54 protein-coding genes, 1 tRNA gene and 1 pseudogene are annotated in these 54,517 nt (G+C 62.2%); 28 read left to right on the top strand and 28 right to left on the bottom strand.

From position 1 onward, the window contains the following. On the top strand, window positions 1–207 hold a 207-nt coding region (locus tag NKH21_RS28655; protein WP_352869207.1), incomplete at its 5' end, for a hypothetical protein. Window positions 208–321: 114 nt separating this feature from the next. Here NKH21_RS28655 and NKH21_RS28650 read toward each other — a convergent pair. Further along, window positions 322–426 (bottom strand): annotated as a pseudogene (locus NKH21_RS28650) (polyphosphate kinase 2); the annotation flags it as partial. 321 nt (window positions 427–747) lie between these two features. Here NKH21_RS28650 and NKH21_RS28645 point away from each other — a divergent pair. Together NKH21_RS28645 and NKH21_RS28640 are read left to right on the top strand one after the other, a co-directional pair. Then, entirely contained in the window at window positions 748–1,791 is a 1,044-nt protein-coding gene (locus NKH21_RS28645; protein ID WP_352662838.1) for an aldo/keto reductase, read from the top strand. 112 nt (window positions 1,792–1,903) lie between these two features. Then, entirely contained in the window at window positions 1,904–2,062 is a 159-nt protein-coding gene (locus tag NKH21_RS28640; RefSeq protein ID WP_254817539.1) for a hypothetical protein, read from the top strand. Between the two features lie 51 nt (window positions 2,063–2,113). Here the strand turns inward: NKH21_RS28640 and NKH21_RS28635 are convergent, their stop codons facing one another. Together NKH21_RS28635 and NKH21_RS28630 are read right to left on the bottom strand one after the other, a co-directional pair. Then, the gene (locus NKH21_RS28635) at window positions 2,114–2,371 is read right to left on the bottom strand and encodes a DUF982 domain-containing protein (protein ID WP_023674477.1); all 258 of its coding nucleotides are present in this window, start codon (window positions 2,369–2,371) and stop codon (window positions 2,114–2,116) included. 96 nt (window positions 2,372–2,467) lie between these two features. After that, on the bottom strand, window positions 2,468–3,130 hold the full coding sequence (locus NKH21_RS28630) for a GntR family transcriptional regulator (protein ID WP_352663357.1): 663 nt from the start codon (window positions 3,128–3,130) through the stop codon (window positions 2,468–2,470). Between the two features lie 198 nt (window positions 3,131–3,328). Between NKH21_RS28630 and NKH21_RS28625 the strand changes: the two genes are divergently transcribed. Next, window positions 3,329–4,588, top strand: a complete 1,260-nt coding sequence (locus NKH21_RS28625; RefSeq protein WP_352662841.1) for a multidrug efflux MFS transporter — start codon at window positions 3,329–3,331, stop codon at window positions 4,586–4,588. Window positions 4,589–4,641: 53 nt separating this feature from the next. Further along, window positions 4,642–5,010: a DUF423 domain-containing protein gene (locus NKH21_RS28620; protein ID WP_352662844.1), complete on the top strand. Its 369-nt coding sequence runs from the start codon at window positions 4,642–4,644 to the stop codon at window positions 5,008–5,010. Between the two features lie 26 nt (window positions 5,011–5,036). On the opposite strand, the gene NKH21_RS28615 is transcribed toward NKH21_RS28620, so the two are convergent. Next, window positions 5,037–5,180 carry a hypothetical protein gene (locus NKH21_RS28615; protein WP_352662847.1) on the bottom strand — a complete coding sequence of 48 codons (144 nt, stop codon included), beginning with the start codon at window positions 5,178–5,180 and terminating at the stop codon, window positions 5,037–5,039. Between the two features lie 62 nt (window positions 5,181–5,242). Beyond that, entirely contained in the window at window positions 5,243–5,386 is a 144-nt protein-coding gene (locus NKH21_RS28610; protein ID WP_352662850.1) for a hypothetical protein, read from the bottom strand. A gap of 165 nt (window positions 5,387–5,551) precedes the next feature. On the opposite strand from NKH21_RS28610, the gene NKH21_RS28605 reads away from it, so the two are divergent. Then, window positions 5,552–6,634 carry a LacI family DNA-binding transcriptional regulator gene (locus NKH21_RS28605; RefSeq protein WP_352662853.1) on the top strand — a complete coding sequence of 361 codons (1,083 nt, stop codon included), beginning with the start codon at window positions 5,552–5,554 and terminating at the stop codon, window positions 6,632–6,634. Window positions 6,635–6,657: 23 nt separating this feature from the next. Here the strand turns inward: NKH21_RS28605 and NKH21_RS28600 are convergent, their stop codons facing one another. Further along, a complete protein-coding gene (locus tag NKH21_RS28600; protein WP_352662856.1) occupies window positions 6,658–7,833 on the bottom strand; it encodes an OpgC family protein in 1,176 nt (391 codons plus the stop codon). Between the two features lie 216 nt (window positions 7,834–8,049). On the opposite strand from NKH21_RS28600, the gene NKH21_RS28595 reads away from it, so the two are divergent. Then, window positions 8,050–8,724, top strand: a complete 675-nt coding sequence (locus tag NKH21_RS28595; RefSeq protein WP_352662858.1) for an alpha/beta hydrolase — start codon at window positions 8,050–8,052, stop codon at window positions 8,722–8,724. A gap of 9 nt (window positions 8,725–8,733) precedes the next feature. On the opposite strand, the gene sthA is transcribed toward NKH21_RS28595, so the two are convergent. Further along, window positions 8,734–10,122, bottom strand: coding sequence for a Si-specific NAD(P)(+) transhydrogenase (gene sthA / locus NKH21_RS28590; RefSeq protein WP_352662861.1), 1,389 nt, complete (start codon window positions 10,120–10,122; stop codon window positions 8,734–8,736). Window positions 10,123–10,333: 211 nt separating this feature from the next. Here sthA and NKH21_RS28585 point away from each other — a divergent pair, with 211 nt between their 5' ends. The 3 genes from NKH21_RS28585 to NKH21_RS28575 all read left to right on the top strand — a co-directional run bounded on the left by NKH21_RS28585 (window position 10,334) and on the right by NKH21_RS28575 (window position 12,727). Continuing rightward, window positions 10,334–10,804, top strand: coding sequence for an RDD family protein (locus NKH21_RS28585; RefSeq protein ID WP_352662864.1), 471 nt, complete (start codon window positions 10,334–10,336; stop codon window positions 10,802–10,804). Between the two features lie 138 nt (window positions 10,805–10,942). After that, complete coding sequence (locus NKH21_RS28580) at window positions 10,943–11,707, top strand: arginyltransferase (RefSeq protein ID WP_023717252.1); 765 nt, start codon at window positions 10,943–10,945, stop codon at window positions 11,705–11,707. Window positions 11,708–11,830: 123 nt separating this feature from the next. Beyond that, window positions 11,831–12,727, top strand: coding sequence for a DMT family transporter (locus tag NKH21_RS28575; RefSeq protein ID WP_352869198.1), 897 nt, complete (start codon window positions 11,831–11,833; stop codon window positions 12,725–12,727). Here the strand turns inward: NKH21_RS28575 and NKH21_RS28570 are convergent. Together NKH21_RS28570 and parC are read right to left on the bottom strand one after the other, a co-directional pair. Further along, window positions 12,715–13,935 (bottom strand): AI-2E family transporter, encoded by a 1,221-nt coding sequence (locus NKH21_RS28570; RefSeq protein ID WP_352662870.1) that lies wholly within the window; start codon window positions 13,933–13,935, stop codon window positions 12,715–12,717. The two genes, NKH21_RS28575 and NKH21_RS28570, sit on opposite strands and share 13 nt — an antisense overlap. A gap of 250 nt (window positions 13,936–14,185) precedes the next feature. Further along, complete coding sequence (gene parC / locus NKH21_RS28565; RefSeq protein WP_352662873.1) at window positions 14,186–16,438, bottom strand: DNA topoisomerase IV subunit A; 2,253 nt, start codon at window positions 16,436–16,438, stop codon at window positions 14,186–14,188. A 369-nt stretch (window positions 16,439–16,807) separates the two neighbouring features. Here parC and NKH21_RS28560 point away from each other — a divergent pair, with 369 nt between their 5' ends. Continuing rightward, window positions 16,808–18,001 (top strand): aq_1923 C-terminal domain, encoded by a 1,194-nt coding sequence (locus NKH21_RS28560; RefSeq protein WP_352662876.1) that lies wholly within the window; start codon window positions 16,808–16,810, stop codon window positions 17,999–18,001. Between the two features lie 76 nt (window positions 18,002–18,077). Here NKH21_RS28560 and aspS read toward each other — a convergent pair whose 3' ends face one another. The 4 genes from aspS to NKH21_RS28540 all read right to left on the bottom strand — a co-directional run bounded on the left by aspS (window position 18,078) and on the right by NKH21_RS28540 (window position 23,136). Further along, window positions 18,078–19,868: an aspartate--tRNA ligase gene (aspS, locus tag NKH21_RS28555; protein WP_352869214.1), complete on the bottom strand. Its 1,791-nt coding sequence runs from the start codon at window positions 19,866–19,868 to the stop codon at window positions 18,078–18,080. Between the two features lie 214 nt (window positions 19,869–20,082). Next, window positions 20,083–20,907, bottom strand: coding sequence for a carbohydrate ABC transporter permease (locus NKH21_RS28550; RefSeq protein ID WP_352662879.1), 825 nt, complete (start codon window positions 20,905–20,907; stop codon window positions 20,083–20,085). A 19-nt stretch (window positions 20,908–20,926) separates the two neighbouring features. Continuing rightward, window positions 20,927–21,799 carry a carbohydrate ABC transporter permease gene (locus NKH21_RS28545; RefSeq protein ID WP_352869211.1) on the bottom strand — a complete coding sequence of 291 codons (873 nt, stop codon included), beginning with the start codon at window positions 21,797–21,799 and terminating at the stop codon, window positions 20,927–20,929. 68 nt (window positions 21,800–21,867) lie between these two features. Further along, a complete protein-coding gene (locus NKH21_RS28540; protein WP_352662882.1) occupies window positions 21,868–23,136 on the bottom strand; it encodes an ABC transporter substrate-binding protein in 1,269 nt (422 codons plus the stop codon). Window positions 23,137–23,395: 259 nt separating this feature from the next. Between NKH21_RS28540 and NKH21_RS28535 the strand changes: the two genes are divergently transcribed. Both NKH21_RS28535 and rnd read left to right on the top strand, forming a co-directional pair. Beyond that, window positions 23,396–24,643: an MFS transporter gene (locus NKH21_RS28535; protein ID WP_023674455.1), complete on the top strand. Its 1,248-nt coding sequence runs from the start codon at window positions 23,396–23,398 to the stop codon at window positions 24,641–24,643. A 73-nt stretch (window positions 24,644–24,716) separates the two neighbouring features. Then, window positions 24,717–25,868 (top strand): ribonuclease D, encoded by a 1,152-nt coding sequence (gene rnd / locus NKH21_RS28530; protein ID WP_352662887.1) that lies wholly within the window; start codon window positions 24,717–24,719, stop codon window positions 25,866–25,868. Between the two features lie 12 nt (window positions 25,869–25,880). Here the strand turns inward: rnd and NKH21_RS28525 are convergent, their stop codons facing one another. From NKH21_RS28525 to guaB, 3 genes are read right to left on the bottom strand one after another with little or no spacing between them, the layout of a single operon-like run. Further along, window positions 25,881–26,300 (bottom strand): MAPEG family protein, encoded by a 420-nt coding sequence (locus tag NKH21_RS28525; protein ID WP_352869192.1) that lies wholly within the window; start codon window positions 26,298–26,300, stop codon window positions 25,881–25,883. 28 nt (window positions 26,301–26,328) lie between these two features. Then, complete coding sequence (locus NKH21_RS28520; RefSeq protein WP_352663363.1) at window positions 26,329–26,868, bottom strand: hypothetical protein; 540 nt, start codon at window positions 26,866–26,868, stop codon at window positions 26,329–26,331. 31 nt (window positions 26,869–26,899) lie between these two features. Continuing rightward, window positions 26,900–28,402 (bottom strand): IMP dehydrogenase, encoded by a 1,503-nt coding sequence (gene guaB / locus NKH21_RS28515; RefSeq protein WP_352662893.1) that lies wholly within the window; start codon window positions 28,400–28,402, stop codon window positions 26,900–26,902. Between the two features lie 294 nt (window positions 28,403–28,696). Here guaB and NKH21_RS28510 point away from each other — a divergent pair, with 294 nt between their 5' ends. Beyond that, window positions 28,697–30,118: an MFS transporter gene (locus NKH21_RS28510; RefSeq protein WP_352662896.1), complete on the top strand. Its 1,422-nt coding sequence runs from the start codon at window positions 28,697–28,699 to the stop codon at window positions 30,116–30,118. 212 nt (window positions 30,119–30,330) lie between these two features. On the opposite strand, the gene NKH21_RS28500 is transcribed toward NKH21_RS28510, so the two are convergent. Together NKH21_RS28500 and NKH21_RS28495 are read right to left on the bottom strand one after the other, a co-directional pair. After that, window positions 30,331–31,041 (bottom strand): RlmE family RNA methyltransferase, encoded by a 711-nt coding sequence (locus tag NKH21_RS28500; protein WP_352662899.1) that lies wholly within the window; start codon window positions 31,039–31,041, stop codon window positions 30,331–30,333. Further along, entirely contained in the window at window positions 31,038–32,438 is a 1,401-nt protein-coding gene (locus NKH21_RS28495) for a Ppx/GppA phosphatase family protein (RefSeq protein WP_352662902.1), read from the bottom strand. The genes NKH21_RS28500 and NKH21_RS28495 overlap by 4 nt, the downstream gene beginning before the upstream one ends. A gap of 298 nt (window positions 32,439–32,736) precedes the next feature. On the opposite strand from NKH21_RS28495, the gene NKH21_RS28490 reads away from it, so the two are divergent. Next, window positions 32,737–33,669, top strand: coding sequence for a lysylphosphatidylglycerol synthase domain-containing protein (locus NKH21_RS28490; RefSeq protein ID WP_352869188.1), 933 nt, complete (start codon window positions 32,737–32,739; stop codon window positions 33,667–33,669). A gap of 119 nt (window positions 33,670–33,788) precedes the next feature. Beyond that, a tRNA-Gln gene (locus NKH21_RS28485) sits at window positions 33,789–33,862 on the top strand. Between the two features lie 83 nt (window positions 33,863–33,945). Here NKH21_RS28485 and NKH21_RS28480 read toward each other — a convergent pair. From NKH21_RS28480 to NKH21_RS28450, 7 genes are all read right to left on the bottom strand, one after another. Then, complete coding sequence (locus NKH21_RS28480) at window positions 33,946–34,587, bottom strand: peroxiredoxin-like family protein (protein ID WP_127206661.1); 642 nt, start codon at window positions 34,585–34,587, stop codon at window positions 33,946–33,948. A 708-nt stretch (window positions 34,588–35,295) separates the two neighbouring features. Continuing rightward, window positions 35,296–36,231 (bottom strand): ferritin-like domain-containing protein, encoded by a 936-nt coding sequence (locus tag NKH21_RS28475; protein ID WP_352662908.1) that lies wholly within the window; start codon window positions 36,229–36,231, stop codon window positions 35,296–35,298. Between the two features lie 438 nt (window positions 36,232–36,669). Then, complete coding sequence (locus tag NKH21_RS28470) at window positions 36,670–38,274, bottom strand: vanadium-dependent haloperoxidase (RefSeq protein WP_352662911.1); 1,605 nt, start codon at window positions 38,272–38,274, stop codon at window positions 36,670–36,672. Between the two features lie 321 nt (window positions 38,275–38,595). Continuing rightward, window positions 38,596–38,871, bottom strand: a complete 276-nt coding sequence (locus NKH21_RS28465) for a hypothetical protein (protein ID WP_352662914.1) — start codon at window positions 38,869–38,871, stop codon at window positions 38,596–38,598. Between the two features lie 510 nt (window positions 38,872–39,381). Next, entirely contained in the window at window positions 39,382–39,687 is a 306-nt protein-coding gene (locus tag NKH21_RS28460; protein WP_352662917.1) for a hypothetical protein, read from the bottom strand. A gap of 157 nt (window positions 39,688–39,844) precedes the next feature. After that, window positions 39,845–40,501, bottom strand: coding sequence for an acyl-homoserine-lactone synthase (locus tag NKH21_RS28455; RefSeq protein ID WP_352662920.1), 657 nt, complete (start codon window positions 40,499–40,501; stop codon window positions 39,845–39,847). An 84-nt stretch (window positions 40,502–40,585) separates the two neighbouring features. Beyond that, a complete protein-coding gene (locus NKH21_RS28450) occupies window positions 40,586–41,308 on the bottom strand; it encodes a LuxR family transcriptional regulator (protein WP_352662923.1) in 723 nt (240 codons plus the stop codon). Between the two features lie 152 nt (window positions 41,309–41,460). Between NKH21_RS28450 and NKH21_RS28445 the strand changes: the two genes are divergently transcribed. Genes NKH21_RS28445 through NKH21_RS28435 form a run of 3 tightly spaced genes read left to right on the top strand, consistent with a single transcriptional unit; the run spans window position 41,461 to window position 44,197 of the window. Further along, window positions 41,461–42,108 carry a cysteine hydrolase family protein gene (locus NKH21_RS28445; RefSeq protein ID WP_352662926.1) on the top strand — a complete coding sequence of 216 codons (648 nt, stop codon included), beginning with the start codon at window positions 41,461–41,463 and terminating at the stop codon, window positions 42,106–42,108. Further along, a complete protein-coding gene (locus tag NKH21_RS28440; protein ID WP_352869182.1) occupies window positions 42,105–43,418 on the top strand; it encodes a type I glutamate--ammonia ligase in 1,314 nt (437 codons plus the stop codon). Before NKH21_RS28445 ends, NKH21_RS28440 begins: the two co-directional genes overlap by 4 nt. Beyond that, entirely contained in the window at window positions 43,418–44,197 is a 780-nt protein-coding gene (locus NKH21_RS28435) for an N-formylglutamate amidohydrolase (protein ID WP_352662932.1), read from the top strand. Before NKH21_RS28440 ends, NKH21_RS28435 begins: the two co-directional genes overlap by 1 nt. Before the next feature lie 47 nt (window positions 44,198–44,244). Here NKH21_RS28435 and NKH21_RS28430 read toward each other — a convergent pair whose 3' ends face one another. Then, entirely contained in the window at window positions 44,245–45,024 is a 780-nt protein-coding gene (locus NKH21_RS28430) for a hypothetical protein (RefSeq protein ID WP_352662935.1), read from the bottom strand. 143 nt (window positions 45,025–45,167) lie between these two features. On the opposite strand from NKH21_RS28430, the gene NKH21_RS28425 reads away from it, so the two are divergent. Genes NKH21_RS28425 through NKH21_RS28395 form a run of 7 tightly spaced genes read left to right on the top strand, consistent with a single transcriptional unit; the run spans window position 45,168 to window position 51,420 of the window. Further along, complete coding sequence (locus tag NKH21_RS28425; RefSeq protein WP_352869179.1) at window positions 45,168–45,800, top strand: DUF4129 domain-containing protein; 633 nt, start codon at window positions 45,168–45,170, stop codon at window positions 45,798–45,800. After that, window positions 45,797–46,996, top strand: a complete 1,200-nt coding sequence (locus NKH21_RS28420; RefSeq protein WP_352869176.1) for a DUF4350 domain-containing protein — start codon at window positions 45,797–45,799, stop codon at window positions 46,994–46,996. Before NKH21_RS28425 ends, NKH21_RS28420 begins: the two co-directional genes overlap by 4 nt. After that, complete coding sequence (locus tag NKH21_RS28415) at window positions 46,983–47,939, top strand: AAA family ATPase (protein WP_352869173.1); 957 nt, start codon at window positions 46,983–46,985, stop codon at window positions 47,937–47,939. Before NKH21_RS28420 ends, NKH21_RS28415 begins: the two co-directional genes overlap by 14 nt. After that, entirely contained in the window at window positions 47,936–49,243 is a 1,308-nt protein-coding gene (locus NKH21_RS28410) for a DUF58 domain-containing protein (protein ID WP_352662945.1), read from the top strand. The genes NKH21_RS28415 and NKH21_RS28410 overlap by 4 nt, the downstream gene beginning before the upstream one ends. Beyond that, window positions 49,240–50,271, top strand: coding sequence for a stage II sporulation protein M (locus tag NKH21_RS28405; protein ID WP_352869171.1), 1,032 nt, complete (start codon window positions 49,240–49,242; stop codon window positions 50,269–50,271). Before NKH21_RS28410 ends, NKH21_RS28405 begins: the two co-directional genes overlap by 4 nt. Then, window positions 50,258–51,124 (top strand): RDD family protein, encoded by an 867-nt coding sequence (locus tag NKH21_RS28400; protein WP_352662951.1) that lies wholly within the window; start codon window positions 50,258–50,260, stop codon window positions 51,122–51,124. Before NKH21_RS28405 ends, NKH21_RS28400 begins: the two co-directional genes overlap by 14 nt. A 20-nt stretch (window positions 51,125–51,144) precedes the next feature. After that, complete coding sequence (locus NKH21_RS28395) at window positions 51,145–51,420, top strand: hypothetical protein (RefSeq protein WP_352662954.1); 276 nt, start codon at window positions 51,145–51,147, stop codon at window positions 51,418–51,420. Window positions 51,421–51,462: 42 nt separating this feature from the next. On the opposite strand, the gene NKH21_RS28390 is transcribed toward NKH21_RS28395, so the two are convergent. Continuing rightward, entirely contained in the window at window positions 51,463–52,149 is a 687-nt protein-coding gene (locus NKH21_RS28390; RefSeq protein WP_352662957.1) for a D-lyxose/D-mannose family sugar isomerase, read from the bottom strand. 146 nt (window positions 52,150–52,295) lie between these two features. Here NKH21_RS28390 and NKH21_RS28385 point away from each other — a divergent pair, with 146 nt between their 5' ends. After that, the gene (locus tag NKH21_RS28385) at window positions 52,296–53,354 is read left to right on the top strand and encodes a D-TA family PLP-dependent enzyme (protein ID WP_352662960.1); all 1,059 of its coding nucleotides are present in this window, start codon (window positions 52,296–52,298) and stop codon (window positions 53,352–53,354) included. Then, a complete protein-coding gene (locus tag NKH21_RS28380) occupies window positions 53,351–53,644 on the top strand; it encodes a hypothetical protein (protein ID WP_352869166.1) in 294 nt (97 codons plus the stop codon). Before NKH21_RS28385 ends, NKH21_RS28380 begins: the two co-directional genes overlap by 4 nt. A gap of 38 nt (window positions 53,645–53,682) precedes the next feature. On the opposite strand, the gene NKH21_RS28375 is transcribed toward NKH21_RS28380, so the two are convergent. Continuing rightward, on the bottom strand, window positions 53,683–54,438 hold the full coding sequence (locus tag NKH21_RS28375) for a heme ABC transporter permease (RefSeq protein ID WP_352525380.1): 756 nt from the start codon (window positions 54,436–54,438) through the stop codon (window positions 53,683–53,685). Between the last annotated feature and the right edge of the window lie 79 nt (window positions 54,439–54,517).

Genomic DNA, 54,517 nt, shown 5'->3' with positions numbered 1-54,517 from the left:
AAGGCAGGAAATGGCAGTCGCTCCTTCGCTCAACTGCCTCTCCAAAGAATCCTTTCTCAGCCTAAACTCAACCCCAAAATCGCCATATGCGATTCCCCTGGTCACTATACGGGGAGAAATGCCCGGCAGGACAATGCGGGGCGGCGCAAGCGACCAAAGATTACGCTGCCGGACAATACCACCGATGGCAATATGGTATCAGAATAAGTTCTGTCCATGAACGTTACTAGGACGGGTTCAATTGTCGAGGTTGGCGCTGCCCCTCATCCGCCTGCCGGCACCTTCTCCCCGTATAGTGACGGGGAGAAGGGTACCCCTGCCTCAGTACTTCTCGGGCACATACAGTTCGCGCGGCAGTACCTGGCGCTCGTATTCGGGATTGAAGACGCGCTCCGGCAGTGTGATCTCCTCGTGCGGCACCTCCTCCAGCCAGTCCCTGGCCGGGGAATTCTGTTTTATCTCGGTCATTTGCGCTGCTCCGCTTACAGGCCTTGCCGGCCGCTGTCAGGCGCTCTGCCGCCCGGCCCGGCGGCCGGAAATCGAAGCGCTGGACCGACGTTAGTATAGGCCGGCAATGACGGTTTTATTGCAGCCACTACTGCGCTGGCTGTGCGTTCAATCCGGAAGATGTGATCGAGCTTGCCCTGCGGAACGGGCGACAAGCAGAACGAATTATCCTACAAATACCCGGTTCATTGAGGGCTGTCGTTTGCAACGCCCTTTCCCGATAAATCGTGAGGATAAGACATGGAATACCGCACTCTCGGCCGTTCCGGGCTGAAGGTTTCGACGCTGACCATGGGCACCATGACGTTCGGTGGCGGCGGCGCGTTCTCGGCGGTCGGCAAGACCGACCTCGACGAGGCGCGCCGGATGATCGACCTTTGCATCGATGCCGGCATCAACGTCATCGACACCGCCAACGTTTATTCGAACGGGGTGTCGGAGGAGATCATCGGCGAGGCGCTCGGCGGCAAGCGCAAGGGCGACGTGCTGATCGCCTCCAAGGCGCGCATGCGGATCGGCAAAGGCCCCAACGATGAAGGGTTGTCGCGCTACCATCTGATCCGCGAATGCGAGAGGAGCCTGAAGCGCCTCAGGACCGATGTCATCGACATCTATTTCCTGCACGAGTGGGATGGCCTGACACCGCTAGAGGAAACCACCGCCGCGCTCGACACGTTGGTCGCGCAGGGCAAGGTCCGTTATGTCGGCTGCTCCAATTATTCCGGCTGGCAAGTCATGAAGGGGCTTGGGATCAGCGACCGTCATCACCAGCCTCGCTTCGTCACCCAGCAGATCCATTACACGCTGGAAGCGCGCGAGGCCGAGTATGAATTGTTGCCGATCTCGGTCGACCAGGGGCTCGGCGTGCTGGTCTGGAGCCCGCTTGCCGGCGGGTTGCTGTCCGGCAAATACCACCGTGACCAGCCGACCGCCCGCCAGCTCAGCGGCTGGTCGGAACCGCCGATCCGCGACGAGGACCGGCTGTGGCGGATCGTCGACGTGCTGATCGATATCGGCAACAACCACGGCGTGTCGGCGGCGCAGGTGGCGCTTGCCTGGCTGCTCGGCCGGCCCGCTGTCAGTTCGCTGGTGATCGGCGGACGAACCGAAGCGCATTTCAAAGACAATATCGCCGCTGCAAGCCTGGTGCTTGCTGATGAGGAGCGCACACGGCTCGACGTGGTCAGCAGGCCGCCCGTGCTCTATCCCTACTGGCACCAGCAATTCACGGCAAAGGACCGGTTCGGGCCGGCGGATCTCGTCCTCGACCGGGACGGCGCCTGAAAAGCCGGGCTCTCCGGACAGCGCCGGGATATGGAGCCGATCGTGCCTTGCGGTGTTGTGTTTGCGGTCCAATGCTCCTAGGCAAAGGCCAAGCACAACGAAAGGAAACGATATGGCACGAGCACCGAACTACGGTCAGGAACGCAAGGAACGCGACCGGCAGAAGGCTGCCAAGAAGGCGGAAAAGCAGGCTGCCAAGGTCGCAGCCAAGGAGCGATCGAAGCCCGAGGGCGAGAGCGAGTCCCAAACCAAAACCGAAACGGCAGAGTGACGATATCCGGCCTGTCAGGCGGGCCGGGCCTAGGTCAAGTCCCGCTATGCCTCAGGCGGGCGCCTTGTCGCTGACGAAGACGTTCACTTCACGAGCGGCGGCAATGAAGGCCCGTCTTGCGTTCATGGCCGGCTTGTCGCCGGCCAGCGCATCATGACAGGCTTGCAACGCTTCGCGGTGCTTGGGGCTGCGCTTGCCGGGCCAATTGTTGAGGAGGTAGTCGGAAGCCTCGCGGGCCGTACGCAAGAGCTGATTGCTTCCCGCCGCGCCCTTGACGGTCACGGGTGTGTCAAATCGGTTGTTTTCCATCGCCGCTCTTACGCCATCGGCATTTGCGAAGCGAGACCGAAAGTAGCATTCTTCGCTCATCTGCCCTTTTCGTGATCAATGGCAGCCGATCCTCACTCAAGCGACGACGGCAAACCCCCTGGCGCGGAGGCCACGCCGGTCGTTGCGCAGCGAGGTCACCAGCCGGTCGCGGCTGCCGATGATATGGGCTGAAAGCAGGCGGGCGGCGCTATTGGCATCGCCGACCCGCACCGCCGACAGAATGGCATGGTGTTGGGCCCAGGCACGGTCGAGCGCTGCCTCGTCGCGAACCTCGAGCCAACGGGCGCGCGACAGGCGTGTCATCGCGTCGCGAACCGCTCTGAACAGGAACTCGTTGCCGGATAGACGCGCCAGCTCGATATGAAAATCCATGCCGACGCGATGCCATTCCTCGCGCGGCGTCTTGTCGTCGCAAGAATCGAGCATCGCCTCGATGATTTCGACGGCACTTCTGTCCTGCAAGGCGCAAGTTAGTCTGAGTGCCGCGACCTCGACCGCCTCGCGATAGACAGCGATCTGCTCGAGCTCAGCAAGATTGATGGGCGAGACCGTCCAGCTGCGGCTGTCGCGGCAGATCAAGCCTTCGGTCTCGAGCCGCAGCAATGCAGCCCTGACCGGCGTGCGCGAGGCGCCGAAGCGGCTTTCGACCCAGCGCTCCGTCAGCCGCTCGCCCGGACCGATCTCGAGCCCGAGGATCATCTCGCGAAGCTGCTTTTCGACGTTCTGCATCTGCGACATTGGCGTTCCGTTCAGGTCATTTGTTCCGGCAATCGGGTCACTGGCCAGCGTTGGCCGATCACGCCGGCCCTTGTCGATCATGTTTGAGAGGCCCGCATTGACAGCGACGGGGCTTGCGTTCATGACAGATACCAGCTTGGTATCCCAAATCGGTATCCACAGCAAGTTTTCATGCTAGCTGGCCGGACAGGACATAACATGCCGCAAGACGCCACCCTCGCCATGCAAGGCACGCACAACGTCCACTGGCGTCGCAATCTCGCCGTGTGTTTTGCCGGCTCGTTCAGCACGCTTGTAGCGATGACGCTGCTGTTGCCCTTCCTGCCGCTTTACGTCGAGCAGTTGGGCGCAGAGGGCCACGCGGCGATCGTGCAGTGGTCGGGCATCGCCTACGGCGCCACCTTCCTTGCTGCCGCGCTGGTCGCGCCCCTATGGGGGCGGCTAGGCGACCGCTACGGCCGCAAACTAATGCTGGTGCGCGCCAGTTTCGGCATGGCGCTGTGCATGTCGCTGACCGGCATGGTGCAGACCGTCTGGCAATTGGTGCTCTTGCGCCTGCTGATCGGCTTTGCCGGCGGCTATTCTTCGGGCTCGACCATCCTGGTTGCCATGCAGACGCCGAAGGATCGCTCCGGCTGGGCGCTGGGCGTGCTGTCGGCCGGCATAACCGCCGGTGCCCTGGTCGGTCCGCTGCTCGGCGGCGCGCTGCCGCCGCTGATCGGCATCCGCGCCACATTCCTGCTTGCCGGCGGCGTCATTTTCCTGGCGTTTCTGGCAACCACCTTGCTGATCAAGGAGGCCCCTCGCCCGGTTGCCGCCAAGGCCGCGTCACAAGAAAAAGTGAAAGGCGGCTGGTCGCAGATTCCCGACAAGCGCCCCGTCGTCGCCATGCTGGCGACCGGCATGCTGTTGAGTTTCGCCACCATGTCGATCGAGCCGATCATCACCGTCTATGTCCAGCAGCTCATCGAAGATCAGAGCCAGGTCACGCTGGTCTCCGGCATCGTCATGTCCGCGGCAGCGCTCGGCGCCATCCTATCGGCGTCGCAGCTCGGCAGGCTCGCCGACCGTATCGGCCACTGGAACGTCATCGTTGCCGCACTCGCCGTCTCGGCGTTGCTGCTGGTCCCGCAGGCCTTCGTTACGCAGGGCTGGCAACTCGTCGGCCTGCGTTTCCTGATGGGCCTGGCGCTTGGCGGTCTTTTGCCCTGCATCACCAGCGTCATCCGCCACAATGTGCCCGACGGCGTCGGCGGCAATGTGCTGGGCTTGTCGATCTCGGCGCAATATGTCGGGCAGGTCGCCGGACCATTGCTGGGCGGCTTTGTCGGCGGCCATTTCGGTATGCGCTCGGTGTTTCTCGGCACATCCGTTCTGATGGCGGGCGGAGCGGCCTATAACTGGCTGGTACAGTCGCGCCGCGAACGCGACATGCTAGCGGAAGCCGGTAAATCCTGACACGGTTAGCGGCACTATCTCAGGCGGTCGCCAGGAATCACGGAGACGTGGAAATGAGCACGGATGAACACGCGGCAGGCGGCCGCATTCTGGTTCTTGCGGGCGGCCTGTGCGGCGCAACCGGCGTGGCGTTTTCGGCGGCGGCGGCGCATCTCGGCGGCGCTTTCGTCGGTACGGCCGCGTCCTTCCTGCTCATGCATGCGCCGGTCTTCCTTGCCGTCGGGCTGCTCGGTGGCAATAGCATGCTGCGAACCGGAAGCCTCATCCTCCTCGTCGGGCTTCTGCTGTTCTCGGGTGATCTTCTGGCCCGCGACTTCCTTGGCTCGCGGCTGTTCCCGATGTCGGCGCCGATCGGCGGCACGTTGCTCATCGGCGGCTGGCTGGTGATGGCCGCCTCGGCGCTGGTACGCCCGCGCCCTTGACGCGGCAGCCAGGTTCCCCGGCTCTGTCAGTCTTGGCGACGTTCGGGCCGGACTTGGCCGTCGCGCTTGGTCGTCTTGACTACACGCCGTCGCTCCGGCCGTTCGGTGGCCGGAGAGATGCCCCAATAATTGCGATAGATGTCTTCGAACAGATGCTTGATCGGGTGCATGGCTTATCTCCTCTAGTTTTTTGAATCGATCCAATCAGCGGGCACAAAAAATAGGCCGCCGATCAGCTCCACTTGCGTCCTACGAGGAAACGCAGGTCGCGAATCCACGGACCGGTCCTGTCGCGCCCCTTACGGGCCTCCGCGCTCGAGCGGATGCTCCAGTCGTTCCGGTAAATGTCCTCGAACAGATAATTGACGGGGTGCATGGCACTCTCCTTTTTGTATCGATCCAATCTACGGGTGAACAACGCTCTTGGATCGATTCAAATGATACGCGTCGCACCATAAATGTCAAGCAAAAATTTGAATCGATCCAACGAAAGTGCTACGCAATCGGTGTACTGTCGGACAGGAGTCCTGGAGACAAACAAATGGCATCACTCACCGAAGGCGGCAGGAGACCCATCCGGCTAGCGGACATCGCCAAGGCCGCGGGCGTATCGCACGGCACTGCCTCCAATGTCTTCAGCCGTCCCGAAATCGTGCGCGAGGAAGTTCGCGAGCGGGTCAAGGCGGCGGCCGAGGCGCTGGGCTACGCCGGCCCGGATCCCAAGGGCCGGCTGCTGCGCGCTGGCAAGGTCAATGCAATCGGCGTCGCCACAACCGAGCCGCTGTCCTATTTCTTCGACGACCCCTTTGCCCGCGTGATGATGGCCGGCATTTCGGAAGCCTGCGACGCAACCGGCGCGGGGATAGCCCTCGTGTCGGCTGGCAATGAGGAAAAACTTGCCTGGAATATCCAGAGCGCCCTGGTGGACGGCTTCATCCTGTTCTGCATCGAGGGCGGTCCGCGCCTCGTCGAGCTGACGCGCGAACGAAAGCTCCCGTTCGTCGCGCTCGAGCTCGGCTCGCAGGACGACACGGTCTCGGCGATCAGTATCGACAATGTTGCCGGCGGCCGGCTCGCGGCGCGCCATCTGGCGGAACTTGGACATCGCCGCTTCGCCGTGTTGTCGCTGGCATTCGCCGACGACAGCACCGGTCTTGTCTCGCCCGAGCAGGTCCGGACGGCGTCCTATACCGGGACCCGTGACCGCCTCCTCGGCTATTTCGAAGAGCTTTCCCGGTTTGGTGTCGACACCGCCAAGGTGCCGGTCTACGAGACCGAAAACGACAAGGCGAGCACAAAGGCTGGTCTCGAAACCATCTTCGCCTCGGCGGAGCCGCCGACCGCCATCCTGGCGATGTCGGACCGGATCGCGATGGTGGCATTGGAATGGCTCAGCGCACGGGGCATCGCGGTTCCCCGCGATGTTTCCGTCGTCGGCTTCGACGGCGTGCCTGAAGCCGCAATTTGCGAGCCTCCGCTCACCACCATCGCCCAGCCGATCGCCGAGATCGGCCGCCGGGCAGCGCGAAGAATCCTCGACTTCGACGGCACGGTGCGGCGAGAAACGCTCGATGTCGAACTTGTCGTCAGGGCATCGTCCGGACCGCCGCCAAGTACAGGCTGACTGGGGCAGATCGGCTCCAAATCTCATCTATTGGCCGCCATGGGACCGATGCCAAAGGATGGACGGACAGGCGGCGCCTCGTTGCGGACCGGCTTGCCCTTGCCGGACCAGCCGATGGCGGACAGCCACTCCAGATAGAAGGCGAGCGCGAACTGCATGGCGATGCCGGCGGCGAGCAGGAGACTGTCATAGGCAATGCCGCCCGGGTTGATCAGCTTCATCACCTGCGCCGCCATGGCAATCACCGTGCCGGCAATGAAAACCGGCAGCGAGCGTTTGCCCAATATGGCGAGCGGATTGTCACGACCGGTGCGGAACAGGTTCGAGACGAAAGGCAAGGCGACGACCAGATAGCTCATCGCCAGGATGTGCAGCAGCCGCGGCAACGACAGGAACGTCTTGTCGAAACCGGTCAGCACCACCGGCAGGTCGAGCCATGACACATGCCCCCACAACGGGCTGTGCACCCAGACGAGCGCCGTCAGCACGTAGGCGGCCGCCGCGCCGACCAGCCAGCGATTGACCGGGATGGTGCCGCCGCGCCGCACATGCAACACGCTGGCCATGCCGATATTGAACAGCAATTGCCATGACAACGGATTGAGGAACCAGAACCCAGGCTCCGGATAGTTCGGCGGCGCGATCTGGTAGATTCCGGCAACCAGCCAAAGGGCTGCGGACACGGCAAGCGCAGCCAGTGGCCGATAACTGATGAACAGCAGGAAGGCCGGCGCCATCAACAGCAGCACCGCATAGACCGGCAGTATGTTGTTGTAACCGAGCTGATGGCCGAGCGTGACGATACCGACCAGGACTTGCGGCGGGTTCCTGACGAGCGGCTCAATGTTGATCAGCGTCAGAAGGTCCGGCCGTTTCGCAAACACCGCCGCTGCGCAGAAGATGGCCATGACCACCATCGTCGTGACGATGTGAGTGACATAGAGCACGCCGGCGCGGCGCCACATCTTCAGCGTTGCGACCAGCCGGTTTCCCGGCTGGAATTTGGTACCGTAGGCAAGAGCGACGGACATGCCGGAGATCAGCACGAAGGCCTCGGCCGCATCCGAAAACCCGAAATTCTTATAGGTCAGGGTTTCAAAAACGGTGCCCGGCACGTGGTCGATGAAGATGGTCAGGAGGGCGAGAGCCCGGAACACGTCAATACGCGTATCGCGTTCCGGCGAAACTGGCATGGTCATCGATAAAAGGCCTTAAAGCTGGTTGTTTATGCCTGGCATGCGACCCCTCGGGCGACCACCCGGCGCACACTGCTTCGATCCCTCCCGCGGGGATTATATCGGCAAAGAAACGGACTGAAATGCGCCCGGTTCAATCAACTTTCGCGGAGCTTGAAAATATTTCGTTTTGAAGCCGGCAAATTAACGAAAGTAACGCGAAATCAAAAGGATGTGACGATGGCCGAGGAGAGCCTCGAAGACGGTATTTTGCAGGAAAATTCAGGCTTTTTCTACCGGCTACATCGACCCGCCAATCTACCCGGTGACTGGCTGTTCCTGCTGCATGGATCGGGTGTAGACGAGACGACCTTGCTGCCGCTTGGTCGGCAAATCGCGCCGCATGCGGCGCTGGTTGCGGTCCGTGGCCGCATCCCTCAGGAGGACGGGTTCCGCTGGTTCACGCGAATCACCCCGACGCGTTTCGAACAGGCCAGCATCCATGCTGAGGCGGACGCATTCGCGGGCTTCGTCGACGGCATCGCGAAGCGCCGCCGCTTCGATCTCAGCCGCGCGACCTTTGTCGGTTATTCGAACGGCGCCAACCTGATCTCGAGCGTCATGCTGCTGCGTCCGGGCCTGATCGAGCGCGCCGCATTGCTGCGTCCGATGCCGGTGCTCGACGAGGTGCCGCCGGCAGACCTGTCGAAGGCGCGAGCGTTGATCATCGCCGGCGCCGCAGACCTGACCTACGCGGCATTCGCGCCGGCGCTGGCTGCTCTACTGAGCTCGCATGGCGCCGAGGTCGAGACCCACACCACTGCCTCCGGCCATGAAATCGGCGATCCGGACGCCGAGATCGTCAGGCAATGGCTGGCGGATCCTGCAGTCGCCGTTGCAGCGTCAGATCGATGAGCCTCGAGGCTACGCTCGCCCCATGCGGTTCCAGGCGTCCAGCCCGGCGATCTTGTAGGCCTCGGCCAGCGTCGGATAGTTGAAGGTGTTGTTGACGAAGAAGTCGACAGTGCCGCCGAGATTGATCACCGCCTGGCCAATGTGTATGAGTTCGGTCGCGCCCTCGCCGACAATGTGGGCACCGAGCAGACGGCGTGTTTCGATCGAGAACAGAAGCTTCAGGAAGCCGGTGTTGACGCCCATGATGTGGCCGCGCGATGTCTCGCGAAACCGCGCCACGCCGACCTCGTAGGCAGCACCGCTCTCGCGCACCTGCTCCTCCGACTGGCCGACAGTGGAGATTTCCGGCACGGCGTAGATGCCGTAGGGAAAGGTTTCGGGCGGCGGCGGCAAGGGCACGCCGAACGCATGGCAGGCGGCCACCCTGCCCTGCTCCATCGAGGTCGAGGCCAGGCTCGGAAAGCCGATGACATCGCCGGCGGCATAGATGTTGGGCGCGCTGGTCTGGAACGTTTGCGGATCGACCTTGATGCGGCCCCTGGGATCGGCCTCGATGCCGACCGCTTCCAACCCCAGGCTGCCGACATTGCCGGTACGCCCTGCAGCGTAAAGCACGATCTCGGACCGTATGGTGCGGCCGTCGGCCAGCGTCACCTCGGCGTGGTCGGGTTTCGAGGCGATCTCCTTGACGGCGCTGCCTAATCTGATCGTCATGCCGCGGTCGCGCATCTGATGGATAAAGTCGTCGACGATCTCGCGGTCGACGAAATCCAACATTGTGTTACGCGGCTCGACCAGCGTCACCGGCACGTCGAGCGCCGAAAAGATCGTCGCATATTCGACCCCGATAACGCCGGCGCCGATCACCGTCAGCGTGCGCGGCAGGCGGTCGAGTTCCAGCATCTCGTCGCTGTCGAAGATCCGTGTCTTGTCGAACGGCACGTCGCGCGGCCGGTGCGGCCGGGTGCCGACCGCGATCAGCGCATGGGCGAAGCCAACCTCGCTGTAGTCGCCGGTGTCGGTGGTCAGGCTGACCTTGTTGGGGCCGAGGAATTTTACCGCGGCGCGCGCACTCTTGACCGTGTTCCGCATGAACTGGTGCTGCAGCACCTCGACCTCATGGTCGAGCGTCTTGTGCAGGCGCTCGACCAGATCGCCGACCGAAATGTCCTGCTTGACGCGGTAGCCGCGTCCATAAAAGCCGCGCTCACGCCAGCCGGAGAGGTTGAGCACCGTCTCGCGCAACGTCTTCGACGGTATGGTGCCGGTATGCACCGACACGCCGCCGAGACGCCGGCCCCTGTCGACCACCAGCACCGACTTGCCGAGCTTGGCCGACTGCACCGCGGCGCGGCGCCCGGATGGGCCGCTGCCGATGACCAGCATATCGTAGTCCATGTCGCCCCGTCCCCTCGGCTCGGCGCCCTTTGTTGCGCCGCAGCAAGCTAACGCTATCCGCGCCATGAATTCAACAAGTCAGACGGCACCAGACGCTCCGTCGCCATCTACACGGCGGCGAAAGGCTCGATCTTGATTCCGCCGGGAACCTTCACCATTTCACCAAGAAGCGGCCCGTGCCTTAACCCGGGTTCGATTACGAGGAAATGACATGAACGCTCGCGTTCTCGATGGCGAAATCATCACCAGCAGGCTCGAAGATGTCCGCGCCTATGAGGGCGTGCGCACGCGGCGCATTCTCGCCTTCGTCATCGACTATTTCATCGTCGCGCTGCTCACCATTCCATTCGCGATCCTGGTATTCTTGTTCGGGCTGTTGACGCTCGGCCTCGGCTGGATGCTGTTTTCCATTCTCGTGCCGGCCGTCGCCATCCTCTACATCTGGAACACGCTCGGCAGTAAAGACCAGGCCACCACCGGCATGAAGATGATGGGCATCCGGCTCGACCGACTTGACGGCAGCCCCATCGACGGGCTGACCGCCGTCGTGCATTCGGTGCTGTTTTGGGCCGGCAATGTCATCCTTTCACCGCTGGTCCTGCTGGTGAGCCTGTTTTCCGACCGCAAGCGCACGCTGCACGACCTGCTGCTCGGCACCGTCGTCAGCCGCAGCGGCCTCTGAGCAGACTTTTGAAGCGCGGCCGCAGCCTTTGCGCACAAATGTGAAGACGTCCAATCAACCAGGCTTTCACAATCCTGTTGAATTTTTCGGCGTCCGCGCCAAAGGTAGAGCGATTCGCAGGAGTGTTTCCAAGGCTCGATGACGCAGCACCCGACCCAGTCGCCGCAGTTTTTTCTGACCGCGCCCTCGCCATGTCCCTATCTCGAGGGCCAGTTCGAGCGCAAGGTGTTCACACACTTGGTCGGCGACAAGGCCCCCGAGATGAACGATCTGCTGACGCAGGGCGGTTTCAGGCGGTCGCAGAACATCGCCTACAGGCCGGCCTGCGAGACCTGCCGCGCCTGTGTGTCGGTGCGCATCCTGGCGCAGGAATTCACCGCCAGCCGCAACATGAAACGGGTCATACAGCATAATTCGGATCTGGTCGGCGCCATGCACGACGCCGAACCCTCCACCGAACAGTATTCGCTGTTCCGCAGCTATCTCGACGCCCGCCATCGCCGTGGCGGCATGTCCGATATGACCGTGCTCGACTACGCCATGATGGTCGAGGATACCCATGTCGACACCAAGGTCATCGAATACCGTCGCCGCGGACCCGACAGCTTCATCACCGGCAAGGGCCAGGGCGAACTGATCGCCGTGGCCCTCACCGACAAGATGGCCGATGGCCTGTCGATGGTCTATTCCTACTTCAACCCGGACTTCGAGGACCGTTCGCTCGGTACCTTCATGATCCTCGACCACATCGCCCGCGCCAGGGCGATGGGCCTGCCCCATGTCTACCTGGGCTACTGGGTCAACGGCTCGCGCAAGATGAATTATAAGATGCGCTTCCAGCCGCAGGAGCATCTCGGCCCGAAAGGCTGGGAACGCTACAATCACGAAGCGGTTTCGCGCTGATTCCTGCCTTCGGTATTCACCCTTAAATTGTTTCGAGGAGGATGCCCGCTGGGCTTCCGGCCGATCGGCTGGAACACCGGGCGGGTCAATTTTGCGCCTCCAAGCCTACGCGAGAATTGCCGCATGTCTTCCCACAATGACCACCAGAGAGGCCTTCTGATCACCGCCATCGGCGGGCTTAGGCTGACCGTCGACATTCCGCTGATCCGGCTCGCCGACGGCGAGGCATGGACGATCCTGCTGTTGCGCACCGGCACAACCTTCGTCGCCACACTCATCATCTGGGCCGTCTGGCGCTCGCTGAGCGCAAAGGCACCGCAGCTTATCCCGGGCTGGTCAGGGCTCATCGTTGCCGGCCTCTACGGGCTCGGCTCGATCGCCTTCATCACCGGCGTCTACAGCACCTCGACAGCTAACCTCGTTTTCATCCTGGCCTTCACAACCATGTTCGCGGCCCTTTTGTCATGGCTGTTCCTGAAGGAGAGGCCACGGCCGCTGACGCTTGCAGCGCTGGCGTTAATGATCGTCGGCGTGACGATCATTGTCGGCGATTCCGTCGGAACCGGACATCTCTTCGGCGACCTGATGGCGCTATGCTCGGCTTTCATGATCGCAGCGGCCATCACCATCTCGCGTGCCAGCGGCAAGGATATGGGTTTCACGGCGCTGATCGGAGTGGTCCTGCCGCTGGCCGTCGCCAGCCTGATGGTTTCCAAGGTGGGTTTTCATGTCAACGCGCCGTGGTGGATCGTCTTCAACGGTGCCGTCATCATGCCGATCTCGTTCTTCTGCCTCGCCAACGGCCCGAAATACATCTCCGGGCCGGAGGTGGCGATGTTCTACCTGCTTGAAACCGTGCTGGCACCGGTCTGGGTGTGGATGATCTTCGCCGAAACGCCGTCGCGCAACAGCCTGATCGGCGGCGCGATCCTAATCATGACCTTAATCGGCCATTCGCTCTGGCAGTTGCACGAGGGGCGCAAACGCCGCGCCACGTTCGCCGTCAGTCACCCGGCCTGATTCTTTTTCGCGGTGGCGCGTTCGGCGACAATTTCGATCTGCGGCGGCGCGTCATCGAGCGCCGCCGGTTCGGCGGCAACGAGCTCATCGGTCAGTTCCACCTCGCGCAGCCATTCGCGCCAGATTGCGACGAGCAGGGCCATCAGCACCGGGCCGATGAACAGGCCGAGAAAGCCCATTGTCTTGACGCCGCCGATCAGGCCGAAAAAAGTCGGCAGGAAGGGCAGCTTTATCGGCCCGCCGACCAGCTTCGGGCGCAATGTCTTGTCGACGATGAAGAGTTCGACCGCACCCCAGACGAACAGCGCCAGCCCCGCCATCGGCGAGCCGCTGGCGGCGAGATAGATCGAGACCAGCGTGAAGGACAGCGGTGCGCCGCCGGGGATCAGCGCCATGATGCCGGTCAGCGCGCCGAGCGTCACCGGCGACGGCACGCCGGCCAACCAGTAAGCGATACCCAGTACCAGCCCTTCGCCGATGGCGATAACGGTCATGCCGGTCACCGTCGAGGAGATCGTCGCCGGCACCACGCGTGAGATCCGCTCCCATCTGGCCGGCAGGATGCGTTCGCCGAGGCGATCGACCTGTCCGGCGAAATGCTCGCCGTCGCGATAGGCGAAGAACAGCGCGATCATCATGAACAGCAGCGTCAGCAAAAGGCCGAAGGCGCTGCCGCCGGCGGCAAGCACGCCGCGATAGATGCTGCCGATATTGGCGCCACTGATCAGCTGGATCAGTTCGCCGATGCCGCCGGGGTGGCCAACGTTGACCGTCCATTGTTCATTGAGCCATTCGCCCACCACGGGCATGGTGGCGATCCAGTGCGGCGTCGGCGCACCGTAGCGGTTGGTCTCGATCGCCCAGTTGACCCATTCGCGCACCTCATTGATGGCGTAGGTGCCGGCAAGCGCGATCGGCACCACCAGGAAGGTCAGGATGAACAAGATCGCAAGCGTCGCCGCAATCGTGCGGTTGCCGCCGACGCCGGCGAGCAGCCGCCGATAGAGCGGCCAGCTGGCGAAAGCGATCACCAGGGCGGCAAGGACCGGAAACAGGAAGCCGTGGAAGAAATAAACGCCGGCGGCAACGATCAGCACCAGGAGCCAGCGCGCCGCCGAGAGCGGTGGAATGACAGCGGCCCTGAGCGGCGTCGACAGGCCAAACAGGCGCTGCTGCCGCTCCGGCTTCTGTATCCTGACTTCCTTCAAGCGCCCAACTCTCCCTGGCCCATCGCATGGCTTATGCACTGATATAGTGCAGCAATCGTGACGACATTCCAAATGTTTGGGTGCAGCTGCTAATCTCCCCCCTTGAGGGGGAGATGGCCGGCAGGCCAGAGGGGGTCGCCGCGCGTGAGACGCCAGCCTCCTCTGTCTGCGATAAGGGTCGCGTCTGGATGTTCCGATCCCCTCTGTCGCCTTCGGCGACATCTCCCCCTCAAGGGGGGAGATTACCGCTTCACCCGAACTTGCCAGTCCTCGGGAATCCCTTCGGCACCATGCGGCCGGCCGAGGCGCGGGCGCCGATCCATTCGGCAAGCTCGTCACGCGATTTGATGAAGGTGCGGTCTGCCGAATCCTGCCAGGACAGGCCGCTTGCGAGCGTGAAGGTCTTGAGGTCGAGAACACCGCCATCCTTGTACTTCTGCAGGCGCACGCCCTTGCCGCGCCCCATCTCCGGGATCTCGGCCAGCGGGAACACCAGCATCTTGCGGTTCTCGCCGACAATGGCGAGATGGTCGCCCGCGACGCTCACGCAGCGCTGGGCCTCGTCGGGCGCCTTGACGTTCATCACCTGCTTGCCCTTGCGGGTGTTGGCGACAACTTCCTCTTCCGGCACGATGAAACCGTTGCCGTCATGCGACACCAGCAGCAGCTTGCGCTTGGGATCATGGACGAAGGCGGTGACGATATCCTGGTCGTTGTCCATGTCGACGATGATGCGGATCGGCTCGCCATGGCCACGCCCGCCCGGCAGACGGTCGGCGCCGATTGTGTAGAACTTGCCGCCGGTGGTGAAGACCAGCACCTTGTCGGTCGTCTGGGCGTGGAAGGCGAGCTTGAGGCTGTCGCCTTCCTTGAAGGTCAGGGCCGAATGGTCGGTCAGATGACCTTTCATGGCCCTCAGCCAGCCCTTTTCTGACACGACGACGGTGACCGGCTCGCGCTCGATCATGGCATGGGCGATATCGGTCAGGTCATGTTCGGGTGCATCTGCGAACTCTGTGCGTCGCTTGCCGATCTCGGTGTCAGGCCCGTATTTCTGGCGAACGTTGGCGACTTCCCACTTGATCGTCGCCCACTGCTTGGCGTCGGACGCAAGCAGTGCCTCGATCTGCTTCTTCTCGCCGGTCAGGCCATTGAATTCCTCGCGGATTTCGAATTCCTCGAGCTTGCGCAGCGCCCTCAGCCGCATGTTGAGGATGGCTTCAGCCTGGGTGTCGGTGAGTGACCAGCGGGCCATCATCACCTGCTTGGGCTCGTCCTCCTCGCGGATGATCCTGATCACCTCGTCGATGTTGAGGTAGGCGATCAAATAGCCGGCGAGGATCTCAAGCCGCCTTTCGATCTCGCCGAGGCGGTGCTTGGAGCGGCGGATCAGGACGTCGCGGCGGTGCTCCAGCCATTCCTTGAGCACACCTTTCAGCGACAGCACGTTCGGCACCTTGCCGCGCGACAACACGTTCATGTTGAGCGGAAAGCGGCTTTCGAGCTCGGTCAGCTTGAACAGCGATTCCATCATGATGCCGGGATCGACCGAGCGGCTCTTCGGCACCAGCACGACGCGGATGTCCTCGGCGCTCTCGTCGCGGATATCCTCGAGCAGCGGCAGCTTGCGCGCCATCAAGAGCTCGGCGATCTTTTCGATCAGCCTGGCCTTCTGGACGCCGTAAGGGATTTCGGTGACGACAATGTTCCAGGTGCCCCTGCCTTGGTCCTCCTGGTTCCATTTCGCCCTGACGCGAAAGCCGCCGCGGCCGGTTTCATAAGCTTCGAGGATCGAGGCACGACTATCGACGATAATGCCGCCGGTTGGGAAATCCGGACCTTGTACGAAATCCATCAGCTTGGTGACGGGCGCATCCGGATGATCGATCAGGTGAAGCGCGGCGTCGCAGAGTTCGGCCGCATTGTGCGGCGGAATCGAGGTCGCCATGCCGACGGCGATGCCGGACGAGCCGTTGGCGAGCAGGTTCGGGAAGGCGCCGGGCAGCACCGCCGGCTCCTCGTCTTCCTCGTTGTAGGTCGGGCGGAAATCGACCGCGTCCTCGGTGATGCCTTCCAAAAGCAGCGTCGACACTTCGGTCATGCGCGCTTCGGTGTAGCGCATGGCGGCGGCATTATCGCCGTCGATATTGCCGAAATTGCCCTGCCCGTCGACCAGCGGGTAGCGCATCGAAAAATCCTGCGCCAGCCGCACCAACGCGTCGTAGATCGACTGGTCGCCATGTGGATGGAACTTGCCCATCACCTCGCCGACGATGCGGGCGCATTTGGCAAAACCCTGGTCGGGGTTAAGCCGCAACAGGCGCATGGCATGCATGATGCGACGATGCACCGGCTTCAACCCGTCGCGCACATCCGGCAGCGCCCGGTGCATGATGGTCGACAGCGCGTAGGCGAGATAGCGCTCTTCCAGCGCCTTCTTCAGATCGACCGGCTCGATATTGTCGCCGCCGCCAGTTTCAGGCGGCAAAAGCCTTTTTCCCATGGGCTGGCACTAGCCGAGCGGGTGATTCGCGGCAAGAGGCACCGGTATGCGTGCTCCTAAAGCGCATAGCGTTCTACCGGCCCCATGCGACGCTTTAGGTCCTGTTTTGATGCATGTCGTTATCGCAAAACCGCTGCACATTTTTGCGCGACATCCATTATGCAACAGGAATTGGAAGCGTCGCGACGCCGGCCAACATCAATCCGTTACATCCTGCTTCTATCGCAAGCCTGATGGATCGGGTTTGCCTTTGGCCGCGATTTTCGACCATTGTGCCGAGGCCCGCCTTTTTCCGGTCCAGTTCGTCACCGAATGGTGACGACGCGACGATTTGAAAAGAATTTCAGGACACTCTCAGGGGAGCTCTCGATGACGATCAGACACTCGACACTTATTAAAAGACTGGCTTTTTCGACCTTTTTGCTGACGCTGCCGCTGAATGCGGCGTTCGCGCAGGATACCGCGGTCGCCGACCGGCTGAAGGCTGCCCTCGCCGCCCAGGGCGTCGACCTCTCCTGGACCGGAGTAACCGGCGACACTTCCAGCATGGTTCTGCAAGGCGTAGCGGTCAAACCGGCGGCCGAAAAGGAGGCGCTCAAGATCGGCGACGTCAAGCTCGAAGGGGTGACCGAAGCCAATGGCGGCTATCAAATCGCGACCGTATCGACGTCGCCGTTCGAACACAGCGAAGACGGCGTCACGCTCAATCTCAGCCCCTTCGTCATCCACGACATGACGGTTCCGGCCGAAGGCGCAACCGGTCCGCTGGGCTCGCTGATGATGTACAAATCGGCGGAGCTAGAAAACATGACCGTCAAGGTCGCCGACAAGACAGCGTTCTCGATGGACGGGCTTGCCATCGCAATCACGCCGCCGGCCGACGGCAAGGCCATGGAGTTTTCCGGCACTACGGAAAAATTCACTGCCGACCTGACCCTGGTCGAAGATCCGAAGTCCAAGGAAGTCATCAACGCGCTCGGCTACCAGAACATATCAGGCAATCTTGAGATGGAAGGCACCTGGCAGCCTACCGACGGCAGGATGGACTTGTCGAAATACGAAATATCGGTCGACAATGCCGGCACTCTCGGCATGACCTTCGATCTCGGCGGCTACACGCTGGACGTCATCAAATCAATGCAGGAGATGCAGAAGAAGATGGCAGCGCAGCCCGAAGGCGCCGACAATTCCGCGCAAGGCATGGCCATGCTCGGGCTGCTGCAGCAGCTTTCGTTCAACAGCGCCTCGATCCGCTTCGACGACGATTCGCTGACCAAAAAGGTGCTCGATTATGCCGGCAAGCAGCAAGGCATGTCCGGCAAGGACATCGCCAACCAGGCCAAGGCGATCGTACCCTTCGGCATGGCGCAGCTCAACAATCCGGAACTGACGGCGCAGGTTTCGGCCGCGGTCAACAAGTTCCTCGACGATCCGCAAAGCATCGAGGTCTCGGCCGAGCCGCCGGCAGCGGTGCCGTTCGCGCTGATCATGGCGGGCGCCATGTCCAACCCGCTCGACCTGCCGAAAACGCTCGGCGTGACGGTTACGGCGAACGAAGACTGACCGAGATCCCAAAGCAAAAGCCCGGCAGCGATGCCGGGCTTTTTCATGACTCAACAGAACCGGTTCGGAGCGTTTCCTAAAGCTCTTTCTTCGTCGCCACGACGCGCAGCGACAATTCGCGAAGCTGCTGCGGGCTGGCTTCCGACGGCGCGTTCATCAACAGATCGTAGGCCTGCTGGTTCATCGGAAACATTGTCACTTCGCGCAGGTTCCTTGCGCCGACCAGAAGCATGACGACGCGGTCGATGCCGGCCGCCATGCCGCCATGCGGCGGCGCGCCATACTGGAAGGCACGGTAAAGGCCGCCGAAGCGTTCCTCGACCGTTGCGCGGTCCAGCCCGACGGTTTCGAAGGCCTTGACCATGGTTTCCGGCAGATGGTTGCGGATGCCGCCCGAGGCGATCTCGAAACCGTTGCAGACCATGTCGTACTGGAACGCCTTGATGCCGAGCAGATCCTCGCCGTTAAGCGCATCGATGCCACCTTGCGGCATCGAGAACGGATTGTGCGCGAAGTCGATCTTCTCCTCCTCCTCGTTCCATTCGAAGAACGGGAAGTCGACGATCCAGCACAATTCGAAGCGATCACGGTCGACAAGATTGAGCTCCTCGCCGGCGCGGGTGCGCGCCGCTCCAGCGAAGGAGACGAATTTCTTCGGATCGCCGGCGACGAAGAAGGCGGCATCGCCATCGGCAAGGCCGAGTTGTTGGCGGATCGCCTCGGTGCGCTCCTCGCCGATGTTCTTGGCCAGCGGCCCGGCGCCTTCAAGCTTCTCGCCCTCCTTGCGCCAGAAGATATAGCCCAGCCCTGGCTGGCCCTCGCCTTGCGCCCATGAGTTCATGCGGTCGCAGAAGGCGCGCGAACCGCCGGTCTTGGCCGGAATAGCCCAGACCTCGGCCTTCGGATCGTTGGCAAGGATGTTGGCGAATACCTTGAAGCCGGAATCGCGAAAATGATCGGAGACGGCCTGCATCTCGATCGGGTTGCGCAGGTCCGGCTTGTCAGTGCCGTATTTGCGCATGGCGACATCATAGGCGATGCGCGGAAACTTCTGCGTCACCGGCTTGCCGGCGGCAAAGGTCTCGAACACCCCCCGCATCACCGGCTCCATGGTGGTGAACACATCCTCCTGCTCGACGAAGCTCATCTCCACGTCGAGCTGGTAGAATTCACCCGGCAGACGGTCGGCGCGCGGGTCCTCGTCGCGGAAGCACGGCGCAATCTGGAAGTAGCGGTCGAATCCGGACACCATGATCAGCTGCTTATACTGCTGCGGTGCCTGCGGCAGCGCGTAGAAAGTGCCGGGGTGGATGCGCGACGGCACCAGAAAGTCGCGCGCCCCTTCCGGCGACGAGGCGGTCAGGATCGGCGTCGAGAATTCGGTGAACCCGACCTCGCCCATCAGCTTTCGCATCTCGGCGATGATTTTCGTGCGCGCGACGATATTCTTGTGCAGCGTGTCGCGGCGCAGATCGAGGAAGCGGTATTTGAGGCGGATGTCCTCCGGGTAATCCGGCTCGCCGAAGACAGGCAGCGGCAATTCCTTGGCCGCCGACAGCACCTCGATCTCGCGCGCGAAAATCTCGATCTCGCCGGTCGGCAAATTGGGGTTCACGGTGTCGGCGAGGCGCGCCTTGACCTCGCCGTCGACGCGGACGACCCATTCGCCGCGCAGCGTCTCGGCAATCTTGAAGGCGGGCGAATCCGGATCGGCGACGATCTGCGTCAGGCCGTAATGGTCGCGCAAATCGATGAACAGCAGGCCGCCATGGTCGCGCACGCGATGCACCCAACCCGACAGGCGCACGGTCGAGCCGACGTCCGCCTTCCTCAATTGGGCACAGGTATGGCTGCGGTAACGATGCATTGTCATTCTTAAAGTCCGGATGTTGGGTTGCGGCCAAGGCATGATGGCCCAGCCTGAAAATTTGCGCGAAAAGCACATGAGAGGGTGCATTTGTCAAGGCAAGCGGCGGCCGGGTCGAGTTAGCGTTCTTCCCGTCCCTGTCCCACCGGCATCAATTTATGCCAGAGGCGTTAACCTGAGTTCGCTGCTCCGTGCCGGCAGTTCAACTATGCACTCACCCCTTCACCCCGCCCGCCGTGAGACCGGAGATGATCTTGCGCTGGAAGATCAGGACAAGGACGACAAGCGGCACGGTGACGATCACCGATGCGGCCATGATGTTGCCCCACGGGATCTCGAACTGCGAGTTGCCGGAGAGCAGCGCGATCGCCACAGGCACGGTTCGCTGCTCGTTGCTGGAGGTAAACGTCAGGGCAAACAGGAACTCGTTCCACGCACCGATGAAGGCGAGAAGCCCGGTGGTCGCCAGCGCCGGCCACATCAGCGGCAGGAAGACGCGGCTGATGATGATCCAGGGCGTGGCGCCATCGAGGATTGCCGCTTCCTCCAGCTCGATCGGCAGGTCGCGAACGAAGGCGGTGAGCACCCAGACGGTGAACGGCAAGGTGAAGATCATGTAGGACAAGATCAGCGCGAACGGCGAATTGTAGAGGCCGAAGGTGCGGATCAACTCGAAAAGACCGGCAAGCACCGCCAATTGCGGGAACATCGAGACGGACAGGATAATGAGGAGCAGAGCCGAGCGGCCGCGGAAGCGGATGCGCGCCAGCGCATAGGCGGCGGTGACGCCCAGGAACAGCGAAATGACGACAACAGCGCTCGAGATGAACAGCGAGTTCACGAGGTTGCGCAGGAAGGTCCCCTCGGTGAACACGGTCCTGTAGTTGCTGAAGGTAATCGTCGTCGGCCAATAGTCGATCTGGAAGAGCGCCGTCCCCGATTTCAGGCTGGTGATGATGGCATAGTAGAACGGGAACACCGCGACCACGACGATGACGGCGACGAGGAGGTAGAAGGCCGTGCGCTTGACGATCCACATGGTCAGCAGCTCCACATGATCAATAGTCCTTGTCCAGTCTTATCCGGCCGAGCCACAGAACGAGCATGGTCAGCAAAGCGAGGATGAGGAAGAGCAGCGTCGAGGCAGCGGAACCGTAGGCAAACTTGTCGAACTCAAACAGGCTCTCGCGGGCAAACACCGACATCGACTTCGTGTGTAAGTTGTTTGGCGTAAGCACGTAGATCAGATCGAAGATGCGCAGGGCATCGAGACCGCGAAAGATCATGGCCACCATCAACGCCGGCCGGATGAGCGGCAAGGTGATCTTCCAGAAAATTCTCCACGCTCCGACGCCGTCGAGCTTGGCGACTTCGTAGATTTCTTGTGGAAGCATCTGGAGGCCGGCGAGAATGAGAAGCGCCATGAACGGGGTCGCTTTCCAGATGTCGACAACGAAAACGGCGACCATCGCCGTGTCGGCGCTGGCCGTCCAGGCGATTTTTGTGCTGATCAGGCCGAGCTTGAGCAGGACGTCGTTGATGATGCCGAACTGGTCGTTGAGCATCCACTGCCACATTTTCGCCGAGACGATCGTCGGGATCGCCCAAGGGATGAGGATCGCGGCGCGCACGATGCCGCGGCCGCGAAACTTAGCGTTGAGCACCAGCGCGACGATCATGCCGAGCACCGTCTCGCAGGTCACCGAAATCACCGCGAAGCGCACCGTGTTCCAGACAGCGCGCCACCAGACCGGATCGGCGAGCAGCCCGTCATAGACGACGCGGCCGCTCGGCATTTGCAGAACGGAGAAATAGTTGGCGAAGCCAACCCAGCGGCGGGCTTCCAGATCGGCGAGCGAGGCATCGGTGAAGCCGAAATAGATCGTGCGCATCAACGGCCAGCCGGCAACGGCGGCGAGCACGATGAGCATCGGGGCAAGCAGCAGCCATGCCGAGCGCGTACGCTGACGCGCTAGCAGCGAGCCTGAGCGCGGCGAGGTCACCAGGCGGTGCCCTTGAGCCTGGTCAAGGAGAACTCCAGATCGGCAAGGTTGTCGGCGGCTGCGCCCTCGCCGGAAATGGTGTTGTGGACGGCGGTCCAGAACTCGCTCGATGCCTCATTGTACCGGCTCTTGGCCTGGGCCGAGGGACGCGGCACCGCGTTGATGACGACTTCCTTCCAGCGCGGAATCACCGGCTGCGCGCTGGCGATGTCGGCATCGTCATAGAGTGCCTCGATGGTCGGCAGATATGCCCCCTTCAAGGCGCGGTACTTCTGCATCTGAGGCGAGGCGATCCATTTGACCAGCTCGATCGCTGCATCCGGGTTCTTCGAATATTTGGAAACCGCGAGATTCCAGCCGCCAAGCGTTGCTGCCGGGCGCGCGCCCTCACCCGACCCCGGCGGCAGCGTGGTCACCTCGAACTTGCCTTTGATGGGGGAGCTTTCGCTGTTGCCAAGCGCGTAGGCGTAGGGCCAGTTGCGCATGAAGACGGCGTTGCCGGTCTGCCAGACACCGCGCGACTCTTCTTCCTGGTAGGCCAGAACGCCGGGCGGCGAGATGGTTCCCACCCAGTTCCTCGCCATTTCCAGCGCCGCAACTGCTTGCGGATTGTTGATGGAGATCCTGCCGTCCGGTTCGATAATCTGGCCGCCGCCGTTCGACTTCACCCATTCGAGTGCATCGCAAGTCAGCCCCTCATAGGCGTTGCCTTGGAAAACGAAGCCCCACATGTCCTTGTTGCCGGCCTCGCGCTCCTTGTCCATGACAAGCTTGGCGGTGTCGGCAAGCTCGGCCCAGCTGGCCGGGACCCTGGCGCCGTATTTGTCGAGGAGATCCTTGCGATAGTAGAGCGCCGGAGCGTCGGTGAATATCGGCAAGGCCACGAGCTTGCCGTCCACGGTCTGCGATTTGATGATCGATGGGAAATGGGCGCCAACGACATCCTTGGTCGCTTCGGTCAGGTCGATGAACTGCCTTGCAAGCTGGGGGGCCCAGATGATGTCCGTTTGATAGACATCGACGTCGCTGCTTCCGGCGGCGAGCCAGAGCCGGTATTGGCCAAACTGGTCCGTCGCCGAGGGCGGCAGCGGAACGACGCTAACCTTGTTGCCGGTCTTCTTCTCGTATTGATCGAGGATCTCGCGAAGGATTCTCTGGCCGTTGCCGGTGTCGCCGGACACCATGGCGAGGTCGACAGCCCGCGCCGGCCCAGCCGTCAGAACTGCGGCCACCGCAAATGCAGCAAATGCGGGATGAAATTTCATGATGGCGGACCTCCCTTTGGAGCTTCAGGCCGGGCAGCAGAAACGGACGCGTCAATGCCCGACACCGTCTCCGCACACCGGCAGCTCACAAGACGCGTATTCGCCCACCAGCACTGAACTACAAAGATACGCCTTGGTTCCCAACGCGGAGCGTCCGGAGCCACGCGGTTGCCCTCGGCTGGCCCAACGCCACCGGGAATTGCCGCTGGCATTGGCGAAGGCGATGGTTCAAGAAGGGATCAACGACAGGCTTTCCTTCATGTCTTCCATCCGCCCGCTGATCCCCCTCCTGATCGCCGCCGGCATCCTGCTCGGCGGCAACGGCCTGCAGAGCACGTTGATTGCGCTGCGTGGTGCGCAGGAAGGTTTTCCCGCTTCCTCGATCGGCCTGATGGGCACGTTCTATTTCGCCGGCTTCCTGCTCGGCTGCCTTGCCGTGACCCGCATCATGAAGTCCGTTGGCCATGTGCGCGCCTTTTCGGCACTGGCGGCGATCGCCTCGGCGGGAACGCTGCTGCTGGTGCTGGTCATCGATCCGGTGATGTGGTGCGCCGTGCGCTTTGCCGGCGGGTTCTGCTTTGCCGGCCTGTTCACCATCATGGAAGCCTGGCTGAATTCCGGTGTCACCAACACCGACCGGGCGCGGGTGCTTGCCATCTATCGGATGGTCGACATCGGCTCGGTGACGGGCGCCCAGTTCCTGATCCCGATCTTTGGCGCCGGCGGCTTTGCCATCTTCGCCATCATGTCGATGATGATCACCGTTTCGCTGGTGCCGGTTTCGCTCGGCGACCGCTCCAATCCTACGCCGCCGGAAGACGTCAAGCTCGATTTGGCGCGCGTCTGGCGGATCTCGCCGCTCGGCTGCTTCGGCTGTATCGCCGTCGGCGTCACCAACAGCGCCTTCCGCACCCTGTCGCCGGTCTATGCCGAGCAGATCGGCATGTCGGTCGCCGACGTCGTCACCTTCGTCAGCGTCGGCATTTTCGGCGGCGCCATCATCCAGTACCCGCTTGGCTATCTCTCCGACCGCTGGGACCGGCGCTCGGTGCTGCTGATGACGACGTGCTGTGCGATGGTGGCGGCACTGGCGCTGGCGTTCGTGGCCGGCGGCAGTCCGTTCCTCAACTTCCTGCTCGTCTTCATCTTCGGCTGCTTCGCCATGCCGCTCTATTCGCTTTCGGCGGCGCATTCCAACGACCGCGCCGACAAGGGCGAGTTCGTGCTGATCAATGCAGCCTTGATGCTGTTTTATTCCTTCGGCGCCATCGGCGGCCCGTTCGCCGCCTCGACGGTGATGCAATTTTTCGGGCCGAGCGCGCTGTTCGTGTTCAGCGCCACCGTCTATGCGATCTTCGTGGCCGTCATCCTTTACCGGATGCAGGCGCGCTCCGCCGTGCCGGCCACCCATCGCAGCCGTTTTACGGCGCTGTTGCGCACGTCGACGGTTTTTGCCCGGTTGGCGAAGCGGAATGCCGATCCCGATGAACCTGCAAAGCCTGGATAGAGGTGCTTGCGCTTGACGAAAGCGCGCGCGGCTGAAATTGAAAGAGACCCTATCCCTTGCCAAAAGCGATTTGATGCACGTCATCACCACCCAGAAAGAACTCGAGACCGCTATTACCGCTTTCGAAAGGGCGGAATTCGTCACCGTCGATACCGAATTCATTCGCGAAACGACCTTCTGGCCGATCCTGTGCCTGATCCAGATGGCAGCGCCCGGGGTGACGGCGCTGATTGATCCGCTGTCGGCCGACATCGACCTGAAACCGTTCTTCAGGCTGATGGCCAACGAGGCGATCGTCAAAGTCTTCCATGCGGCGCGTCAGGACATCGAAATCATTGTGCATCTCGGCGATCTGGTGCCGCATCCGGTGTTCGACACCCAGGTCGCGGCGATGGTCTGCGGCTTCGGCGACAGCGTTTCCTACGACCAGCTGGTGCAGCGCATCACCGGCGCGCGGCTCGACAAGTCCTCGCGCTTCACCGACTGGCGCCACCGTCCGCTGTCCGAAAAGCAGCTCGACTACGCGCTCGCCGACGTCACCCACCTGATCGAGGTCTACAAGCATCTCAGCGCCGAGCTGGTGCGGGAAAACCGCGCCCACTGGCTGAACGAGGAGATGGACGTGCTGACCTCGCGCGAGACCTACGATCCGCATCCCGAGGATGCCTGGAAGCGGCTCAAGATGCGGCTGCGCAAGCCGCAGGAACTGGCGATCGTGCAGGCGGTGGCCGCCTGGCGCGAACGCGAAGCGCGCGAGCGCGACGTGCCGCGCGGCCGGGTGCTCAAGGACGATGCGATCTACGAAGTGGCGCAGCAGGCGCCGCGCGACGCTGCGGCGCTGAGCAAGCTGCGTACCACGCCGAAGGGCTGGGAGCGCTCGTCGACGGCGACGGCACTGCTTGGCGCGGTAAACGCTGCCCTTGCCCTGCCCAGGGAAGAGATGCCGAAGCTGCCGAAGAGCTTCCAGCCGCCGGAGGGGTCAAGCGCCGCGGCGGAGTTGCTGAAGGTGCTGCTGCGGATCGTTGCAGAAAAGGAGGGCGTCGCATCGAAGGTACTCGCCTCCAGTGACGACATCGACCGCATCGCTGCCGAGGGCGAGGAAGCCGACGTGCCGGCATTGCAGGGCTGGCGGCGTGCCGTCTTCGGCGAGGCCGCGCTCAAGCTGGTGCGCGGCGAACTCGCCATCAGGTTCGACAAGCGCAAAATCGCTGTGTTCGATTTGTAGCCTTGAGCTTGCTCAGACCAAGCCGAGCAGATGCAGCGCCAGCCATATCCAGCCAAGTGCAAGAACTACCGCGCCCAGGTAGAATGCCCTGCTACGCAAGATTAGCCGATTGCTGGTCAAGTGGATCGATGAGTGAAGATAGCGGGAGACTACAAAGATCCACATCAGTGCCAAGGTCAGATAATTGACGCTATTGGTCACGTGCAGCGTCAAGCATAAGACGTAGAAAAGCACCGGCAGTTCGAACTGGTTGCTCAGATTGTTGGCGACGGTGATACTGGACCCAGGCTCCGTCGAGCGCGTCTTGAACTGGCCGGTCTTGGCTTCGCCCGATCTGACCGCGCCATGGCGGCGCCGGCCCATTACGACATAGACGATATAGACCAGCAGCACCTGCGCCAGCATCGGCCAGAAGATCGCGGTCTGGTTCAAGACGCCCCCTGTCGTTGTCACCCACCCTTCAAGGCCGTTTCTGAGCCATCAGAGTGAAAGCCGCAATGACGGTCACCGGTATCGCCAGCAGGGCGAATTTGGTGACGATCAGCGCCGAGGCGAAGGATAGCGAATCCGGATTGGCCGACAGAAAATCGGACAAAAGACGAGCCACGGCAATGTTCTGGGCATAGTCGGTAAGCAGGTAGGGCAGCACCAGCACAACCGCGAATATCGACTGGGTTTGCGCAGGCAGTGCACGGAAATTCTTCAGCCGCCGGCCCGTGGCCAGGATCAGGCTTACCATCGTCAGCGACAGCAGCGCCGGAAACAGCAGGTCGAAGGTCAGGTAATGCCAGACGAGAATAATCTCGCTGCCGCGCCGGCCGAGGGCCGTTAGCCAGGCCATGCCCTCATCCGGAGTGAAACCGGCATAGCGCATGTCGAGCGACGGCAGACCGCCGCTCAATTGGCGAAAATAGAGGAACTCCATCGCCGTCATGATGATGAAAACCGCCACGGCGGCGACACAGAGTGCGGCCGCGTGGCGCGACAGCCGCAGGATCATTGCCGCCAGATTGCGCCAGGACGCATGACGGTCAGGCTCCGCCAGGATAATTCGGGCTTTCGCGGGTAATCGTGACGTCATGGGCGTGGCTTTCACGAAGTCCGGCATTGGATATCCGCACAAAAGTGGCGCGCTCGCGGAAATCGGCAAGGTCGCGGCCACCGACATAACCCATAGCGGCTTTCAGGCCGCCTGCAAGCTGGTGCAGCACGCCAGACACAGGTCCTTTGTATGGGACCTGCCCTTCGATGCCTTCCGGGACCAGTTTCAGCGTGTCGCGCACCTCGGCCTGGAAATAACGATCGGCGGAGCCGCGCGCCATCGCGCCGACCGAGCCCATGCCGCGATAGGCTTTGAAGGAGCGGCCCTGGTGCAGATAGACCTCGCCCGGGCTCTCGTCGGTGCCGGCCAGCAGCGAGCCGATCATCGCCGCGCTGGCGCCGGCGGCCAGCGCCTTGGCGAGATCACCCGAATATTTGATGCCGCCATCGGCAATGACCGAGACGCCCGATTTATGCGCTGTCTCGACCGCTGACATGATCGCCGAGAGCTGCGGCACGCCGACGCCGGCGACGATGCGGGTGGTGCAGATGGAACCCGGTCCGATGCCGACCTTGACCGCGTCGGCGCCGGCATCGATCAGCGCCAAGGTGCCTTCCGCGGTCGCGACGTTGCCGGCCAGGATGCGAACCGAGTTGGACAGCTTCTTGGCCCGCGTCACCGCATCCAGGACGCGCTGCGAATGACCGTGCGCGGTGTCGATCACCAGAAGGTCGACGCCGGCGTCGATGAGGCGCTCGGCCCGCTCGAAACCGTCATCGCCGACACTGGTGGCGGCGGCGGCGCGCAGGCGTCCCTGCGCATCCTTGGTGGCGTGCGGGTTGAGCTGCGACTTCTCGATGTCCTTGACCGTGATCAGCCCGACGCAATTGCCGTCCCGGTCGACCACAACCAGCTTCTCGATGCGGTGCTGATGGAGCAGCCGCTTGGCCTCGTCCTGATCGACGTTCTCCTTGACCGTGATCAGGTTCTCGCGGGTCATCAGTTCATAGACCTTTTGCGCCGGGTCGGAGGCGAAGCGGACGTCGCGGTTGGTCAGGATGCCGACGAGCCGGCCGACCGTGTGACCGCCGCTGCCGCCGTTCTCGACCACCGGAATGCCCGAGATGCTGTAGGTGCGCATCAGACCCAGCGCATCGGCAAGCGTTGCCTCGGGACCGATGGTGACAGGGTTGACCACCATGCCGGATTCGAATTTCTTCACCTGCCGCACCTGCTCGGCCTGTTCGGCCGGCGAGAAATTGCGGTGGATGACACCGATGCCGCCGGCCTGGGCCATGGCGATCGCAAGCCGCGCCTCGGTAACCGTGTCCATGGCGGCCGACAGGATCGGCACGTTGAGGTCGATGTCGCCGGCGATGCGGGTGCGGATGTCGGTCTCGCCGGGCATAACCTCGGAATGACCCGGCTGCAGCAGCACGTCGTCAAAGGTGAGCGCCAATGCGCCGGTGGACGTCTCGATGATTTTTGCCATGGCCAGCCCTCGGAATGCAGGAAAGGCGCTCGCCCTGATGGACAGCGCCGACTCGTCTTCTTCCCTTTCAGGATTGGCGCTGGCTCGTAACACGTCCCGTCGCCGTTGAAAAGCCGATGGTTGTGTAGTGGCAAAGCTGTATTTGCCGCAGGTGCGGCAAGACTTGCGGTTCGCACAAACGTGACAGCAAATTAATGCGACATCCGGGCCAAGCCATGATAACCGCCCTAGCTGTCGGTTTGGCCCCCGAGGCCGGCAAGCAATCGCGACGCACATTTCAAGGCCGGATCCATCGTGAACCGCACCATTCCGCTTATCCTGGCGGTCGCTCTATTCATGGAAAACATGGATTCGACCGTCATTGCGACATCCATGCCGGCGATCGCCATCGACATCCACACCACCCCGATCGCGCTCAAGCTGGCCTTGACCGCCTATCTGGTATCGCTGGCGATCTTCATTCCGATCAGCGGCTGGATGGCCGACCGCTTTGGGGCCAAGAATGTCTTCCGTGCCGCTATCGCCGTGTTCATCGTCGGTTCAGTCGCGTGCGCCATTTCCAATTCGCTGCCGGCTTTCGTGGTCTCACGCTTCCTGCAAGGCATTGGCGGCGCCATGATGACGCCGGTCGGGCGTCTGGTGCTGGTACGCGCGACGCCGAAAAGCGAACTCGTCGCCGCCATGTCGTGGCTGACCGTCCCGGCTCTGGTCGGCCCCCTGGTCGGCCCGCCGGTCGGCGGCTTCATCACGACCTATTTCTCCTGGCATTGGATTTTTCTGATCAATGTGCCGATCGGCCTGATCGGCATCTGGCTGGCCACGCGTTTCCTGCCGAAGACCGACCCTGCCGAGACACCGCCGCTCGATTTCATCGGCTTCGTGCTGAGCGGGCTGGCGGCATCCGGAATTGTGTTCGGCCTGTCGGTGGTCAGCCTGCCGGCTCTGCCGCCCGCTGCCGGCTTTATCACCGTTGCCGTCGGGCTGGCATCGGCGGTGCTTTACCTGCTGCACGGACGCCACGCCAAGAATCCGCTGCTGGCGCTCGAGCTGTTTCGCAATCGGGTGTTCCGCTCGTCGGTGCTCGGCGGCGGACTGTTCCGCATTGGCATCGGTGCCGTACCATTCCTGTTGCCGCTGATGTTCCAGATCGGTTTCGGGCTGACGCCGTTCCAGTCCGGCATGATCACCTTCGTCTCGGCAATCGGCGCCATGGGCATGAAATTCGTCACCGCGCTGATCTTCAGGGTCGCCGGCTTCCGCCGTGTGCTGATTTCAGGCTCGCTCATCGCCGCCGCGTCCATCGCCATCAACGGCCTGTTCACACCCGACACGCCCTATGGGCTGATCCTCGCCATGCTGCTCGCCGGTGGCTTCATCCGCTCGATGTTCTTCACCGGCACCAATGCGCTTGCCTACGCCGAGATTTCGGCCGCCGACACCAGCAAGGCGACGCCGATCACGGCGGTGTTCCAGCAGTTGGCGATCGCACTCGGCGTGGCGCTGGCCGGCGGCATCCTGGAAGTGTCGACCAAGATCCATGGCGGCCCGCTGACGCTGAGCGACTTCCACACCGCCTTCTTCATCGTAGCGGCGGTGTCGGCGGCGGCCTCGCTGTCGTTCATGCGGCTGGCGCCGGACGCCGGCAATGCCGTGTCGGGACATGGCCGACTGACGCCGCCGAAGACCCTGGAGCCGGTGAGCCCGCCGGGGCGTTGACCTTTGCTCGTGCTTAGGGACGCCGGAGGGACAGCGCCCCCCTCTGTCCTGCCGGACATCTCCCCCACGAGGGGGGAGATCGTGACATCGGCCTTCGCCAATGTTCAACGTTGCAGGATTAGACGGCGCGCCGAAGCTGCCAATCTCCCCCCTCGTGGGGGAGATGTCCGGCAGGACAGAGGGGGGCGCGAAGGATCGCTACAGAGCGATTTTCACGCCGCGCCGTTTCCGCCCTTAAAATCCTTCGCCAACAAATAAAGCTCTACCGACTCGTCGCGCGAGGCCGGCGGCTTGACGTGATGGACCGAGCGGAAATTCCGCTTCAGCCTCGCCAGCAATTCGTTCTCGGCGCCGCCCTGAAACGTCTTGGCGAGAAAATGCCCGCCCGGCTTCAGTACCGACAGCGCGAAATCGGCCGCCACCTCGCACAGATGCATGGTGCGGATGTGGTCGGTCCGCTTGTGGCCGGTGGTGGGTGCGGCCATGTCGGAGAGCACGATGTCCGGCTGGCCGCCCAGCGTCTCGGCCAGCATCTGCGGCGCCTGCGGATCGAGGAAATCCATCAGCAACACCGGCGCGCCCGGCACGGCGTCCATCTCGAGATAGTCGATGCCGACGACGTTCGGGTGTTCCGCGGTAGATTTCGTACGTGCTGCGGCGACCTGGCACCAGCCGCCGGGTGCCGCACCCAGGTCGATCACCTTCATGCCTGGCTTGAGCAAATGGTGCTTGTCGTCGATCTCGATCAGCTTGTAGGCCGCGCGCGAGCGATAGCCGTCGGCCTTCGAGCGCTGGACATAAGGATCGTTGATGTGGCGCTGCAGCCAGCGGCGCGACGATTCCTTCAGCCCGCTTTTCTTCTTGATCTTCGTCTTCAGCACGCGAATGCCGGCGGAGCTCGGTCTTTCCGGTTTCTTGGTCATTGCCGGCCTCGCCGCCAGACGCCATCATCGGCCATCAATTCGCTCAATATGCCCTCGCGCAGGCCGCGGTCGGCGACACGCAGCCGCTCCGACGGCCAGACGGCGCGGATCGCCTCCAATATTGCGCAGCCGGCCAGAACCAGGTCGGCGCGGTCGGCGCCGATGCAAGGGTTGGCGACGCGCTGCTGGAAATCCCAGCCGACCAGCTTTTCGACCATGCGGTCAACGCTGTTGCGATCCATCCACAGCCCGTCGACGCGGCGGCGGTCGTAGCGTTCGAGATCGAGGTGAACGCCGGCCAGCGTCGTCACCGTACCCGAGGTGCCGAGCAAATGGAATTTCGGGCTAGACAGGAGGTGGCTCAGACGGTCGCGCCCGTCGAAGGCACGCAGCCGTATTGCGACATCCTCGACCATGGCGCCAAAGATATCGCGCGTCACCGTGCGGCCGCCAAAACGCTCGGCCAGCGAGACGACGCCGACCGGCAGCGATGTCCATGAGACGATATGGTTGGCAAGCCTTGGCGAGCGGTGACCAGTGAGGTCGATCAGCGCGATTTCGGACGAGCCGCCGCCGATGTCGAACAGCACGACGCCTTGCGTGTCGCGCTCGACCAGCGAGCCGCAGCCCGACACCGCCAGCCGCGCCTCGGTCTGGCGGTCGATGATCTCGAGCTTCAGGCCGGCCTCGCGCTCGACGCGCTCGAGGAACTCGACGCCGTTGGCGGCGGTGCGGCAAGCCTCGGTGGCGATCAGCCTGGCCTTCCTGACCTTGCGGTTGCGCAATTTGTCACCGCAGATCTTCAGCGCTTCGACCGCGCGGTCCATTGCGGCGTCGCCAAGCCGGCCATTGGCGGTAAGGCCCTCGCCCAGCCTGACGATGCGCGAGAAGGCATCGATGACGCGGAACTGGCCATGACGCGTCGGCACCGCGACTAGCAGGCGGCAATTGTTGGTACCGAGGTCGAGTGCGGCAAATACCGGCAATTCCTGCAGCGGTGGCGGCGTGCGGGGACCTTGCCCCAGCCTTGGCGAGGCTGGAGGCAATTGCGTGATTGGAGATGGAGGCGCGATCGAAGCAGCTGGCTGGGGCTGGCGAGCGGCCGGGGGCGCGCCGGCGGCGGGCACCGAAGTGCCTGTTATTACCGGACGAGCCTCGTCGCGTGCGAAAACCTTGCGCCCGCGCCGACGCTTGCGCCGCTTCTTGGGTTTGCCGTTCTGATGAGGGCCGTTCTGACCCTTGTGATCGTGGGACGTGTCGCCAGCCTGTCCATTGCCGGACCGGGGCTGCACCTGACGGCCGTAGCGTCCGGCGGATGGGCTTGCCTGGCCGGGCGGCGGCGAACCCCTGGACACGCCCACTTCCGGCGCACCAGCGCCGGCTTCGTGGTCTTCCACTGTCGTTCCTTCCGGCGCCGCGCGAACCGAGACCGGACGCAGCAGGCGCTTTTACATGTTCAAGTTGCGGCCAGACTATCAGCGCCGGGCCGGATCACCAAGAGTGCTCGCGGCGAATTTTGCCGGCGGCGTTGTCTCGCCCCTGCCCTCGGCCCGATGATGGCGAGCGTTCCCGGTTGAATAGCCGGCTTCAATGAGGCATTTCTGAAATGGAGGGGTGAAACATTCGGGACCGCGGGCGGTTTGCCTGCTGCGAACCGGAAAACGGGTACGGGCTGCAACGCATGATCCTCACGCCATGAACTGGAGGCGCTATTTCTGGCCCGTCATCGGCATCGCCGCGGTGGTGTTCTCGCTGTGGCTGTTGCTGCACGAATTACGCGGCATCTCGCTCGACGACGTCTGGGCCGGCATAATCGCCATCCCGGCGCGCGGCTGGGTGCTGGCGGCGCTGAGCTCGGTCATCGCCTATGCCTCGCTCGCCGGCTACGACCACATCGCGCTGCTGCACATCGGCAAAAAAGTCTCGTGGCTGTTCGTCACCTTCTGCTCGTTCACCACCTACGCGCTGTCGCACAATATCGGCGGCTCGGTATTTTCCGGCGCAGTGATCCGCTACCGCGCCTACGGCACCAAGGGCCTGACCGGGCAGGATGTCGGCATTCTGGTGGCGATCTGCTGGATCACCTTCGTGCTGTCGACGCTGTTCGTCTCAAGCATCGTCCTGCTGCTCGAGCCTGAGGTGATCGACCGGTTTTCCGGCACGCCGCACCACAAGCTGTCGCAAGCGGCAGGGCTTGCCATGCTGCTCGTGGTGGCGGCCTATGTCTTCGGCAGCTGGCTGCATCTGAGGCCGCTGAGGATTGGCAGCTTTCAGCTGCACTATCCCGCGCTGCCGATCGTGGCGCGGCAATTGCTGGTCGGCCCGATCGAGCTGCTGGCCGCGGCGGCGATCATCTTCTTTGCCCTGCCCGCCACCGGCAATCCCGGCTATTTCATCGTGCTCGGCGTGTTCCTGGTGTCGTTCTCGATCGCGCAGATCTCGCATGCGCCGGGCGGGCTCGGCGTCTTCGAGGTGGTGTTCCTCGCCGGCTTGTCACATATGGACCAGGTCGGCGTGCTGGCGGCGCTCCTGGTATTCCGGCTGTTCTACCTGATCATCCCGCTGCTGATCGCGCTCGGCGTGGTGCTCTATTTCGAGCGCTCGCAATTCAGCCGGAGTGAGAGTTGAAGCGCCGGAAGCCGACGATTGAGCCTAGACACAGGGTTGACTATTTTCCGGCGGCGGCTACAAGGCACGCGCGGCGACATCGTCGCCCTGCCCGCGCGGTTTTCAACAACCGCGCCTGCTGGGGAATAGGTTAACGGTAGACCCACGGACTCTGACTCCGTTAGTCCTGGTTCGAATCCAGGTTCCCCAGCCAAACTGGATGCCCTGCGGACGATTGCGCTCACCACAGGACGGTGCCCGTCGAGCGAGTTTTTAGCAGCCCATTTCCGCAGCCTATTAATGTGCAACTTGGGAAGCTGCCGACATCAATTCCTCGGGATTCAGCGCTCTGAAGGTGTTGAGGCCATCCTCCAGAACTTCAGTGAAGTTCCAGCGTACGATGCCCGCCCGGTCGATTAGGAACTGACCGACAAGCTGCGCCTGGCTGGAAGCCATCGCCTGCTGATCGACTTCCGTAATCTCATATCCTTCCTTCTTGTTAAGAAATTCATTCATTGCCATGACGTCCATAGGCTCGGGCAACTCGCCCGGGAGATGGAACGGTATCGCCATGACCGTGTCCATCCCGACCTCGCGCAAGCCGAAAGCACGGTGCGAGGCGCGCTCCGGGTCGGATGCGGCGAGAAGATCGGGTGCCGGGTGGTAACGGAAATAGAGCCGCGCCCGCTCGACCGGCGTATTGACCACCGCCAGGCATTCGACGCCTTTCTCACGCAGGGCCGGCTTAAGTTGCGCCATCGCCGCGACATGGCGCCGGCAGAACGGACAGTGCAGGCCTCGGAACAAACCGATCAACAACGGGCTACGGCCTCGAAAATCATCGAGTGCGATCTTGCCTTCGCGTGAGATCGCATTGAGCACAACATTCGGTGCCCGGTCACCCGGCTGCAGCGGGCGGTCAACACTACTCGTGGACATGGACAACCTCCTCGCCCGGGTCAGTCAGGGAAAGCAGCACACCCACGTTTCGGAGGCGATCAAGTGCTGGGGGCGAAAGCTTCCTGTGCCAAGGCAATAGCTGTCGACCTCTGCCATATTGCCGAGGTCGAGATTACGCGCATTGCAAGCCCATCATAACACGAAAAAGCATCTGCGGGTCGCCGCCAAATGTGGTGAATGACCTCACGCGAGCGCACCCCCGAATGCTCTTGCGCTGAAGGTCAGGTTCCCGACCTCGATTTGGAGGTTCAAGTCTGCAACGCCCAAGGTCGCAACGGGTCGGTTCCGGACGATAAACGAAGGTCCGCTCCTGAAAAGCATCGGGAATGTCTGGAAATGGCGCAACAACGACGTCCAAGGTGGTCGCCGGCAACGTCCGCTATCGGGCAACAGCGAAGATCACCTCAACGGCCGACATGAGGCGCATAGCCGCCGTTCGCACGTAGAACTATAGGGTGGCTTTCGTGCTGATGTTCACGACCGGGGAGGCACCCGCGAGCCAGAAAGTCGATGCCTCCTCAAATGTTTCCTAAGACCGAATCTAATGCCCCAAATTGTCCCATAAGCGCCTGCAATTCGGGCTGAGGCGCGACCCAGAAAGTTCGAAAAGCTTCCAGGAATCCCAGCCATCTCTTTATTTAAGGGTGAGCCTTGCGAACCGCGCAATCGTTAGGGCCTCGCTTCCGCTCACCTGGCCGTAGAGGAGTCCCAAAGAAAATCTGGGCGAATTCCCGCTTTTATCAGAGTTCGGCCAAGTCTCCCCAATTGGCCCATAGCACCAACGTCGGGCTCCGTACCGGCGGTCCAACATTCCTGAAGCCCAATCAGCAGTTCCGTCAGGGCCTGATTGAAGGCGGCCGACATTGCTGCATCGGCCTTAGATTGGCTGAAATTATAGCTTTCGGGAAGGATGATATTAGGGCCGCTGAAAGCCCATTTCCCAGATGAGTCCCGAATTAGACCTTTCCCAAGGAATATCTGTTTGAACACGTAATAGTGCGCCAATAGCATTGCATCATCGGGAGGCTGGTCAGGCGAGCCTGGCGTTCCTTCTCCCTCGCCCTTAATTCTCGCAATCGCAAGTTGCGCGTCGGCGGCACTTCTGATCGGGCTCGCATCAGGCACGTCGACAAAAAAGGCATTCGGATCAAAGGTAGGATTCAGGGACGAAAAACCACTAGCTATTGCATCATAAAATTCACCAATTGTCGCCGGACCGGTCGACTTTCCCAGCGCAACAGGCGGAAATTCGGGATATTCGATCTGCATGAATACCGCCAACTGATCCATTGATAGCGGGTGGAGGTCGACCGGCAGCACCTGTGGAATACCGCCCGGCAACTCATCTGTAGGGTAGCTCGGAATAAACGTGGCGTTCGCGACATCGACTGCGCCGCCAATTGCTGTGAGCATGTTACCCGCCAACGCGAAGTGGTACATTTCTTGTACAACAATATCGTGAATCATGCCCCGAACACCGTCATGATCAGTTTTGATCGACCACTCAGCGCAAAGATAGGGTGGGATTGTAGAAAACTCTAGCTGCATGGCAATCTTCAATGCGGCCTGCAGCTCTTCTAGCGCAGAAATGCCCGTTCTTACATATTGCTCAATACTTTTCATTAATTATCTCCATGCTCGATGCTCCGCCGTTTCCCGGCACGGAGATCTCAATCCAAAGAAGTGCACTTCTCAGGCTGATCGGAATTACGGCGACAGTGCACTTTTACCATGTCGCCGCCGCCGCAGCATGGTGCACCTGCCGGCGTTCCAGGTCTGCCGCGTACCCAGCGCCGTACGGGCGGGCCAAGGTGTCTTCACGTCCGAGCACTATGTGTTCCACAAGAACTGCTCATCGAGTATTGCCGCGTCGTCGATGTCGCGGTTATCGGTGCACCCGTGGGCCGAGCATCGCCGGGCATCGGCAACACGTGAAACCCGGAAAACGAGGCACGCGGCGAAAAGAAAATAGTGCACTGTCACCGTAGTTTCACAGTAAACGTCGCTGAGAGGCCTCTGCTTGCTTTGTTCGGGCGCTGAAGCCGCTCGATGAGACAGAGGCTAGACCTCTGCAAAACCATTCTGGAATGCCCAGTTGCCGACTTTGTTACCAAGCTGGATGCCGTCCTCGCCATCCTGCCGCCAATGAACACCCAACCACACACGGCTGAAGGCATTTTCAAACTCAGCATCCTGCAAAGCCACGAATGAAAGCGGCAAATATCGCCGGGGTTTTGCGTCATTGACCCCTTTGTGCTTGCCGTTGAACTCATCTGACACGAGCACGAAGGGAGTATCGTCGCCGGTGTCCTTGAAAATCATCCGCAAAACCTGGAACAGCGCTCCCCCGAAAGTTGCATGGCCGGACGGGTACGCGGGGAAAGGAGGGGTAAAGTTGGCCTTCTTCGAATCCGTATTGGGCGATCCGAGCGGTTCCCACGTCGGGTCCGGCACATTGGATGCATCCCCCTTTGCATCCCCTTCCATTCCTGGCCAGCGAATGCCGGTTACTGGGCGCCAGTAGCGATGCGTGAATTTGGAATCCCAAGCCGCAATCGCTGCATCGGCCATTGCTGTGTTGCAAAGAGCCAATATCCTAGCCAATTCTGCGGGATCGGATATTTTTTTATCAGCGGTAATAGTCCTCACCAGCTGATTGTATAGACGTGGGGGCGCGCAGAGATTTGGCGTCCCGTCATAGCCCCAGAAGATTGCGCGGAACGTCTCACCCTTCTTTCGCGAGGTGTCCATCGGATAAACGCCCTTCTTTCCGATGTCCTTTACCTCGTCGAACGCCGCAATATACCGCGCATCGTTGAGTTTGGGCGGATCGGGGAGCCGGAACTGATCGCCTTTCATCAGCAAGAACGGTGTCACGTCTTTCCATTTAGCGCCGAGTGCCGTCTCAATCTTGCTGACAGGATCAATCGACCATTTTAGGGGCCCATTGTCCGGTGGCAGATCGGCGAATTTGATCTCTTGGTGGTTTGTCCCGTCATCCTTTCGTTTCTCGATGATGGATTTCGCCGCCGCCTGACCGATCTTGCGTCCAGCCCCAATGTCGATCTTGTCGCCCGTCGGTGATGTACCGGACATGCGGGCAATATCTCTGTCCAAGACACTGCGAACATCAGCTGCCTTGAACGGGTACAGGTGCGCGAGGGCATCATGCATAGCCTGGGCGATCGCACCGTCCAACGATGCGTCCGCAGGCGCTGATGGCGCGCTGCTGAAGCCGGTATAGCTCTGATATTTCTTCGAATTTGCGCTCTTGGGGAACGCATTGACTGCCTCAAAGACGGCTATCTGAGCAACTGCCATTGCGTATGAGGACCGATGCGGACCAAGCTGCTCACCAAACCGGCGCGGGTCCGGTGCACTCGAGCCGCCCCCGTCCAATTGGTCCGCGGCCGGGGTATGGTCGATCGCGGATATATTGAGCCCTACGTTGTTCCAGTAGTAGACCCGGTCAAGAGGCCCCTCCGGGAGAATCTCGGTATCGGTGATTGCAAAAAGATGGCGTCGCATCTCGTCCTGCGTTGCCAACAGATCTTCGAATTCCCTCCGGCTCGCATCATCAAGGTGTGTTTCCTGTCCATAGGCACTTGCGGCTACGGTAGTAAATCCCGCTGCCGGGAGCACTTTAATAAACGTACGACGGTCCATAATTTCCCCTCCCTGGATAACTAATTTCTTTAACTTCGGACGAAATTCGGATTTGATTTGAGCAGGCGAAAAGAAGTCTTAATCGCGTCAGCTCACAGTTTCGACATGCCACGGACTATGCCGTGCACGTGCACCAGTATATCGGTACTTGCCTTCGAATATTTAAGCATGAAGCGACTTGCCTCAGGCTTCTTTCACGCTCGATAAAAGGCAGCTTCGCCCCCGCCGAATCAGCAACGAATGCCCAATCCCAAGTATCGTCCGTACAGTCGCCAGCGCCGGCTCATTCACCTCGACATAAGCGACGATGTACCACTCGAATTACGGTAACGGTGCACTTTCTACCATGTCGCCCCGGGGCATAGTATACGTTTCCTGCGTTCCCGGTCTGCCGCATCCCCCAGCACCGTACGGGCGTGCCAAAGTGTTTTCACGCCCGAAGCCCATCCACAAAAACTGCTCATCGAGTATCGCCGCGTCGCCGATGTCACGGTTTTCGATCCACCCGTGGGCCGAGAGCATCGCCAGGCAAATCGGCAAAGCCGTGAAACGAACGAAGCAGGCGGCGAAAAGAAAATAGCGCACTGTCACTGTCATCGCGCGGGCTCATTGCGCACAATCTTAACAAGGTGACTAAGAAGAATGTCTGGACAAGCAAAAATGCACGCCGCGCTGGTTGAGTGCACTATTTCAGCGCCATACTGAACCCGGCATGATGCTTCACAGAGCCAGAATTGCTGTAGTGTATGCAGATCTTATCCCCCTTCCTCGTGGGGCTGGAGAACACCCCTTTGTTTATACAATCTTTCCCAAGCTCACATCTGTAGAATGACCCATGTTGTGTATCCAGCCTTGTCGTGCATCTCAGCTGTACGACTTCACTGCCCTTGGGCGCATCGGCACACAAGTCTTTCGCTTGGCCAGGATCCACAATGGCGATTGCACTGGAAATGGGTTCACCGTTTCGCAACCCGTAAGGCTCACCACACACAAGGTTGTCTGCGCCGAAAGTCGGACATACGGTGATCCCAATCCCAAACAGTGCCCAAAACGCGAGAGAGGCGCGGGTTAGCCGAGTTTCCATAAGCGTAATCCCTCCTTCAATGGCTATTGCTGCTCACATCCTACAATTGCAAATGAATAGTAATCTGTACCCTCCCCGCGGGTGCATCCAACATACGCGCGATCTCCTGCCGAGACCGTGTTTATGTCGTTGCGAAAAAAAGATCCATTCTTTGTCATCGTGGAAGTTATTTTATAAGTATGATCGCGTGAATTATTCTTTTGATATGCCGAGTCTCCAAAAGTCCCTACCCCACAGTCACGGCGTGTATATTCAATATAGCAGGGGTCGGCGTTGGCCTGGCTGTACGCCGCAAGCATGACAGCAAAAGATCCAATCAATACTTTCATCGTCTAAGTTCCTCATCAAGTTCACGTAATGTGGTGGTTGCACAATATTCAAAATCGGCAAGCACATCCTACACATTATTGCCGAAGCTCACCCCGGTGGAGGCAAGCACTCCAGTCGAAGACCGCTTTTTCGGCCTAGCCGGCCGGTTTGGTCGACCTAGGCTGCGTTACCAAGCCTCAGAGCGTTATCAATGAACGGCAATTGAATCCCACGCCTCACAAGCAACGAATGCCCAATCCCAAGTATCTTCCGCACACTCGCCAGCGCCGCCTCGTTCACCTCGATATACGCGACGATGTACCACTCGCCGTTTTCTTCCCTGGCCATGCCCATCGGCTCGGCGCGCCACTTCAGCGCGCCGTGGTGCGGCATGAAGTAGGTTTCCTGGACGCCGCCGACGGCGCTGAGTCCCTCGTCGAGTGCGTATTCCATCACCGCGCAGCACAGCTGCGTCAGCGTTCCCCTCAGTCCGGCAGTTCGCTTGTCGGGAACGACGAATGTGCGGGTCCATTCGGCCCAATCGGGACGCCTTGGGACGCCCGATTTTTCGCACATGTGAGAAAAAACCTCCGAGACCATGTGCGGCTCGCTCGTTGGGATCAATCGAGCCGAAGTCACTACGCGATCGTCTTCAATGCCCAGCAGGTATGTCGCCGCGTCTGTATCGAATTGATCCAGCTCGCGACCATCCGGGCTCGGAGGGCGCCAACGTTTTTGATGCACGAAGAAATCGTGCCGCCGGCGCAGAAATTCGTCGAATTCATTTTCGTAGAGATGCTTGTTATGCGCGTTGACTACGTGGGCTGTTATCATGGCGCGATCCCCCGATCGTTCTCACCGGTGATATTTGCAGCCTCGCTAATGTACGTCACCTGTCCGATGGGACAGTTGACGCGTTTAGGGGTGGATCAGGCGCCGGCGCACCGCTTCGACGACCGCTTGCGTGGTCGTTGCGACGCCAAACGCTTCCCTGGCACGGGTGGAGTGCCATTTGACGGTGCGCTCGGTCAGACCGAGGATCTGGGATGTTTCCGACGAGGTCTTGCCGGCCGCGGCCCAGAGCAGCACCTCTTTCTCACGGTCGGTCAGCATGCCTTCATCGTCATCATAGTCATCCGCCAAGGCCTGGATCGACATGCCGGCATACACCGCCATCGTCACCAGTTGCACTTGATGGCGCGGCGAAAGGGTGCAGGACTTCGCCGAAGAGGCAAACGACAGCACGGATTGCCAATGGTGAATGCTGAGCATTGGCACAGCGAAGCCGCTCCAGATGCCGAACTCCGTCGCCTCGCCGGCGACCCGTCGTGAACCTTCCGTATCCGACCACTTTGCCGGAACTTCGGACCAAAGGAACGGCTTCAGGGTCTTTGCCGAGTAGATGCAAACACCGTCGACCGCGGCGTGCTCGGCCTCGACATAGCGTTCGAACCAGCCGGCCGGCCAGCCATTCAGTTCGACCATCGGTGCAAGTTTCTGGCCACTGAGCGGAACCCCGCTCAGGATAAGGTGCTCGAAGCCGAGATTCCTCACGGTATCAAGAAGGTCGCTCAGCAGCGGCCCGGTGGCTGTATGTTTCCTGCAGCGTTCGACAAAGTCGAACACGTCTGAATCGATCATGACAGAGACCCCCGTCTCCACGCCCGAAAACAAAGTTTAACTCAAATTAGCGACTTCGAATACTCCCAATAAGTGTGTCCGCCACGCAGGACGCGTGCACCAAAATCAGCTAAATCAGCCGGATCGTGATCAGCAAAGCAGGACCAGAACGCATGACGCCATCACTGCCGAAACGAAACGAGCCGTTCCGGGCCGGCGAGACCGCGCTGCTCTTAGTCGACATGCAGCGCGTCTGGCTGGAGCCCGGCGCAGATCCGGCGCATCCGGAGCACGGTCCCGATCACTATTTCTACCGGCAGACGGCGTCGCAAACGATCCCCAACCAGGAGCGCCTGCTGGCCGCGGCGCGGGCCAACGGCGTCGAGGTGATCCACACCATCATCCAGAGCCTGACAGAAGACGGCCGCGACCGCTCGCTCGACCACAAGCTGACGCCGATCCATATCGCGCCGAGCCGGCCGGAGGGCCTGCCGGTGCCGTCGCTGACACCGGTCGGCGACGAGATCATGCTGCCGAAGACATCGTCGGGCGTCTTCAACTCGACCAACATCGACTATGTCTTGAAAAACCTCGGCGTTCGCTACCTGATCGTCGCCGGCATCATGACCGACCAGTGCGTCGACATGGCGGTGCGCGATGCCGCCGATCGCGGCTACCTCGTCACCTGCGTATCGGACGCTTGCGCCGCCGCCTCGCAGGAGCGCCATGATGGCGCGCTCAAGGCCTTCGGCGGCTATTGCTGGGTCGCCGACACCGCCATCGTTACTGCCCGTTTCGAAGCCTTGGGAAAAGCTGCATGACCGTCGAACCGCTCGTTGCCGTCGTCACCACCGACCTTTCGGCGATCACGCGCGGCCGCTCGGTCGTCGAAAGCAGGCTGCAGAAGATCGCTGCGACCGGTGTCGGCTGGCTGCAGGCCAACCTGTCGCTGACGCCGTTCAATTCGATCGTCGACCCCAATCCGTGGGGCTCGTCAGGCGATGTGCGGCTCGTTCCCGATCTCAACGCACGGTTCCGCACGGCGCTGACCGGATCGGCGACGCCGTTCGACATGGTCGCCGGCAACATCGTCGAACTCGACGGCGGCCCGTGGGTGGGCTGCACGCGGACCATGCTGAGCGATGCGCTGGCGGAATTGAGGGCGGCGACCGGGCTTTCGGTCATCGCCGCCTTCGAGCATGAATTCCACATCGAGGGCGACTTTGGCCCGGCTCATTCGATGTCGTTAGCCGCATTGCGCCGCACCGATCCGTTCGCCGCCAATCTGATGGCGGCGCTGGCGGAAGCCGGCGTCGCGCCCGAAGTGGTGATCGCCGAATTCGGCACCGACCAATTCGAGGTGACATGCGAGCCAGCCGATGCGCTTGCCGCGGCCGATCGCGCAGTCGCCATCCGCGAGATCGCGCGCGAAGTCGCGCGATGTGCCGGCTGGCGGGCGAGCTTCGCGCCAAAAATCGCGCCGGATGCCGTCGGCAACGGCGTCCACATCCATTTCAGTTTCGTCGACGAGGCCGGCAAGCCGGCGACCTACGACCCCGCCCAGCCTGGCGGCCTTTCCGGCCAGACCGCTTCGTTCTGCGCAGGCGTGCTCCGCCACCTGCCCGCAATCACCGCCATGACGGCGGCGAGCGTGTCGTCCTACTACCGGCTGAAACCGCACAGCTGGAGCTCGTCCTACACCTGGCTTGCCGACCGCGACCGCGAGGCGAGCCTGCGCATCTGCCCGGCGGTGACGATCGGCGGGCGCGATCCGGCGCGGCAGTACAACATCGAATACCGGGCAGCCGACGCCACCGGCAATCCCTATCTGTCGCTGGCGGCAATCGTGCGCGCCGGGCTGGAGGGGCTGAAGGCCAAGCTGCCGGCGCCGCCGCTGGTCTCGGGCGACCCGACGCAGATGAGCGTTGCCGAGCGCAAGAAGCTAGGGCTCGTACGGCTGCCGGAAACGCTGCCTGCGGCACTCGACGCGCTGGTCGCCGACAAGACCGTGACCGGATGGTTCGCGCCGGTGTTCGTCGAGACCTTTGTCGGCCTCAAGCGGCATGAGACCGAGCGCCTTGCCGGGCTTGATCCAGTGGCTGTCTGCGATGTCTACCGGACGCTCTATTGATGGCTGCGCGGCTTGCCAGTGCCATCCAGCCTCAGGGTTGGCCACCCGCCGTCGAAGCGATCAACGAAACGGGCCGTTCCGATATCGTTCTGATATGCGAGCATGCGTCCAATCATGTTCCGGCCGAGTATGCGAGGCTCGGTCTCGACAGCAGCGATTTGCAGCGCCACATCGCCTGGGACATCGGCGCCGCCGAAGTGACCCGCGCTCTGTCGAAGCTGCTCGATGCTCCGGCTTTCCTCAGCTCCTATTCGCGGCTTTTGATCGATCTCAACCGGCCGCTTGGTTCCAGCGGCAGCATTCCGGTGCTGTCGGAAGACACCGGCATCCCCGGCAATGTCGGCCTCGATCCTGAGGAACGAAGCCGGCGCGCCAAGATCATGTTCACGCCGTTTCATGACCGCGTGGCCGCCCACCTAGACGAGCGGGCGAAGCAGGGCAGAGCGACGCGGATCGCGACGATCCACTCCTTCACGCCGGTCTTCCTCGGTATTGCGCGTGCCTGGCATGCCGGCGTGCTTTACGACCGGGCAATCGACTTCGGCCAGGCAATGCTTGCCGGCCTGCGCGCCGATAGTGCGCTCAATGCCGCGGCAAACGAGCCCTACGTGATCAGCCGCGACGGCGACTACGCCATACCGGTCCATGGCGACGATCGCGGCATTCCGGCCGTCCTCATCGAGATCAGGCAGGACCTGCTGGCGGGCCGCTCCGGCATCGAGGAATGGGCGAAGCGGCTGGCCGCAGCGTTGCCGGCGCAGCGGAGGAAGACTTCCTGAACAAGTTCGGCTTCCCGATGCGATGAAGGCGGCCAGATCCCTTGCCGCTATGAGAAGATTTGCGACAGTTCTTCGACGCTGGTGCCTTCCTTGACCTGACGCAGCTCGACATAGCTTACCGCAGTAGCAATCGACATCACCATCGACGTTACGCTCGTCACCAATGCGTCCACGACAGCACCTACCATCCCTCCTCCAAACAGGGCGATTGCGGCGCCAAGCGCCAACTGAATGGTCACCACGGCGATGATCAGGATAAGGAACAGGCCGAACAGCGCCCAGCGGCTTCCCTTGGTCAGATCGCGGCTGCGCGCCATGCTGCCGAATACGCCGAGCCGCTCTTGCACCAACGCTGGCACTGCGACCGACCAGCGGAGCGCCAACATGATGCCAGGCACGATAAGCAGCATAAAACCGATGCCCGCGCCCAAACCGACCAGCAGAGCAATCGCGAGTGTCGGCAACAGAAAGGAGACCGCTTTCGCGATGCAATCACCGAACGAAGGCTGCTTGCCATTCAAGTCCTCGATGGTTGCACGCACCAGCGATGCCTGGAGCAACAATGAAAGAATGTAGGAAACCAGCCCGAAGCCTATCGCGACGCTGGAATAGCTCCACACGAAAATTGGCTCAATCGAGGCAGGCACCGGGGTAACCATTGCGAGCCGAGTCAAAACCCAAAGCTGAAAAACAAGTGTTGGCAGGCCCGAAAATACCGCGGCAAGCCCCAGGCAGAGCCCTGCATTGCGGCCAATGACCGCAAAGCTATTGTTGAACACCCGGCCAATCTGGAATTTCTCAGGCCGTTCCAGTGTCACTGATGTCATGATGCTTCCCCCTGCCTCACCGCCACATGGCTGGCGGCCCCGCTGGTAAATCTGCCAAGATTGGTGGTCGCCGTCCAGCCCACTTGCAATTCTTGTGCTGCATTGTCAGTGTCGGCTGGGAACCACAGGTTGCAGGGGAGCGGGTGGCGTTGGCACAGCCAGGCACAGCGGAAGCCGAACGGCTGACCAATCTGCACAAGCAGCTGATCGCCGATGCGTCGATCCAGTTCGACCTGCCGGCCTATGTGCCGCCGAAGCCGCCCGAGTGGCTGAAGCCGCTGCAGGACTTTTTGTCGTGGCTCGGCCCCTACATGATCTATCTGTTCTGGGGGGCGGTGATATCGGGCGTCGCAATCATCCTGCTTTTGGTCTTCCTCGAGGTGAAAGGCATCGCCTGGCGGCTGCCGTGGCAGCGCGCTCGGCCCGAGGCCGAAACCGAAGAGACCTGGCGCCCAGACGCCAGCGCCGCGCAGGTCCTGCTATCTCAAGCGGATGCGCTGGCCGTGCGCGGCGACTATGACGAGGCGGTTCACCTTTTGCTTCGGCGCAGCGTCGCCGATATTGCCGGCCGGCTGCCGGACTTCCTGCGCCCGTCGCTCACCGCGCGCGACATCGCCAATGCCCCTTCCCTGCCGGGAAGGGCACGCCATGCGTTTACCGAGATCGCCCGCATTGTCGAGGCGGCGCTGTTCGCGCGCCGGCCGGTCGGCGCGGAAGGCTGGCGGCAAGCACGCGGCGCCTATGAACGTTTCGCCTTCCGGGATGCCTGGACGTGAGTGCACCAGCGGTCGAGGCACAGGAGCCATTCAATCGAAGGACACTGTTTTGGGGGATTTTCGCCAGCCTGCTTGCGGCGGCCGGTTTCTTCCTGCTGTCCACCTATGCCCCCGATTTCCGGCAGCCCGGCAATGGCGGCGCCACGCCGCTGTCGAAAAGCGGCGTCGGCTACGCCGGCCTGGCGGAATGGCTGCGGCTCACCGGCGAAGCGCCCTTGATGGCGCGGACCGAGGACGATCTCGGCACCGACATGCTGCTGATCGTCACCATTTCGCCCGACAGCGATCCGGAGGCGCTCGACCACATCCTGAAACTTCGCCAGGACCAGAACACGCTCTTCGTGCTGCCCAAATGGCAGATCCTGCCGCTCCAGGGGCATGAAGGCTGGAACATGAAATTCGGGCGATTGCCCGGTTCGGTGGTGAACGAATGGCTTGGCCGCATTGCCGATGCGAAGATCGGTGCTGGCCAGGGCACGGCAAAGCAACTCGACATCGAAGGCAACATGGTTGCCGCACCCGAAGAATTGCAGTGGGTGGCCGACAAGTACCCTCTCATCGCAGCCGGCAATGACAAGGCTGTGCTTACCGAACTAGACGACAAGCCGTTCTACATCCTGACCGACCCCGACCTGATCAACAACGCCGCTCTCAAGGATCCCGAAAAGGCAGCAGCCGCGCTCGGGCTGATTGCCTTGCTCCAACCCGACGACGGCCCGGTGATGTTCGATCTGACGCTGCACGGCGCGGGGCGAAAGTATGATCTGGCCAAGCTCCTGGTCGAGCCGCCGTTCCTGGCGCTGACACTGACGATCCTGATCGCTGCGGCGCTGGCGTTCCTGCATGGCCTTGGCCGGTTCGGGCCGCCGCGCGCCGACCAGCGCGCGATTGCCTTCGGCAAGCGTGCGCTGGTCGATACGCCGGCGATGCTCATGCGGCGGGCCGGCCGGCTGGACGAGCTGGGAGGCCGCTATGCGGCCTTGATGCGGGTACGCGCCGGCGCGCTGCTCGGGGCACCGCAAGGGTTGCAAGGCAAAGCGCTCGACCACTGGCTCGACTCTCGCGATAAGGAGCAAGCTGGCGGTTTCACGACGCGTTCGCAAGCCGCCGGCGAGGCGAAGAACCTGACGCAGATGCAACAGGCAGCAGAACGGCTGCACGACTGGACGGCAAGGAGGCTCGGTGAACGTCGATGATGTGAAGGCCCTGGCGACACGGATCAGGGAAGAAGTGGCCAAGGCGATTACCGGGCAGCGCGATACGGTCGACCTGATGCTGACCGCCTTGTTTGCGGGCGGGCATATCCTGCTCGAAGGTCCGCCCGGCACGGCCAAGACCATGACCGCACGCTGCTTCGCCCAGGCGCTTGGGATCGCCTACGGGCGGATCCAGTTCACGCCGGACCTGATGCCCGGCGATATCGTCGGGTCGAACATCTACAACTTCCAGACCGGGCAGTTCACGCTGACGCGCGGCCCGATCTTCTGCGATCTCCTGCTTGCCGACGAAATCAACCGCACGCCGCCCAAGACACAGGCCGCACTGCTCGAGGCGATGCAGGAGCATGCGGTCACCTTCGACGGCACCACGCATTCGCTCGGTCGCAATTTCATGGTCGTCGCGACCCAGAATCCGATCGAGCACCAGGGCGTCTATCCCCTGCCCGAGGCGCAGCTCGATCGCTTCCTGTTCAAGCACCGCGTCAGCTATCCCGGTCCCGAGGAAGAACGGGCAATCATCGTTCATCACGGCGGCGGCTCCGCCTCGCACGACATCGCGCAATATGGCATCAAGGCACAGACTAACCGCGAGACGCTGCAAGAGGCCCTTGAAGTCGTCGGCTCCGTCACCCTCATCGACGATGTCGTCGGTTACATAGCGGCGCTGGTTCGGGCTACGCGCGAAAATGCCGATCTCGAAGTCGGAGCCAGCCCGCGCGCCGGCGCCATGCTGGCGCGGGCGGCGCGTGCCCGGGCGGCGCTGGACGGACGCGCCTATGTGATCCCCGACGACGTCAAGGCGTTGGCAGTGCCGGCGCTGCGCCATCGCGTCATCCTTTCGCCTGCCGCACAGATCGATGGCCGCCTGGTCGAGCAGATCGTCTCCGACCTGGTCGACCAGACGGAAGCACCACGTTGATCTATCCCAGCGGCCGAGCGGTATGGGCAGCGGCGGCCGGCGCGGTGCCGGCCTTCCTGGTCGCGCTGGCACTGCCGTCGTTCTGGTATCTGGGATTGCTGTGGAGCTGCCTGCTGCTTGCCTTCCTGGCGGTGGATGCCGCGGCCGGACGCGGACGGGCATCACTGAATGCCAGCATCGACGCGCCGCAGCAGGTCGGTGTCGGCGGCGAGTTCGGCGTGCAAATCGCCGCCCGTCACTCGGGGCCGCGTGCAGCGGAGGCTCGCGTCGGACACGATGCGCGTCTGGCGCCGGTAGACGGCAGCGGCGGGGCCTTGCAGCCGACCGTCGGAGGTGGGTCGCTCTACCTGCGCTTCCAGGCGCTGCGGCGCGGCGTCGCCAGCTTCGACCGTCTCTGGGTGCGCTGGCACGGGCCGTTCGGGCTGGTCTGGAACCAGGTCGTGCTGCCGGTGGAAAGCAAGGTTGCGGTGCTGCCCGACGTCAGCAGCGCCCGCGGCGAGGCGATCACGCTGCTGCAACATGCGGCGCTTGCCGAAGGCCATGCGCAGCGCCGCGCCGGTCAAGGCCGCGAGTTCGACGCGCTCAAGGATTACCAGCCGGGCATGGGCCGGCGCATGATCGACTGGAAGCGCAGCGCCCGCCACGGCAAGCTTTTGGCGCGCGAGTTCCGCATCGAGGAGAACAACAACATCGTGCTGGCCATCGATAGCGGACGCCTGATGTGCGAGCCGGTCGACGGTGTGCCGAAGGTGGACCGGGCGGTGACGGCCGCCTTGCTGTCGGCATTCATCGCGCTGAAGGGCGGCGACATGGTCAGCCTGTTCGGCTTCGATGCAAGGCCGCGCGTTTCAAGCGGGGCGGTACGCGGCCCCGCCAGCTTTGCGATGATCCAGAAACGGGCGGCCGAGATCGACTATTCCAGCGAGGAGACCAACTTCACGCTGGCGTTGACGACGCTGGCGGCGAGGCTTGACCGCCGCTCGCTGGTCATCATCTTCACCGATTTCGTCGATCCGATCAGCGCGGAATTGATGCTGCGCACCGTGGGCCGGCTCACCGAACGGCATCTCGTGCTGTTCATGATGATGAAGGACACCGAGCTGGAAGGCCTGGCCGACATGCCGCCACGCTCCGGCGAGGACGTTGCCCGCGCTATCGTTGCCGGAGGGCTCTTGCGCGAAAGGCAGGTCGTCATCGGCCGCCTGCGCCTGCTCGGGGCACATGTGATCGAAGCTGACCACAACCGGCTCGGTCCCGCGCTGGTCGAGCACTATCTGCAGTTCAAGCAGGAGGATTTGCTGTGACGGCGCCGGTAGCCGGCAATGCGGTGCGCGGCGATGCGGTACGCCAGTCGCTGGCCAGCTTCCGCCGCGAGCGCGAGGCCGACTGGAAAGCATTCGAGGCACTGCTCGCGCGTGTCGAGAAGCGTGCGCCGCGAACGCTTTCCGAAGAGGAGCTGCTGTCGCTGCCCCTGCTCTACCGATCGGCGCTGTCTTCTCTTTCCGTGGCACGGGCGACCTCGCTCGACAACGCGCTGGTAGCCTATCTCGAAGCGCTGTCGTTGCGCGGTTATTTCTATCTCTATGGCGCACGCCGTGGGCTGCGGCAGCGCCTCGCCGATTTCTTCCTGCACGACTGGCCCGAAGCCATTCGCGACCTGTGGCGCGAGACATTGGTTTCGGTTGCGCTGATGGTGATCGGCATTGGTGCAGGCGCCTGGCTGGTGGCATCCGACAAGAGCTGGTTCGACGCGATCATCCCGCCCGGCCTGGCAGGAGGCCGCGGCCCCGACACCTCGGCCGAACTGCTGCGCGGCATGCTTTATGATGGCGACAATGGCTTTCTCTCAGGCTTTGCCGCCTATCTGTTCACGCACAACGTCCAGGTCGCAATCCTGGCCTTCGCCCTTGGCTTCGCCTTCGCGGTGCCGACGGTGCTGCTGATGCTGTTCAATGGCTGCATGATCGGGGCGTTGTTCCAAGTCTATTGGTCCAAAGGGCTTGGCATGGAGCTCGGCGGGTGGCTGGCCATCCACGGCACCACCGAATTGTTCGCAATCTCTTTGGCCGGCGCGGCGGGCATGCGCATCGGCACCAGCATCGCCTTTCCCGGCGAATTGACACGCATGGCGGCAGCGGCTCGCGCCGGACGCATCGCCGCGAACGCCATGGTCGGGGTCTCGATCATGCTGCTGTTTGCCGGGCTGCTCGAGGGCATTGGCAGGCAGACCATCACCAGCGACGTCACGCGCTACGCCATTGGCGGTGGCATGCTGGCGCTGTGGATCGGTTATTTCTATCTGTTCCGGGCGGTGCGGCATGGCGATCGTTAAACGCGCCGCCTTCGCGGCTATACGGCCGCTGATCACGCCCGAAGGCGTCGATCTCCGGATCAGGCTGGCCGACGCCGGCACGCGGGCCTCCGCCTTCCTTCTCGACATCGTGTTCATCGCCGTGGCTGCAATCGTGATCACGATCGTCGCGCTGTTCGGGGTGGGCGGCCTTGGCAGCGAGGGATTTCAGCCGCTCTTCGTCGTCTGGATCATCCTGATCTTCTTTCTGCGCAACGCCTACTTCATCGTCTTCGAAGCGGGCCGGCGCGCGGCTACGCCCGGCAAGCGGATCGTCGGCATCCGGGTCGCGTCGCGCAGCGGCGACGGCCTGTCGATCGACCAGGTCATCGCCCGCAACCTGATGCGCGAGATCGAGGTGTTCCTGCCGCTGTCGATCATCGCCGGACGCAGCGGGACCGACCTTGCCGACACGCTGACGACGGTCTTCGGACTGGTGTGGACGCTGCTGTTTGCCTTGTTCCCGCTGTTCAATCGCGACCGCATGCGGATCGGCGATCTGCTGGCGGGGACCTGGGTGGTCGAAGCGCCGAAGCGTGCCTTGCTTGAAGATCTGTCGGCCCGGCAGGATCCGGCGGCCGGCGCCTTCCGGTTCAGCCACGCCCAACTCGATGCCTACGGAATTGCCGAACTCCACAAGCTGGAGGAGGTGCTGCGCCGCGACGACTATTTCGCATTGCGGACGGTGGCCGAAACGATCGGACGCAAGATCGGCGCGGCACCCCAGGCCCATGACGCACGCGCGTTCCTGACGGCGTATTACGGGGAGTTGCGGGCGCATCTCGAACGCAAGCTCCTGCTGGGCAACCGGAGGGCCGACAAGCACGCGCGTTAGCAACGCTCCACGGGGCTGTCATGAACACATCTCTATCCGAGCTTGAACTTCAACAGATGGAAGCCCGAGTTGCCGCGGCCCAGGCTGGCCCGTGGAAATCGTGGGTCGAGGGCCGGGATTTTTCCGGAGGATCGAATTTCGTCCAAACCGGCCAAGGACCGGATAGAGGTGAAGACATCGAAATGACTGGCGCGACGATTGCCGACCAGGATTTCATTGCCGCCGCTCGCCAGGACATCCCTCGCCTGATCGCCGAAGTCCGCAGGCTACGTGGAATTGCTAATCGCACGAATTGAATTCGTGGTCCTTTTTTCGACAATCCTGCCGACTCTTCTGCCCTACCCCACCCACTTCTCGTAGTCGGACACCAGCAAATGCAGCGGTGCTGTGTTCTCGTCGATGTCCGCGAAGCGGCCGATCGGTTCGCGGAAGACGTTGTCGGTTAGATCGTCGTTGACGGTCGAAACCTCGCCGATCAGCACGTCCTTGCCCTCGGCCCAGAAGGCGTGCCAGACACCCGGCAGCAAAGTGACGCTCTGGCCCGGGTCGAGCTTCAGCAGTCCACCCGCGGGCAGCCTGTGGATGGTTCCGTCGACAGGCACCGATACTTCGGCCTTCGGATCGATGCCGCCATCGCGATCGTGCATGAACAACTCCAGCACCAGTTTGCCGCCGCCACGGTTGATGATGTCTTCGGCCTTGATGTTGTGGCGATGCATCGGCGACAACTGGTCCTTGCGCGAGATCATGATCTTCTCGGCATAGAGCATGCCCATGCCCTTCTTCATGTCCTCGTAGCGGCCGTTGCGGACGGTGAACAGGAACAGGCCGAGTTCGTCGAATTTCTCCTGGCCGTAATCGGTGATGTCCCAGCCGAGCCGGGAGGAGAAGATGGCCGACGAATCCTGCCGGCGCGCCTTCATCTCTTCGGGGCTCCAGTAGGCGAAGGGCGGCATGATGTAGCCGAACGAGCGGATGAAGGCGTCGGCGTCACGGATGATGTCGTTGATGGCGGAGCGTTTCATAATCGTGGTTCCTTCCCGTCGCTTTTCGAGGCGCTAACGCAATAGCCGAACGTCAATCCGGTGTCGATGCAAACTGCTGTCGCTGGCCTCATGACATGCGGTCCGATCAGGGCCATAAGGTCAACCAATTTTCCGATGGTGAGACCATGCGCAGCATAGACGACCTCGATACGCCGGCGATCCTGATCGACGCCGGCCGCGCCGAAGCCAATATCGCGCGGGCGCAGGCCCATGCCGACCGGCACGGGCTGAAGCTCCGGCCGCACATCAAGACCCACAAGCTGCCCTACTGGGCGAAGAAGCAGGTCGCGGCCGGCGCCATCGGCATCACCTGCCAGAAGATCGGCGAGGCCGAAATCATGGCCGATGCCGGACTGACCGACATCTTTCTGCCCTACAATATCCTCGGGCGGGCCAAGCTGGAGCGCCTCAAGGCGCTGCATGACCGCGTAACCCTGTCGGTGACAACCGACAGCATGGACACGCTGATGGGACTTGCCGCCACCTTTACCGATCCCGGCCACCGCCTGCCGGTGCTGGTCGAATGCGACACCGGCATAGGCCGCTGCGGTGTGCAGTCGGCCGGCGAGGCAGTCGCGCTGGCGAGCGAGATCGGCAAGGTCCGAGGGCTCGTCTTCGGCGGCTTGATGACCTACCCGGGGGCGGGCCGCGCCGCCGAGACCGAGGCATGGCTCGCCGATGCGCAGCAAGCGCTTGCCGCATCCGGCCTTGAATGCCAGCGCATCTCCAGCGGCGGCACGCCCGACATGTGGCGTTCCGGCGAGGATAGCGTCGTTACCGAATACCGCCCCGGCACCTACATCTATCTCGACCGCTACCAGGTCGCCAAAGGCGTCGGCAGTCTCGACGATTGCGCATTGACGGTACTGTCGACGGTGGTCAGCCATCCAACGCCGACACGCGCCATCCTCGACGCCGGCAGCAAGGCCCTGTCCAGCGACACGCTGGGGCTCGCCGATTTCGGCGAGCTGCTGGGCATTTCAGGCGCAAGTGTGACCAGCCTCAGCGAAGAGCACGGCAACGTCACACTTTCGGGCGGCGCCGAGCTTCGCATCGGCGAGCGCGTGCGCGTCGTGCCCGACCATTGCTGCGTCGTCACCAACCTGTTCGACGAGGTGCATCTGATCGAAGGCGACAAGGTGATCGAGACGCTGCCGGTCGCGGCGCGCGGGCGGATGCAATGAGTAATTTTGCAATCCACTGGGAATACGGAATCGACGACGTAAGAAAGTTTGAGCTTCGTCAAAAAGAATGGTGCAGCGACGTCTATGTCGTTTCGAGCGAGCGGATTTATCGCTTCGAATTCATTTCAAAACAACGCCTGATGCAGGAGGCATCTGATTCCATATCTCGGGCAGGATACCATCACGTAGACAGAGATACTTTTGTTCTAGGCGATTTTTCCTACGAGGAAATTGTGAGAACTCTGGAGAGCCTGAGATCGACCGGATACTTTGACAGAAAGCCAGACTGACAAGGGCACCCGGGACGGTGTTAGCCGGTCGGCGTCTACTACCGCTCGGCCTGCCTTGCCGCGACGCGGCGCATCGAAATGACGCGGCGGCGCCGGATCTCGGTGCGCATCGCCATCAGATGCAGCGCAAAGAACAGGACTGTGAAGCCGACGGCCATGACCAGCAACGGCCACAACAGGCTCGGATCGATGGTCGGCCCACCAAGCCGGAACACCGAAGCCGGCTGATGCAGCGTGTTCCACCAGTCGACCGAAAATTTGATGATCGGGATGTTGATGAAGCCGACCAGGGTGATGATGGCGGCGGCCCAGGCGGCGCGCCCGGCATCGTCTAGCGCGCGGGTCAGCGCGATGATGCCGAGATACATCAGGAACAGGATGAAGACCGAGGTCAGCCGGGCGTCCCACACCCACCAGGTGCCCCACATCGGCTTGCCCCAGATCGAACCGGTGATCAGCGCAAGGGCGGTGAAGACGGCGCCGATCGGTGCCGCCGATTTCAGCGCCACGTCGGCCAGCGGATGGCGCCAGACCAGCGTGCCAAGCGCCGAGACCGCCATCAGCGTGTAGCACATCATGGCAAGCCAGGCGAAAGGCACGTGGATATACATGATGCGCACGGTGATGCCCTGCTGGAAATCCTCAGGCGCCGTGAAGCTCATATAGAGACCGACAGCGAGGATTATGGCGGCCACGCTCGCCAGCCACGGCACGACCTTGTCGGCCAGCCCGACGAACCGCGTCGGGTTGGCAAGGTCCATCCAGCCGGAGAGGCGTGAAGTCGTGTCGCTCATGCGGCTTTACATAGACCGCCGGCGGAGTTGCGGCAACCACAGCGGCGGGGGGGGGGGGGGGGGGGGGCGGGGGGGCGGG

Origin of the sequence: Mesorhizobium sp. M1329, assembly GCF_040318035.1 — a bacterium.
Classification (GTDB): Bacteria; Pseudomonadota; Alphaproteobacteria; order Rhizobiales; family Rhizobiaceae; genus Mesorhizobium.
The sequence above is the reverse complement of the archived record's forward strand: the minus strand, read 5'-3'. Positions and strand labels throughout refer to the sequence as shown.

Bases quoted from the DNA above. Each gene is read 5' to 3' on its own strand.
- NKH21_RS28605 (WP_352662853.1), top strand. From the start codon at position 5,552: ATGGCATCACTCACCGAAGGCGGCAGGAGACCCATCCGGCTAGCGGAC.
- NKH21_RS28630 (WP_352663357.1), bottom strand. From the start codon at position 3,130: ATGTCGCAGATGCAGAACGTCGAAAAGCAGCTTCGCGAGATGATCCTC.
- NKH21_RS28550 (WP_352662879.1), bottom strand. From the start codon at position 20,907: ATGTGGATCGTCAAGCGCACGGCCTTCTACCTCCTCGTCGCCGTCATC.
- NKH21_RS28475 (WP_352662908.1), bottom strand. From the start codon at position 36,231: ATGAAAAGTATTGAGCAATATGTAAGAACGGGCATTTCTGCGCTAGAA.
- NKH21_RS28480 (WP_127206661.1), bottom strand. From the start codon at position 34,587: ATGTCCACGAGTAGTGTTGACCGCCCGCTGCAGCCGGGTGACCGGGCA.
- NKH21_RS28610 (WP_352662850.1), bottom strand. From the start codon at position 5,386: ATGCACCCCGTCAATTATCTGTTCGAGGACATTTACCGGAACGACTGG.
- NKH21_RS28585 (WP_352662864.1), top strand. From the start codon at position 10,334: ATGAACGCTCGCGTTCTCGATGGCGAAATCATCACCAGCAGGCTCGAA.
- NKH21_RS28380 (WP_352869166.1), top strand. From the start codon at position 53,351: ATGAGTAATTTTGCAATCCACTGGGAATACGGAATCGACGACGTAAGA.
- NKH21_RS28400 (WP_352662951.1), top strand. From the start codon at position 50,258: ATGGCGATCGTTAAACGCGCCGCCTTCGCGGCTATACGGCCGCTGATC.
- NKH21_RS28600 (WP_352662856.1), bottom strand. From the start codon at position 7,833: ATGACCATGCCAGTTTCGCCGGAACGCGATACGCGTATTGACGTGTTC.
- NKH21_RS28470 (WP_352662911.1), bottom strand. From the start codon at position 38,274: ATGGACCGTCGTACGTTTATTAAAGTGCTCCCGGCAGCGGGATTTACT.
- NKH21_RS28455 (WP_352662920.1), bottom strand. From the start codon at position 40,501: ATGATAACAGCCCACGTAGTCAACGCGCATAACAAGCATCTCTACGAA.
- NKH21_RS28620 (WP_352662844.1), top strand. From the start codon at position 4,642: ATGAGCACGGATGAACACGCGGCAGGCGGCCGCATTCTGGTTCTTGCG.
- NKH21_RS28640 (WP_254817539.1), top strand. From the start codon at position 1,904: ATGGCACGAGCACCGAACTACGGTCAGGAACGCAAGGAACGCGACCGG.
- NKH21_RS28445 (WP_352662926.1), top strand. From the start codon at position 41,461: ATGACGCCATCACTGCCGAAACGAAACGAGCCGTTCCGGGCCGGCGAG.
- NKH21_RS28520 (WP_352663363.1), bottom strand. From the start codon at position 26,868: ATGATCCTGCGGCTGTCGCGCCACGCGGCCGCACTCTGTGTCGCCGCC.
- NKH21_RS28490 (WP_352869188.1), top strand. From the start codon at position 32,737: ATGAACTGGAGGCGCTATTTCTGGCCCGTCATCGGCATCGCCGCGGTG.
- NKH21_RS28390 (WP_352662957.1), bottom strand. From the start codon at position 52,149: ATGAAACGCTCCGCCATCAACGACATCATCCGTGACGCCGACGCCTTC.
- rnd (WP_352662887.1), top strand. From the start codon at position 24,717: ATGCACGTCATCACCACCCAGAAAGAACTCGAGACCGCTATTACCGCT.
- NKH21_RS28540 (WP_352662882.1), bottom strand. From the start codon at position 23,136: ATGAAATTTCATCCCGCATTTGCTGCATTTGCGGTGGCCGCAGTTCTG.
- sthA (WP_352662861.1), bottom strand. From the start codon at position 10,122: ATGGACTACGATATGCTGGTCATCGGCAGCGGCCCATCCGGGCGCCGC.
- NKH21_RS28625 (WP_352662841.1), top strand. From the start codon at position 3,329: ATGCCGCAAGACGCCACCCTCGCCATGCAAGGCACGCACAACGTCCAC.
- aspS (WP_352869214.1), bottom strand. From the start codon at position 19,868: ATGCATCGTTACCGCAGCCATACCTGTGCCCAATTGAGGAAGGCGGAC.
- NKH21_RS28375 (WP_352525380.1), bottom strand. From the start codon at position 54,438: ATGAGCGACACGACTTCACGCCTCTCCGGCTGGATGGACCTTGCCAAC.
- NKH21_RS28580 (WP_023717252.1), top strand. From the start codon at position 10,943: ATGACGCAGCACCCGACCCAGTCGCCGCAGTTTTTTCTGACCGCGCCC.
- NKH21_RS28460 (WP_352662917.1), bottom strand. From the start codon at position 39,687: ATGAAAGTATTGATTGGATCTTTTGCTGTCATGCTTGCGGCGTACAGC.
- guaB (WP_352662893.1), bottom strand. From the start codon at position 28,402: ATGGCAAAAATCATCGAGACGTCCACCGGCGCATTGGCGCTCACCTTT.
- NKH21_RS28395 (WP_352662954.1), top strand. From the start codon at position 51,145: ATGAACACATCTCTATCCGAGCTTGAACTTCAACAGATGGAAGCCCGA.
- NKH21_RS28635 (WP_023674477.1), bottom strand. From the start codon at position 2,371: ATGGAAAACAACCGATTTGACACACCCGTGACCGTCAAGGGCGCGGCG.
- NKH21_RS28500 (WP_352662899.1), bottom strand. From the start codon at position 31,041: ATGACCAAGAAACCGGAAAGACCGAGCTCCGCCGGCATTCGCGTGCTG.
- NKH21_RS28440 (WP_352869182.1), top strand. From the start codon at position 42,105: ATGACCGTCGAACCGCTCGTTGCCGTCGTCACCACCGACCTTTCGGCG.
- NKH21_RS28435 (WP_352662932.1), top strand. From the start codon at position 43,418: ATGGCTGCGCGGCTTGCCAGTGCCATCCAGCCTCAGGGTTGGCCACCC.
- NKH21_RS28645 (WP_352662838.1), top strand. From the start codon at position 748: ATGGAATACCGCACTCTCGGCCGTTCCGGGCTGAAGGTTTCGACGCTG.
- parC (WP_352662873.1), bottom strand. From the start codon at position 16,438: ATGGGAAAAAGGCTTTTGCCGCCTGAAACTGGCGGCGGCGACAATATC.
- NKH21_RS28535 (WP_023674455.1), top strand. From the start codon at position 23,396: ATGTCTTCCATCCGCCCGCTGATCCCCCTCCTGATCGCCGCCGGCATC.
- NKH21_RS28385 (WP_352662960.1), top strand. From the start codon at position 52,296: ATGCGCAGCATAGACGACCTCGATACGCCGGCGATCCTGATCGACGCC.
- NKH21_RS28465 (WP_352662914.1), bottom strand. From the start codon at position 38,871: ATGACAGTGACAGTGCGCTATTTTCTTTTCGCCGCCTGCTTCGTTCGT.
- NKH21_RS28545 (WP_352869211.1), bottom strand. From the start codon at position 21,799: ATGCTCATCGTGCTCGCCGCCGTTGCCGGCTGGCCGTTGATGCGCACG.
- NKH21_RS28575 (WP_352869198.1), top strand. From the start codon at position 11,831: ATGTCTTCCCACAATGACCACCAGAGAGGCCTTCTGATCACCGCCATC.
- NKH21_RS28595 (WP_352662858.1), top strand. From the start codon at position 8,050: ATGGCCGAGGAGAGCCTCGAAGACGGTATTTTGCAGGAAAATTCAGGC.
- NKH21_RS28430 (WP_352662935.1), bottom strand. From the start codon at position 45,024: ATGACATCAGTGACACTGGAACGGCCTGAGAAATTCCAGATTGGCCGG.
- NKH21_RS28560 (WP_352662876.1), top strand. From the start codon at position 16,808: ATGACGATCAGACACTCGACACTTATTAAAAGACTGGCTTTTTCGACC.
- NKH21_RS28450 (WP_352662923.1), bottom strand. From the start codon at position 41,308: ATGATCGATTCAGACGTGTTCGACTTTGTCGAACGCTGCAGGAAACAT.
- NKH21_RS28615 (WP_352662847.1), bottom strand. From the start codon at position 5,180: ATGCACCCGATCAAGCATCTGTTCGAAGACATCTATCGCAATTATTGG.